66 protein-coding genes (2 of these 66 cut by a window edge) are annotated in these 53954 nt (G+C 70.3%); 10 read left to right on the forward strand and 56 right to left on the reverse strand.

Annotated features, from left to right (window positions below):
* From CP980_RS13530 to CP980_RS13545, 4 genes are all read left to right on the forward strand, one after another.
* On the forward strand, positions 1-647 hold the 3' portion of the coding sequence (locus CP980_RS13530; RefSeq protein WP_150528271.1) for a response regulator transcription factor. It extends 40 nt beyond the left edge of the window; only the last 647 of its 687 coding nucleotides appear in the window; its start codon lies off the left edge, out of view; the stop codon is at positions 645-647.
* On the forward strand, positions 640-2142 hold the full coding sequence (locus CP980_RS13535) for a sensor histidine kinase (protein ID WP_150528272.1): 1503 nt from the start codon (positions 640-642) through the stop codon (positions 2140-2142). Before CP980_RS13530 ends, CP980_RS13535 begins: the two co-directional genes overlap by 8 nt.
* A gap of 107 nt (positions 2143-2249) precedes the next feature.
* Positions 2250-3485: an LCP family protein gene (locus CP980_RS13540; RefSeq protein WP_150528273.1), complete on the forward strand. Its 1236-nt coding sequence runs from the start codon at positions 2250-2252 to the stop codon at positions 3483-3485.
* Entirely contained in the window at positions 3473-4885 is a 1413-nt protein-coding gene (locus CP980_RS13545; protein ID WP_132759762.1) for an FtsW/RodA/SpoVE family cell cycle protein, read from the forward strand. Before CP980_RS13540 ends, CP980_RS13545 begins: the two co-directional genes overlap by 13 nt.
* A 31-nt stretch (positions 4886-4916) precedes the next feature.
* On the opposite strand, the gene CP980_RS13550 is transcribed toward CP980_RS13545, so the two are convergent.
* Complete coding sequence (locus CP980_RS13550; RefSeq protein ID WP_150530215.1) at positions 4917-6260, reverse strand: NsdA family TPR-like regulatory protein; 1344 nt, start codon at positions 6258-6260, stop codon at positions 4917-4919.
* Between the two features lie 144 nt (positions 6261-6404).
* Here CP980_RS13550 and CP980_RS35105 point away from each other — a divergent pair, with 144 nt between their 5' ends.
* Both CP980_RS35105 and CP980_RS13555 read left to right on the forward strand, forming a co-directional pair.
* Entirely contained in the window at positions 6405-6566 is a 162-nt protein-coding gene (locus tag CP980_RS35105) for a hypothetical protein (protein ID WP_165937391.1), read from the forward strand.
* Positions 6559-6804 (forward strand): hypothetical protein, encoded by a 246-nt coding sequence (locus CP980_RS13555; protein ID WP_132759760.1) that lies wholly within the window; start codon positions 6559-6561, stop codon positions 6802-6804. The genes CP980_RS35105 and CP980_RS13555 overlap by 8 nt, the downstream gene beginning before the upstream one ends.
* Here the strand turns inward: CP980_RS13555 and CP980_RS13560 are convergent.
* Together CP980_RS13560 and CP980_RS13565 are read right to left on the reverse strand one after the other, a co-directional pair.
* On the reverse strand, positions 6795-7640 hold the full coding sequence (locus tag CP980_RS13560; protein WP_132759759.1) for a polysaccharide deacetylase family protein: 846 nt from the start codon (positions 7638-7640) through the stop codon (positions 6795-6797). The genes CP980_RS13555 and CP980_RS13560 overlap by 10 nt on opposite strands.
* A gap of 14 nt (positions 7641-7654) precedes the next feature.
* Complete coding sequence (locus CP980_RS13565) at positions 7655-8602, reverse strand: polysaccharide deacetylase family protein (RefSeq protein ID WP_132759758.1); 948 nt, start codon at positions 8600-8602, stop codon at positions 7655-7657.
* 119 nt (positions 8603-8721) lie between these two features.
* Between CP980_RS13565 and CP980_RS13570 the strand changes: the two genes are divergently transcribed.
* On the forward strand, positions 8722-9900 hold the full coding sequence (locus tag CP980_RS13570; RefSeq protein ID WP_150528274.1) for a THUMP-like domain-containing protein: 1179 nt from the start codon (positions 8722-8724) through the stop codon (positions 9898-9900).
* A 46-nt stretch (positions 9901-9946) separates the two neighbouring features.
* On the opposite strand, the gene CP980_RS13575 is transcribed toward CP980_RS13570, so the two are convergent.
* The 5 genes from CP980_RS13575 to tsaB all read right to left on the reverse strand — a co-directional run bounded on the left by CP980_RS13575 (position 9947) and on the right by tsaB (position 13231).
* Positions 9947-10576, reverse strand: coding sequence for a hypothetical protein (locus CP980_RS13575; protein WP_229907158.1), 630 nt, complete (start codon positions 10574-10576; stop codon positions 9947-9949).
* 67 nt (positions 10577-10643) lie between these two features.
* Complete coding sequence (locus CP980_RS13580; protein ID WP_099889915.1) at positions 10644-10916, reverse strand: hypothetical protein; 273 nt, start codon at positions 10914-10916, stop codon at positions 10644-10646.
* Positions 10916-12058 carry a tRNA (adenosine(37)-N6)-threonylcarbamoyltransferase complex transferase subunit TsaD gene (gene tsaD / locus CP980_RS13585; protein WP_132759755.1) on the reverse strand — a complete coding sequence of 381 codons (1143 nt, stop codon included), beginning with the start codon at positions 12056-12058 and terminating at the stop codon, positions 10916-10918. The genes CP980_RS13580 and tsaD overlap by 1 nt, the downstream gene beginning before the upstream one ends.
* Positions 12051-12533, reverse strand: coding sequence for a ribosomal protein S18-alanine N-acetyltransferase (rimI, locus tag CP980_RS13590; RefSeq protein ID WP_132759824.1), 483 nt, complete (start codon positions 12531-12533; stop codon positions 12051-12053). The genes tsaD and rimI overlap by 8 nt, the downstream gene beginning before the upstream one ends.
* A 35-nt stretch (positions 12534-12568) precedes the next feature.
* Positions 12569-13231 (reverse strand): tRNA (adenosine(37)-N6)-threonylcarbamoyltransferase complex dimerization subunit type 1 TsaB, encoded by a 663-nt coding sequence (gene tsaB / locus CP980_RS13595; protein ID WP_150528276.1) that lies wholly within the window; start codon positions 13229-13231, stop codon positions 12569-12571.
* Positions 13232-13396: 165 nt separating this feature from the next.
* Between tsaB and CP980_RS13600 the strand changes: the two genes are divergently transcribed.
* A complete protein-coding gene (locus CP980_RS13600; protein ID WP_150528277.1) occupies positions 13397-13957 on the forward strand; it encodes a hypothetical protein in 561 nt (186 codons plus the stop codon).
* 46 nt (positions 13958-14003) lie between these two features.
* Here CP980_RS13600 and CP980_RS13605 read toward each other — a convergent pair whose 3' ends face one another.
* From CP980_RS13605 to CP980_RS13640, 8 genes are all read right to left on the reverse strand, one after another.
* Positions 14004-14186 (reverse strand): hypothetical protein, encoded by a 183-nt coding sequence (locus CP980_RS13605; protein ID WP_132759752.1) that lies wholly within the window; start codon positions 14184-14186, stop codon positions 14004-14006.
* A gap of 188 nt (positions 14187-14374) precedes the next feature.
* Positions 14375-14935, reverse strand: a complete 561-nt coding sequence (gene tsaE / locus CP980_RS13610; protein ID WP_268257436.1) for a tRNA (adenosine(37)-N6)-threonylcarbamoyltransferase complex ATPase subunit type 1 TsaE — start codon at positions 14933-14935, stop codon at positions 14375-14377.
* A complete protein-coding gene (locus CP980_RS13615) occupies positions 14871-16070 on the reverse strand; it encodes an alpha/beta fold hydrolase (protein WP_150530216.1) in 1200 nt (399 codons plus the stop codon). The genes tsaE and CP980_RS13615 overlap by 65 nt, the downstream gene beginning before the upstream one ends.
* 30 nt (positions 16071-16100) lie before the next feature.
* Complete coding sequence (alr, locus tag CP980_RS13620) at positions 16101-17237, reverse strand: alanine racemase (RefSeq protein WP_132759751.1); 1137 nt, start codon at positions 17235-17237, stop codon at positions 16101-16103.
* A gap of 89 nt (positions 17238-17326) precedes the next feature.
* A complete protein-coding gene (locus tag CP980_RS13625; RefSeq protein ID WP_132759750.1) occupies positions 17327-18760 on the reverse strand; it encodes an NAD(P)H-hydrate dehydratase in 1434 nt (477 codons plus the stop codon).
* A gap of 26 nt (positions 18761-18786) precedes the next feature.
* A complete protein-coding gene (locus CP980_RS13630) occupies positions 18787-19158 on the reverse strand; it encodes a holo-ACP synthase (protein ID WP_048476529.1) in 372 nt (123 codons plus the stop codon).
* Between the two features lie 15 nt (positions 19159-19173).
* On the reverse strand, positions 19174-21021 hold the full coding sequence (glmS, locus tag CP980_RS13635) for a glutamine--fructose-6-phosphate transaminase (isomerizing) (protein WP_150528278.1): 1848 nt from the start codon (positions 21019-21021) through the stop codon (positions 19174-19176).
* A gap of 112 nt (positions 21022-21133) precedes the next feature.
* Complete coding sequence (locus CP980_RS13640) at positions 21134-21910, reverse strand: hypothetical protein (RefSeq protein WP_150528279.1); 777 nt, start codon at positions 21908-21910, stop codon at positions 21134-21136.
* A gap of 262 nt (positions 21911-22172) precedes the next feature.
* Here CP980_RS13640 and coaA point away from each other — a divergent pair, with 262 nt between their 5' ends.
* Both coaA and CP980_RS13650 read left to right on the forward strand, forming a co-directional pair.
* Entirely contained in the window at positions 22173-23165 is a 993-nt protein-coding gene (coaA, locus tag CP980_RS13645) for a type I pantothenate kinase (RefSeq protein ID WP_132759747.1), read from the forward strand.
* A 23-nt stretch (positions 23166-23188) separates the two neighbouring features.
* Entirely contained in the window at positions 23189-24136 is a 948-nt protein-coding gene (locus tag CP980_RS13650; RefSeq protein WP_132759746.1) for a DUF389 domain-containing protein, read from the forward strand.
* A gap of 124 nt (positions 24137-24260) precedes the next feature.
* Here the strand turns inward: CP980_RS13650 and glmM are convergent, their stop codons facing one another.
* The 40 genes from glmM to CP980_RS13855 all read right to left on the reverse strand — a co-directional run.
* Positions 24261-25619 carry a phosphoglucosamine mutase gene (gene glmM, locus CP980_RS13655; protein WP_132759745.1) on the reverse strand — a complete coding sequence of 453 codons (1359 nt, stop codon included), beginning with the start codon at positions 25617-25619 and terminating at the stop codon, positions 24261-24263.
* A 133-nt stretch (positions 25620-25752) separates the two neighbouring features.
* On the reverse strand, positions 25753-26268 hold the full coding sequence (rpsI, locus tag CP980_RS13660) for a 30S ribosomal protein S9 (RefSeq protein WP_030154718.1): 516 nt from the start codon (positions 26266-26268) through the stop codon (positions 25753-25755).
* Positions 26269-26310: 42 nt separating this feature from the next.
* On the reverse strand, positions 26311-26754 hold the full coding sequence (gene rplM / locus CP980_RS13665; RefSeq protein ID WP_030154717.1) for a 50S ribosomal protein L13: 444 nt from the start codon (positions 26752-26754) through the stop codon (positions 26311-26313).
* Positions 26755-26989: 235 nt separating this feature from the next.
* A complete protein-coding gene (locus CP980_RS13670; RefSeq protein ID WP_132759744.1) occupies positions 26990-28246 on the reverse strand; it encodes a glycosyltransferase family 87 protein in 1257 nt (418 codons plus the stop codon).
* A gap of 67 nt (positions 28247-28313) precedes the next feature.
* Positions 28314-29933 (reverse strand): ABC-F family ATP-binding cassette domain-containing protein, encoded by a 1620-nt coding sequence (locus tag CP980_RS13675; protein WP_099889928.1) that lies wholly within the window; start codon positions 29931-29933, stop codon positions 28314-28316.
* A 64-nt stretch (positions 29934-29997) separates the two neighbouring features.
* Positions 29998-30849, reverse strand: coding sequence for a tRNA pseudouridine(38-40) synthase TruA (truA, locus tag CP980_RS13680; protein WP_099889929.1), 852 nt, complete (start codon positions 30847-30849; stop codon positions 29998-30000).
* Positions 30850-30961: 112 nt separating this feature from the next.
* Positions 30962-31429, reverse strand: a complete 468-nt coding sequence (gene rplQ, locus CP980_RS13685; RefSeq protein WP_030298228.1) for a 50S ribosomal protein L17 — start codon at positions 31427-31429, stop codon at positions 30962-30964.
* A gap of 100 nt (positions 31430-31529) precedes the next feature.
* Positions 31530-32552 carry a DNA-directed RNA polymerase subunit alpha gene (locus CP980_RS13690; RefSeq protein WP_007265920.1) on the reverse strand — a complete coding sequence of 341 codons (1023 nt, stop codon included), beginning with the start codon at positions 32550-32552 and terminating at the stop codon, positions 31530-31532.
* 140 nt (positions 32553-32692) lie between these two features.
* Positions 32693-33097, reverse strand: coding sequence for a 30S ribosomal protein S11 (gene rpsK / locus CP980_RS13695; RefSeq protein WP_003956432.1), 405 nt, complete (start codon positions 33095-33097; stop codon positions 32693-32695).
* Between the two features lie 54 nt (positions 33098-33151).
* Positions 33152-33532, reverse strand: coding sequence for a 30S ribosomal protein S13 (rpsM, locus tag CP980_RS13700; protein ID WP_007265919.1), 381 nt, complete (start codon positions 33530-33532; stop codon positions 33152-33154).
* Between the two features lie 199 nt (positions 33533-33731).
* Complete coding sequence (gene rpmJ, locus CP980_RS13705) at positions 33732-33845, reverse strand: 50S ribosomal protein L36 (RefSeq protein WP_003956441.1); 114 nt, start codon at positions 33843-33845, stop codon at positions 33732-33734.
* Positions 33846-33918: 73 nt separating this feature from the next.
* Positions 33919-34140, reverse strand: a complete 222-nt coding sequence (infA, locus tag CP980_RS13710; protein ID WP_003956442.1) for a translation initiation factor IF-1 — start codon at positions 34138-34140, stop codon at positions 33919-33921.
* Positions 34141-34280: 140 nt separating this feature from the next.
* The gene (gene map, locus CP980_RS13715; RefSeq protein ID WP_030154708.1) at positions 34281-35117 is read right to left on the reverse strand and encodes a type I methionyl aminopeptidase; all 837 of its coding nucleotides are present in this window, start codon (positions 35115-35117) and stop codon (positions 34281-34283) included.
* Between the two features lie 128 nt (positions 35118-35245).
* Positions 35246-35893 (reverse strand): adenylate kinase, encoded by a 648-nt coding sequence (locus CP980_RS13720; RefSeq protein ID WP_099889930.1) that lies wholly within the window; start codon positions 35891-35893, stop codon positions 35246-35248.
* Positions 35893-37206, reverse strand: coding sequence for a preprotein translocase subunit SecY (secY, locus tag CP980_RS13725; RefSeq protein ID WP_030154705.1), 1314 nt, complete (start codon positions 37204-37206; stop codon positions 35893-35895). The genes CP980_RS13720 and secY overlap by 1 nt, the downstream gene beginning before the upstream one ends.
* Before the next feature lie 188 nt (positions 37207-37394).
* A complete protein-coding gene (gene rplO, locus CP980_RS13730) occupies positions 37395-37850 on the reverse strand; it encodes a 50S ribosomal protein L15 (protein WP_030154704.1) in 456 nt (151 codons plus the stop codon).
* Between the two features lie 2 nt (positions 37851-37852).
* Entirely contained in the window at positions 37853-38035 is a 183-nt protein-coding gene (gene rpmD / locus CP980_RS13735; protein ID WP_005313525.1) for a 50S ribosomal protein L30, read from the reverse strand.
* On the reverse strand, positions 38035-38637 hold the full coding sequence (gene rpsE, locus CP980_RS13740) for a 30S ribosomal protein S5 (protein ID WP_048476518.1): 603 nt from the start codon (positions 38635-38637) through the stop codon (positions 38035-38037). Before rpsE ends, rpmD begins: the two co-directional genes overlap by 1 nt.
* Positions 38638-38682: 45 nt before the next feature.
* On the reverse strand, positions 38683-39066 hold the full coding sequence (gene rplR / locus CP980_RS13745) for a 50S ribosomal protein L18 (protein WP_030008471.1): 384 nt from the start codon (positions 39064-39066) through the stop codon (positions 38683-38685).
* Positions 39067-39068: 2 nt separating this feature from the next.
* Complete coding sequence (gene rplF / locus CP980_RS13750; RefSeq protein ID WP_030154703.1) at positions 39069-39608, reverse strand: 50S ribosomal protein L6; 540 nt, start codon at positions 39606-39608, stop codon at positions 39069-39071.
* A 20-nt stretch (positions 39609-39628) separates the two neighbouring features.
* Positions 39629-40027 (reverse strand): 30S ribosomal protein S8, encoded by a 399-nt coding sequence (rpsH, locus tag CP980_RS13755; RefSeq protein ID WP_007265911.1) that lies wholly within the window; start codon positions 40025-40027, stop codon positions 39629-39631.
* A 223-nt stretch (positions 40028-40250) separates the two neighbouring features.
* Entirely contained in the window at positions 40251-40436 is a 186-nt protein-coding gene (locus CP980_RS13765) for a type Z 30S ribosomal protein S14 (RefSeq protein ID WP_003956452.1), read from the reverse strand.
* Between the two features lie 5 nt (positions 40437-40441).
* Positions 40442-40993 carry a 50S ribosomal protein L5 gene (gene rplE / locus CP980_RS13770; RefSeq protein WP_030298216.1) on the reverse strand — a complete coding sequence of 184 codons (552 nt, stop codon included), beginning with the start codon at positions 40991-40993 and terminating at the stop codon, positions 40442-40444.
* A complete protein-coding gene (rplX, locus tag CP980_RS13775) occupies positions 40993-41316 on the reverse strand; it encodes a 50S ribosomal protein L24 (RefSeq protein WP_053687972.1) in 324 nt (107 codons plus the stop codon). The genes rplE and rplX overlap by 1 nt, the downstream gene beginning before the upstream one ends.
* 2 nt (positions 41317-41318) lie before the next feature.
* Complete coding sequence (gene rplN, locus CP980_RS13780; RefSeq protein WP_003956455.1) at positions 41319-41687, reverse strand: 50S ribosomal protein L14; 369 nt, start codon at positions 41685-41687, stop codon at positions 41319-41321.
* A gap of 105 nt (positions 41688-41792) precedes the next feature.
* Positions 41793-42074 carry a 30S ribosomal protein S17 gene (gene rpsQ / locus CP980_RS13785; RefSeq protein WP_030026328.1) on the reverse strand — a complete coding sequence of 94 codons (282 nt, stop codon included), beginning with the start codon at positions 42072-42074 and terminating at the stop codon, positions 41793-41795.
* On the reverse strand, positions 42074-42298 hold the full coding sequence (rpmC, locus tag CP980_RS13790) for a 50S ribosomal protein L29 (RefSeq protein WP_008739703.1): 225 nt from the start codon (positions 42296-42298) through the stop codon (positions 42074-42076). The genes rpsQ and rpmC overlap by 1 nt, the downstream gene beginning before the upstream one ends.
* Positions 42298-42717, reverse strand: coding sequence for a 50S ribosomal protein L16 (gene rplP, locus CP980_RS13795; protein ID WP_030026326.1), 420 nt, complete (start codon positions 42715-42717; stop codon positions 42298-42300). Before rplP ends, rpmC begins: the two co-directional genes overlap by 1 nt.
* A 5-nt stretch (positions 42718-42722) precedes the next feature.
* A complete protein-coding gene (rpsC, locus tag CP980_RS13800) occupies positions 42723-43562 on the reverse strand; it encodes a 30S ribosomal protein S3 (RefSeq protein ID WP_007265905.1) in 840 nt (279 codons plus the stop codon).
* On the reverse strand, positions 43562-43909 hold the full coding sequence (rplV, locus tag CP980_RS13805; protein ID WP_007265904.1) for a 50S ribosomal protein L22: 348 nt from the start codon (positions 43907-43909) through the stop codon (positions 43562-43564). The genes rpsC and rplV overlap by 1 nt, the downstream gene beginning before the upstream one ends.
* A 43-nt stretch (positions 43910-43952) precedes the next feature.
* A complete protein-coding gene (gene rpsS, locus CP980_RS13810; RefSeq protein WP_030154697.1) occupies positions 43953-44234 on the reverse strand; it encodes a 30S ribosomal protein S19 in 282 nt (93 codons plus the stop codon).
* A 12-nt stretch (positions 44235-44246) separates the two neighbouring features.
* Entirely contained in the window at positions 44247-45083 is an 837-nt protein-coding gene (gene rplB / locus CP980_RS13815) for a 50S ribosomal protein L2 (protein WP_030154695.1), read from the reverse strand.
* 39 nt (positions 45084-45122) lie between these two features.
* Positions 45123-45446 carry a 50S ribosomal protein L23 gene (rplW, locus tag CP980_RS13820; protein WP_030298212.1) on the reverse strand — a complete coding sequence of 108 codons (324 nt, stop codon included), beginning with the start codon at positions 45444-45446 and terminating at the stop codon, positions 45123-45125.
* Positions 45446-46096, reverse strand: coding sequence for a 50S ribosomal protein L4 (rplD, locus tag CP980_RS13825; RefSeq protein WP_030026322.1), 651 nt, complete (start codon positions 46094-46096; stop codon positions 45446-45448). Before rplD ends, rplW begins: the two co-directional genes overlap by 1 nt.
* A gap of 5 nt (positions 46097-46101) precedes the next feature.
* Positions 46102-46746, reverse strand: coding sequence for a 50S ribosomal protein L3 (gene rplC, locus CP980_RS13830; RefSeq protein ID WP_007265899.1), 645 nt, complete (start codon positions 46744-46746; stop codon positions 46102-46104).
* Between the two features lie 14 nt (positions 46747-46760).
* Positions 46761-47069: a 30S ribosomal protein S10 gene (gene rpsJ, locus CP980_RS13835; protein ID WP_003948644.1), complete on the reverse strand. Its 309-nt coding sequence runs from the start codon at positions 47067-47069 to the stop codon at positions 46761-46763.
* 487 nt (positions 47070-47556) lie between these two features.
* Positions 47557-48696 (reverse strand): hypothetical protein, encoded by a 1140-nt coding sequence (locus CP980_RS13840; RefSeq protein WP_150528280.1) that lies wholly within the window; start codon positions 48694-48696, stop codon positions 47557-47559.
* 65 nt (positions 48697-48761) lie between these two features.
* Positions 48762-51404 carry a peptidoglycan recognition protein family protein gene (locus CP980_RS13845; protein WP_150528281.1) on the reverse strand — a complete coding sequence of 881 codons (2643 nt, stop codon included), beginning with the start codon at positions 51402-51404 and terminating at the stop codon, positions 48762-48764.
* Between the two features lie 158 nt (positions 51405-51562).
* Complete coding sequence (locus CP980_RS13850; protein ID WP_150528282.1) at positions 51563-53491, reverse strand: hypothetical protein; 1929 nt, start codon at positions 53489-53491, stop codon at positions 51563-51565.
* Positions 53492-53563: 72 nt separating this feature from the next.
* Positions 53564-53954 carry the 3' end of a glycosyltransferase family 2 protein gene (locus CP980_RS13855; RefSeq protein ID WP_132759739.1) on the reverse strand. 515 nt of this gene lie beyond the right edge of the window, so only the last 391 of its 906 coding nucleotides appear in the window; its start codon lies beyond the right edge, outside the window — the gene reads right to left on this strand; its stop codon occupies positions 53564-53566.

Consider the following 53954-nt stretch of genomic DNA (forward strand, 5'->3'; position numbering starts at 1 on the left):
AATCACTGCGGCGCGGCCTGTGCGCCGACGGCCACTGGGTCGACCTCGCCCATGACGGCCACCGCGGGCTGGACCTCGCCCGCACCGGCCCGTACGACGCCGTCCTGCTCGACGTGATGCTGCCCGGTCTCAGCGGGTACGAGGTCTGCGCCCGCCTGCGGGCCGACGGCGACCCGACGCCCGTCCTCATGCTGACCGCCAAGGACGGCGAGTACGACGAGGCCGAAGGCCTGGACTGCGGCGCCGACGACTACCTGACCAAGCCCTTCTCGTTCGTCGTCCTGGCCGCCCGCCTGCGCGCCCTCGCCCGGCGGGCGGCGGCCGGATCGGCCGGCCCCCGGCCCACCCTCCAGGCCGGTGACCTCGTCCTCGACCCCGCCGGCCGCCGATGCCGCCGCGGCGGGCACGACATCGAGCTCACCGCCCGCGAGCTCGGCGTGCTCGCCTGCCTCATGGAGCGGCCCGGCCTGGCCGTCGCCAAGCAGGACATCCTGGACCAGGTCTGGGACGTCCCCCACGCCGTCGACCAGAACATCGTCGAGGTGTACGTCTCCTCGCTGCGCAAGAAGATCGACGCGCCCTTCGGCCGCCGCTCGATCCTCACCGTCCACGGCACCGGCTACCGCATGGCCCCCGACGGTGGCTGAATCCAGGACGAGCCCGGGCCCGCTGCGGCGCCGGGCCGCGGTGGCCGCGGCCCTCGCCATGGCCGCCGTACTGGGCGCCGGCGGGCTGTGGCTGTACACCCTGCTGCGGGCCAACCTCCTCGACAACACCACCGGCCGCACGGAACTGGCCGCCCGCAAGGTCGCCGCCCAGCTCGAAGGCCACGCCCTGCCCGGCGGGCGGCTCCCCGCACCGGAGAGCGGGGTCGACCTGGTCCTCGTACGGGACGCGCGGGGGCGGACCGTCGCCTCCACCGGGGACCTCTCCGGGGCCCCCGACCTCGGCGGCCTGCGCCCGCCCGGGGCCGGAGCGTCCGGGGCGTCCGGGGCGTCCGGGGCGTCCGGGGCGTCGGGCGCATCAGGCGTATCGGGCGCATCAGGCGAGGACTCCCGCTCCGCCGTCCTGCCGCCCTCGCACCCCGGCGGGGAGCGGCGCGCGGTGGTCGCGGTCGACGCGCCCGGCGGGCACGAGGTGTACGCCGTCACCGTGCTCGGCGACGTGGACGACGCGACCCGCGCCATCGCCCTCGGCCTGCTCGCCGGCGCACCCCCGCTGATCGGCTTCGCGGCGGCCCTCGCCTGGTGGGTGACGGGACACGCCCTGCGCCCGGTCACCGCGATCCGCACCGAGCTCGCGGCCGTCACCGCCAGCGAGCTGGACCGCCGGGTTCCGGACCCAGGCGGGGCGGACGAGATCGCCCAGCTGGCCCGGACCGTCAACGACACCCTCGACCGGCTGGAGCGGTCCGACGCCCGCCAGCGGCAGTTCACCGCCGACGCCTCCCACGAGCTGCGCAACCCGCTGGCCGCCGTCCGGTCCCGGCTGGAGGTGGCGCTGGCCGGCGGCCGCCCCGACCGGGAGTCGGTCGCGGCCGCGCTGGCCGATACCGAGCGGCTCCAGCGCATCGCCGCGGACCTGCTGCTGCTCGCCCGGCTCGACGGCGGTCCCCTGCCGCGGACCGAGCCGGTGGACTTGGCGCTGCTGGCCGCGGAGGAGCTGGCCCGGCGCCCGGAGCCCCGGGTCCCGCTCCGGCTGGACGCGCGGGAGCCCGTACCGGCGGCCGGGGATCCGGCGCGGCTGGAGCGGGCGCTGGCCAATCTGGTGGACAACGCGCTGCGGCACGCCCGTACGGGGGTCGTCGTACGGGCGGCCACCGAGCCGGCGGACCCCGGCGGGAGCGGATGGGCGGTGCTGGAGGTCGAGGACGACGGCCCCGGCATCGCGGCGGCCGACCGCGACCGGGTCTTCGAGCGGTTCGTCCGCCTGGACCCGGACCGCGGGCGCGCGGGCGGCGGTACGGGCCTCGGCCTGGCCATCGTCCGCGAGACGGCCCGCGCGCACGGGGGCGAGGCGCGGGCGCTGGAGCCCCGGGCGGGCGGCGGCACCGGTATCCGCTTCGTCCTGCGCGTGCCGGTCGGCGGGCCGCGCGTCGGGCCGCGCGGTCCCCGCGGGCCGGCCCGGTGCGCCGGGTCCTGAACGGCGCCGGTCCTGAACGGCGCCGGGTCCTGAACGGCGCCGGGTCCTGAACGGGCCTTCAGGTCTCTCAGGATTCCTTCAGCGCCCCTCCCCCACCATCGACTGGCATGAGCGCGCACCGGAGGAAGACCAGCCACCCCGCCCGCCGGCCACGCCGTTCCCGCGGCCCACGCCGTCACCGCCGCATCGCCCGTACCCTGCTCGTCGCCGTCTGCGCGCTGGCGGTCACGGCCGCCGCCGGCGCCTGGTACGTGTACCGCGACCTGGCCGGCAGCATCGGCAGCTCCAAGGCCCTGGAGGGCGCCGAGAAGTCGAAGTACGGCGACACCAACATCCTGCTGATGGGCCTGGACAGCCGCCGCGACCAGAACGGCGAGGAGCTGCCGGCGGAGGTCCTCGACAAACTGCACGCGGGCAGCTCCGACATCGGCGGCTACAACGCGAACACGCTGATCCTGCTCCACGTCCCCGGCGACGGCGGCCAGGCCAAGGCCTTCTCGGTCCCGCGCGACGACTTCGTCGACATCCCGGGGCACGGCAAGGACAAGATCAAGAAGGCGTACGGGCTGGCGAAGGCCGGGGAGGAGGACCGGCTCGCGGCCCAGGGGGTCAAGGACCGGCGGCAGCTGGAGCGCGCGGGGCGGGAGGCCGGCCGCACGGCGCAGATCGAGACGGTGCGGAACTTCCTGGGCGTCCCCGTCGATCACTTCGCCGAACTCAACCTGGCCGGTTTCTACCACCTGGCGGAGGCCCTGGGCGGCGTGCCGGTGTGCCTGAAGCGGCCGGTACGGGACACCTTCTCGGGCGCCGACTTCCCGGCGGGCCGCCAGAGCCTGAACGGGCAGCAGTCCCTGGCCTTCGTACGGCAGCGGCACGGGCTGGACAGGGGCGATCTGGACCGGACGAGGCGGCAGCAGGCCTTCCTGGCGGGCGCCACGCAGAAGCTGGACTCGGCCGGGACCTTCACCGATCCGGTCAAGCTCATGAAGCTGATCGACGTCGCGAAACAGGACGTCGTGACGGACGCGGGCTGGGACCTGCTGTCGTTCGTGAAGCAGGCGAAGAACCTGTCCGGCGGGAAGGTGGCCTTCACGACCCTGCCCGTGGAACGCTTCGGAAGGAACCATGGCGAGGACATAAACGTCGTAGACGATATGAAGATAAAGCGCCTCATTGCCGAGCAGATCGGACCGGGGGCTTCCGCCTCCCCGTCCGCTCCGAGCCCGGGCGCGAGCCCGAGCGGCGCACCGGGGGCGCCTCCGGGACCGGCTGCCCCCGCGCCGGCTCCGGCCGCGAGCGGCAGCTCCGCCGTCGACGGTGGCGGCGTCCCGTGCGTGGACTGAGGCCGCTGACGACGGCCGGCGCGCGCCGCCGTACCGAGGCGCTGCTCCTGGTCTTCGTCGTCGCCCTCACCGTCTTCGGACACGCGAGCGCCGGCCTGGCGATGAACGGCGAGCTGCCCGCCAACCTGACCGGGTTCACGATCAGCATGACGCTGCTGGCGCTGGTGGGGCACCTGGGCGTGCGCCGGTTCGCGGCGTACGCGGATCCGCTGGTCTTCCCGCTCGCCGTGCTGCTGTCGGGGCTGGGGCTGGTGCTGCTGCACCGGCTGGACCAGTCGTACATCGCGCGGTACGGCGGCGACGCGAACGCGCCGGGGCAGCTGCTGTGGACGGTGATCGGCGTGGCCGCGTGCCTCGCGGTGGTGGCGCTGCTGCGCGACCACCGGCTGCTGCAGCGGTTCATCTACATCACGATGGCGGTCGCGCTGGTGCTGCTGATCGCGCCGGCGTTCTTCGGTGCGGACACGTACGGCGCGAAGCGCTGGATCATCCTCTTCGGCTTCTCGCTCCAGCCGGGCGAGTTCGTGAAGATCATGATCTCGATCTTCTTCGCGGGCTACCTGGTCATCCACCGCGATTCGCTCGCCCTGACGGGCCGGAAGTTCCTCGGGGTGCGGCTGCCGCCGATGCGCCAGCTCGGGCCGATCATCACGGTCTGGATCGTGTCGCTGCTGGTGCTGGTCTTCGAGCGGGACCTGGGTACGTCGCTGATCTTCTTCGGCGTGTTCGTGGTGATGCTGTACGTCGCCACGGAGCGCACCAGCTGGATCGTGACGGGCATGCTCATGGCCGGCGTCGGGGCCTTCGTGGTGGGCTCGACGGAACCGCACGTCAAGGGCCGCGTGGCGGCGTGGCTGGAGCCGCTGTCGTACTACTGGAAGGACCGCCCGCCGGGGGTCATCTCGGACCAGTCCGCCCAGGCCCTGTTCAGCTTCGGCACCGGCGGCATGTCCGGTACGGGGCTGGGGATGGGGCACCCGGAACTGATCGGCTTCGCGGGGCGCAGCGACTTCATCCTGACCACGGTGGGCGAGGAGCTGGGCCTGGCCGGGGTCATGGCGGTGCTGCTCCTGTACGCGCTGCTGGTCCAGCGGGGGCTGCGGATGGCGCTGGGTGCCCGCGACCCGTTCGGGAAGCTGCTGGCGGTGGGCCTGTCGGCGGCGCTGGCGCTCCAGGTCTTCGTGGTGGCGGGCGGTGTGACGGGCCTGATCCCGCTGACGGGCAAGGCGCTGCCGTTCCTGGCGAAGGGCGGCTCGTCCCTCCTGGCCAACTGGATCATGATCGCCCTGCTCCTCCGCATCAGCGACAGCGCGGAACGCCAGCGCGAGGCGGACGCCCGCGGCCCGGCGGAAACGACGATCACGCCCACCGCGGCGCCCGAACCGGCCGCCCGGGGCTGACCCGGGGCTGAGGAGCAGTCCGGCGAGTGCGTCAGCCCTTGAGGCTGCCCACGTGCCGGGCCCGCTCCCGCAGGTCACGGACCCTCCGGACGGTGCCGTAGGAACGCAGCCGCATGGTCATCACCTCGAAGTGCTCGTCACCGCGAGCCGACGAGAGCCCCTCGTAATCGTCCAGGAACCGGTCCCAGGACTCGCACGCGGCCTCGACGTGGCCGATGGACAGCTGCCGCTGGGCGAGGAGCCCGTAAGCGTGCATCCGGCCCTGCCGCTCATTCACGGGTTGGACCCGGATCGACTCCCGAAGCGTGCGGACCGACCCCGGCACGTCCTTGGTCTCGTGCTGCACGTGCGCGACGTGGAACAGGTAGGCAGTCCGGTCGTACCCGCCGACCGAATCCCTCCGGTCGTCCGCCTGGGCGAGCGCCTCCTCGGCCTCCCGCAACCGGGCGAACGCCTGGCGCTTGTCTCCCACCATGGCCGCACCGTGAGCCTGCTGTCCGCGTACGAAAGCCACGAGCCGGGGTCCGGCCGCAGGTGCCGCCTCCGCCGCCGAATCGGCGAGTTCCAGGGCCCGCCGGCCGTATCCGAGGTTGGAAGCCTGGAGGGACATGCCGCGCAGGGTGCGGCAGTAGGTGACGTGCTCCTCGGCTTCCCCGGCCAACTTGAGCGCGGACACGTAGTAGTCCTGGCCCAGGCGGTGCTGCCGCTCGTACATGGCCATCCATCCCGTGAGGTACACGAGGTCCGAGGCCGCCGCGAGCATGCTCCGCCGCACGGGAGCCGCCGCCTCGGCCTTCAGCCACGGCGCCACCGTGTTCACGAGGAAAGCCGCCGCCATCGGCCTGGCATGCCCGGCGCCGAGTTCGTCGAGGATGTCCGCGATCCGGTCCGTCATCGCCTCCACAGCGGTGACCTGTGCCTGTCCGATACGCGTCGTCGCCTTGCCTGGCCTTATCGGCTCGGGGCTGTCCGCTCGCGCCAAGGCCGGGAACGACGGGATGGCGAGCGCTGCCGAGAAAACGCCTGCGGCGAGCACTCGGCGACGAGTTGGATCCATGTCGGCCCTTCCGAGGTCTACGAGGTCCCGCACGGTGTCCGGGCTGGCCGGATCCGCCGAACCGGTGAGGCCCGCCTCCGCGTACGTGACCGGCCTGGCCAGTTTCCGCTCGAACGCCTCGATGATCAGCGCCCTGACCTGCGGTCGCGGTTGGTGGCCTGCCACCCACTGCGAGACGGCCGGCTGGCCGTACTTGAGGACGAGCCCGGCTTCAGCTCCGACACGATTGACGATCGAAGCGAACTGGCTTCTCGACCATCCGGCCTGTTCCAGCAGGGTCGACAGCCCGGTGTTCGGTGTGCGTGAGCGTTGCGCCATGAGCAACTCCCGACGGATGCATGGCTTGCATGCTTCTTCGAGCCTCCAACGGTACTCGCGGAGGGGGTGCGTGGGGTTACCTCTTCACACCAAGCAGTGACCAGGCCGAAAGTTGGCCGCCCACTGCCGTCTCAGGGAGTACCCATGACCGGCCTGATCATCCACGGCTGCGCCCATGGCGGGCTCGACATCGAAGAATCGGGAGACCCGCCCCCGGCCCTGACGCAGAGCTGTGACCTTCTCGTGCGGGCCCGCGTCGGCTGGGAACGATTCATCGACTCCTTCGAGGAGCCGTCCGATGGCTGAGCCGTACGCGGGCACGCAGCATCGGCTGCTGGGGCAGCGGGTGCGGGACATCGCCTCCGGGGTCGAGGGCGAGCTGATGGGCGTGGTCGAGGAGGACGTTCCGGACGGGGGCGTCGGCCGGCGGGTGCGGCTTGCCAGACTCAGGGACACGTCCGGGCTCGAATTCACGACCGCACTCGGCAACATCGTGCCCGCCGCGTACATCGACGCATTGGAGAGCCGCGCGGGCTACAGGTAGTCCTCCAGGCGGCCTATGCGGTAGCCCTGCTCCTGTATGCGCTGGAGCATGCGGGTGGTCATCTGGATCTCCGTCGAGCCCTTGAGTTCGGAGGGGCCGCGGAAGTGGGCCAGGATGATGTCGCCCGGCTTGAGGGCGGAGCCCTCGGCGTACTGGAAGTTGTTGATCTGCATCGACACGCGCCACAGGATCACCTGCGAGATGCCGCATTCGGAGGCGGCCTTGAGGGTGTCGTCGTTGTAGTTGCCGTACGGCGGGCGGAAGCGGACCGGCTTGGTGCCGAAGCGCTTCTCCAGGTGTTCCTGCTGGCCGCATATCTCCTTCTTCTGCGCCGCGAAGGGCAGGGTCCGGAGGTTCGGGTGCGTCAGGGTGTGGTTGTTGATCGTGCTGCCGGAGCCGTTGTCGCGGAGCTTCTCGAAGTGGCCGTAGTCCGACGAGGCGATGTTGTCCGTCAGGAACATGCTGATCGGCAGCTTGAGGTCGGCCGCCATCTTCAGGAATTCCGGGTCCTTCTCCGCGCCGTCGTCGAAGGTCAGGAAGACGACCTTGTCGGTGGGCGGGACGGGTATTCGGTCCACCACCTGGGCCTTGCCCGGGGCCGCCGGGACCAGCGCGGGCTTCTGCGCCGGCTTGGGGGCGAATTCCAGGGGGGCCTTCAGGCCCCACTTCCTGTACGCCTCGTCCCCCGGCGCGCCGGAGGGGGAGGGCGACGCGGTCGTCGTCGGCTGCGTCGCCTTCGGTGTTGCGGTACCCAGTCTTTCGACCGGGGCAGCGCTGTCCCCGCACCCCGTCAGGGACAGCGCGAGCGCGCCGGCCGCCAGCGTCGCGACTGTCAACCGGCGCGCGTACCTCACAAGTAGTCCTCCAGGCGGGCCACGGCGTACCCCTTGTCCGTGACGGTCTTCATGACATGACGGATCATGTCAGGCATGGTGCCCTTCCAGTCCTCCCGGCCCCGGAAATGGGTCAGGATGATGTCTCCAGGGTGGAGGTCGCGGTCCCATTCCCGCCAGTCCATGCGGTTCACGAAGGCCTCCGCGTTCCACAGCGGGACCGCCTTGATGCCGCAGGACTTCGCCGCGCGCAGGGTGTCCTGGTTGTAGTTGCCGTACGGCGGCCGGAAGAGTGTCGGCCGCTTGCCGAACTGCTTCTGGATGGTGTCCTGCTGCCCGCAGATCTCCTCGTGCTGCTCCTCGTACGAGAGCGCCGGCATGTAGCGGTGGTTGAGCGTGTGGTTGTTCAGCGAGACGCCGGCGGCCTGCATCTGCTTGAAGTACGGGTAGTTGTCGCGGACGAGGTAGTCGCTGAGGAACGCCGTGTACGGGATCTTCAGCTCCTGCATCATCTTGAGGAACTCGGGGTCCTTCTCCGCCCCGTCGTCGATCGTCAGGAAGACGACCTTGTCCTCCGTGGGGACGGTGGTGAAGACGGGCGGGAGTTCGTCCTGGCCCTCGACCTCGAAGCCCTCGCGGGTGGTGATCTCCGGCTTCGTCTTCGGGGCGGGCGGGGCGGCCAGCGGCGGCTTGGCCAGCTTCCAGCGCTTCGCCGCGGCGATCACGGCCTGGCGGGCGGCCTTCTGCTGCTCGGCCGGGTTGGCGACGGCACCGGCCGCGCCCGCGGGTGCGTCCGCGGCCTTGCCGCCCTTGCGGGCGGGCGCGGTGTCGGCGGCGGAGCCGCATCCCGTTCCGAGGGCGGCGACCAGCAGTGCGGCCAGCGCCACCCCGACGCGGCCGCGCGGACCCGCCGCGGACCGGTGACCATGAAGCGTCTTATGTTCCGTTTGTCCGACTAGCTGCATAGCAGCGCATCCTGGCACCCGACACGCTCGCTTCCCGGACGACACCGCGCACCGGGGCGCCACGTTCCTCCGACCGGCCCACACGCACCCCCGCCGGCGGGGGAGCCGACAATGGAGGCGTGACCCCCGAAGACTTCGCCGCGCTCCTCGCCCCCGAGGGCCGCGCCCTCCTCGACTCCCTCCGCGACCACGACCCCGCCCAGGACCTCGCCGTCGCCACCCGGCTGCGCCGCGAGCACCCCGCCGCGCTGGTCTCCGCCGCGCTCGGGCAGGCCCGGCTGCGGCAGCGCGCGGTGGCGAAGTTCGGGGCCGAGGACGCGTTCCGGATGTACTTCACGCCCGGCGGCGGCGAGATGGCCACCCGCGCCTCGGTGGCCTCCTACCGCGCCGGACGGCTCGCGGAGCTCGGCGTGCGCAGCGTCGCGGACCTGTGCTGCGGGATCGGCGGGGACGCCCTCGCCCTGGCCCGGCTCGGCATCCGCGTCCTGGCCGTGGACCGCGACCCGCTGACCGTCGCCGTCGCCCGCGCCAACGCCGAGGCCCTGGGGCTGGCGAAGCTCATCGAGGTCCGCGAGGCAGATGTGACCGACGTGGACACCTCCGGCCACGACGCCGTCTTCCTCGACCCGGCCCGGCGGTCCGGCCGCGGCCGGACCTTCGACCCCGAGAGCTACTCACCGCCGCTGTCGTGGGCCGTCGAGGCCGCCCGCAGGGCCGAGTACGCGGCCGTCAAGATCGCCCCCGGGATCCCGCACGAGGCCGTGCCGGCGGAGGCCGAGGCCGAGTGGATCTCGGACCAGGGGGACGTGAAGGAGGCCGTGCTGTGGTTCGGGACCGCGCCCGGCACCGTACGGGCCACCCTGCTGCCCGGCCCGCGCACCCTGCACACCATCGATCCGCTGCCCGACCCCGCGGCCGGGCCGGTCGGCCGCTACCTCTACGAGCCCGACGGCGCCGTGATCCGCGCCCACCTCGTCGCCGAGGTCGCCGAGCAGCTGGGCGGCCGGCTCATCGACCCGACCATCGCGTACGTCACCGCCGACGAGCTGCGCGCGACCCCGTACGCCACCGCGTACGAGATCACCGACGTGCTCCCGTTCGGCCTCAAGAAGCTGAAGGCCCTGCTGCGCGAGCGGGAGGTCGGCATCCTGACCGTCAAGAAGCGCGGGTCGGCCGTCGAGCCCGAGGAACTGCGCAAGAGGGTCAAGCCGCAGGGGCCGCACTCCGCGACCGTCTTCCTGACCCGGGTCGCGGGTGCCCCCTCGATGCTGATCGGCGCGCCCGTCAGCACGCCGTAGCGCCCGTCAGCCCGCCGTGGCGCCCGTCAGCGCGCCGTAGCGCCCGTCAGCGCGCCGTGGCGCCGCCACGGAAGGCGCGCACCGCCCACCGGTAGTGCGCGCCGGCCTTGCCGAGGCCCAGCAGGCCGGTGATCCACAGGATCATCCCGAGGCCCATGTAGTACGTGACCTCCCCGTACGTGGTGATACCCGGGCGGGCCGACGCCGCCGAGCCGAAGGTCACGTACAGCCCGAGCGCGCCCAGCGCGAAGGAGGCCAGCAGCCAGGTCAGGCTCAGCCCGGGGGCGCGGACCCGCGCGTCGGCGGCCGGGTCCCGGCCCGACTCCGCCCAGGCGCACAGCAGGTGGTGGACCAGCCGGTCGCGCCGGGCGCCGCGGGCGAACCAGAACCCCGCCGGGATCAGCACGCCCGCGCCGAGCAGGCCGAAGATCAGGCCGAAGAGGTACGAGAGCGGATCGCCCGGCGTCTCGAAGGACATCAGGGCCATCCCGACGAAGGACCAGCCGAGCGCGAAGACGGCGGCGACGGCCCAGAGCAGCAGCAGCCGCCCCAGGCCCAGGCTGCGCCGGCCCAGGTCCTTGAGGAACCGGGCGCGGTCGGCGCGTACGGCGTTCTCGTCCAGCCAGTCGCGCAAATGGGCCGGAGGCGGTGGAGGCGGCAGGTCACGGCGAGGCATGCTCATGACGATATCGGCCGCGGACCCGAGTCCCGCTCACGAGCCGCTGGAGGGCGCCTCGTATGTGTCAGGTCCCGCTGGTCTCCACCGACTCGAACCGCCAGCGGTGCACCGGACGGGTGATCAGATCCGGCGCGGGCTCCGGGAGTTCGGGCAGCTCGGCCGCCACTCCCTCGGCCGCCTCCCACCAGGTGACGACCAACACCCTCTCCTGCGGGGCCCGCAGCAGCTCACGGCGGACCGGCTCACGCTCCAGCACCTGCGAACGGGCCCACTCCAGCAGCTCGTTGCCCCGGCCCGCGGCGGCCCGAGCCTCCCACATCAGCGCGACGGTGCTCATCAGTAGAGGTTGTCCTTGCTCAACTCGTGCACGTGGTCGTGGTCGTGACCGTGCGCGTGGGAGTGACCGTGCGCGTGGGCGGGCGCGTCGGGGTCTCCGGTGCCCGGCACGTGCGGGTCCGTCACCGGCAGCGAGGAGTCCGCCGACAGGTCCCAGTCCGAGGCCGGCCGGTTCCGCTTGACCATCTCGGCGCCCAGCGCCGCCACCATCGCGCCGTTGTCCGTGCACAGCTTCGGCCGCGGCACCCGCAGGATGATCCCCGCGTCGTCGCAGCGCTCCTGGGCCAGCGAACGCAGCCGGGAATTGGCGGCCACACCGCCGCCGATCATCAGGTGGTCGACGCCTTCGTCCTTGCACGCGCGGATCGCCTTGCGGGTCAGCACGTCCACCACGGCCTCCTGGAAGGACGCCGCCACATCGCGCACCGGCACCTCTTCGCCCGCGTTCCGCTTCGCCTCGATCCAGCGGGCGACCGCCGTCTTGAGCCCGGAGAAGGAGAAGTCGTACGCCGCGTCGCGCGGCCCCGTCAGCCCGCGCGGGAAGTTGATCGCCTTCGGGTCGCCCTCCCGGGCGAGCCGGTCGATGACCGGGCCGCCGGGGAAGCCCAGCTGCAGCACGCGCGCGATCTTGTCGAAGGCCTCGCCCGCCGCGTCGTCGATGGTCGCGCCCAGCGGCCGCACGTCGGAGGTGATGTCCGGGGCCAGCAGCAGCGAGGAGTGGCCGCCGGACACCAGCAGGGCCATGGTCGGCTCCGGCAGTGGTCCGTGCTCCAGCTGGTCCACGCAGATGTGCGAGGCCAGGTGGTTCACGCCGTACAGCGGCTTGCCGAGCGCGTACGCGTACGCCTTGGCGGCCGAGACGCCCACCAGCAGGGCGCCCGCGAGACCGGGGCCCGCCGTGACGGCGATGCCGTCGAGGTCGCGGGCGCTGACCCCGGCCTCCTTCAGGGCGCGCTCGATGGTCGGGACCATCGCCTCCAGGTGCGCCCGGGAGGCCACCTCGGGGACGACGCCGCCGAAGCGGGCGTGCTCGTCCACGCTGGAGGCGATCGCGTCGGCCAGCAGGGTCGTGCCGCGGACCACGCCGACGCCGGTCTCGTCGCAGGAGGTCTCGATGCCGAGGACGAGCGGTTCGTCAGCCATTGCTCTCAGTGCTTTCAGTCGTCGCTTGTGCGGGGTCGGTCAGGCGCATCACGAGCGCGTCCACGTTGCCGGGCTGGTAGTAGCCCCGCCGGAAGCCGATCGGCTCGAAGCCGAAGCGCTCGTAGAGCTTCTGGGCGCGGGTGTTGTCCACCCGTACCTCCAGCAGCACCTCGGCGCACTCGAACGCGGTGGCGGCGCGCAGCAGGTCGGTGAGGAGCCGGGCGCCGAGCCCGGTTCCCCACTGGTCGCGCGCGGCCGCGATGGTCTGTACGTCGGCCAGGTCACCGGCGGCGGCCAGTCCGGCGTAGCCGACGATGCGGCCGGTGGCGGGGTCGTCGGCGACCACGTAGCGGCGGGTGGCGTGCGGGCCGCGGGCGTGGGCGAGCTCGGACCAGAACATCCCCGCGGACCAGGCGTCCTCGGGGAACAGCTCGTGCTCCAGTTCCAGCACCGGCTCGATGTCCCACCAGCGCATCTCGCGCAGTACCGCTGTCACTGCCGTCGGTGCCGTCACTGCGGGGTGACCACCTTGTAGTTCTTGGGCACCTGCGCGTCGGGGCGGCGCAGGTAGAGCGGCGTCGGCGGGAGGAACTCCGCCCCGGCCGCCAGCCGTTCCACGGCCAGGGAGGCGAGCGCGGCGGCGCTCTGGTGCTCGGGGGCCCGTGCGTCGGTGAAGACGTCCGGGTACAGCAGCGCGCCCTGGCCCACCGCGGGCACGCCGGCGACCCGCTCGGCGATGTCGGCCGGGCGGTCCACGACGGGCTCGCCGACGCGGGTGCGCGGGTCCTCGTACCGGGCCCAGTAGACCTCCTTGCGCCGCGCGTCGGTGGCCACGGTGAAGGGGCCCTCGATCCCGGCGGTGCCCGCGGCGTACGCGAGCCCGTCGAGGGTGCACAGGCCGTGCACGGGGATGCCGAGCACGGTGGCGAAGGTGGAGGCGGTCACGAGGCCCACGCGCAGCCCGGTGTACGGGCCGGGGCCGACGCCGACGACGATGCCCGTGAGGGCGTCGAGCTTCAGCCCGGCCTCCGCGAGGACCTGGTCGACGGAGGGCAGCAGGAGCTCCCCGTGGCGGCGGGCGTCGACCTGGTTCGACTCGGCGAGGACGGACTCGCCGTCGTGCAGGGCGACGGTGACGGCGGGCGTGGCGGTATCTACAGCGAGCAAGAGCACGCGAACAGCCTACGACTCCGGGGGGCCGGGCCCTCGCGGCCGGTCGCGGGGCACCCCGGCTGCTACCTTCGACCCAGGTATCGGCCGAGGTGCGGGCCGGGGCGCGCGCAAGCCCCCCGGCGGGCGCGTTCCGGCGCAGGGGAAGCACGGGAGAGGTGGAGCAAGGTGGCACGCAGCAGCTCGGGAATCGTGGCCGGGCTCACCGTCGCGGCGATCGCCGCCGTCGGCTTCCTCGGTTACCAGGCCTCCGCGACCGCGCCCGCGCACCCCCCGAAGGCCTCGGCCCAGCAGCCCGCGCCCCCCGCCCCGGTCCCGTCCGCGCACGCGGCCGATCCGGCGAAGCCGGTGGCCGTGCCGGAGGGGTCGGGCACCGGCTCGCGCGTCGTGTACTCGGTGGGCCAGAAGCGGGTGTGGCTGGTCGGCGAGAACGGTCAGGAGCCGAAGTCGTTCACGGTCATGCCCAGTACGGCGCACCCGAAGCCGGGCACGTACCTGGTGAACTCGCGCTCGGGCGCGGTCACGGGCTCGGACGGGGTGCCGATCGAGCACGTCGTGCGGTTCGCGACGGCGGACGGGGTCGTGGTCGGGTTCAGCTCCCGGGTGGACGGCCAGATGCCGGAGCCCGACCCGAGCAAGAAGACCGGCGGCATCCGGATGACGCGGGCCGACGGCGACGCCCTGTGGTCCTTCGCGACGATCAACTCGAAGGTCGTCGTCCTCCCCTGACGCACCCGCCGCGGATTCACCCGCACGGGCTAACGCGCAAGGCCGCTCAGGCCGCTTCGGACTCCGGGGCGGCCTCTTCGCGTACGTCCGCCGGGTCGGCCCCGGGCCCGTCCGGGACCTCCCGTACGGGTGGCGTCGAGACGGCGGTGGCGGCCGCTCCCGCGGCGAGCAGCGCCCCCATGGAGACGACGGACGGGCGGGGGTCGCGCTGCACTCCTGCTGCGGACATGGCTCCTCCAGGCTTGGGCCGGCCCGTACTTAGGTAGACCTAACCAGCCCTCCGTACCATGTGACCACGACGGACTCCATCGGCGCAATATCTTGCCGACGAGTTGTCGGTACGTTTTCCGGGACGGCCCCCCGGGACAGCTCCCGGGACGGCGCCTCCATGACGGCGCGCCCCGGGGCCCCGGGTTCCTACAGCGCCGCCAGCGCGCCCGGCGCGGCCCAGCGCCCCCCGATCCCGCGCACCGAGACCTCTCGTACGTCGTCCAGGACCTCCTCGTGGCCGACCGCCCGCGCGATCACCACGTGCAGCCGGTCGTCGGACAGCTCCTCGACCTTGCCGTCGCCCCACTCCACGACGACCACGGACTCGGGCAGCGAGACGTCGAGGTCCAGGTCCTCCATCTCGTCGAGCCCGCCGCCGAGGCGGTACGCGTCCACGTGGACCAGGGCGGGCCCGCCGCTCAGCGAGGGGTGGACCCGGGCGATCACGAAGGTCGGCGAGGTCACGGCGCCCCGTACGCCCAGCCCCTCGCCCAGGCCCCGGGTCAGCGTGGTCTTGCCCGCGCCGAGCTCTCCGGTCAACAGGACGAGGTCACCCGGGCGGAGCAGGCCGGCGAGGGTGCGGCCCAGCCCCTGCATGGCCTCGGGCGAGTCGACGGTGATGCGCGCCTCGGCGGCGGGCGCCTCAGCTCCCTGCTGCGGAGTCTGACCGAGCGGGGCTCGCGGCGCTTCCAGCGGTACTTCTTCCATGCCCGCCAACGTTAGTCGCTGCCGGCACCGCGCCGGTGCGCGCCAGCAGCTCGGTGAGCAGCCCGGTCACCGTGTCGGGGTACTCCAGCATCATCAGGTGCCCGGCGGACTCCAGGACCACGAGCTCGGCGGCCGGAAGCGCGTCCTTGATGGCCTGGCTGTGCGCGGCGGGGGTGACCATGTCGCGGTCGCCGGCGATGACGGTGACGGGGATGTCGGCGAACCGCTGGAGGGCGGCGCTCTTGTCGTGGATCTGGAAGGCCGGGTAGAACTCGGCGACCACGTCGATGGGGGTGGCCTCGATGAGCCGCTCGGCGAAGCGGGCGACGCCCGGGTCCACCTCGCGGGGGGCGCCGAACGAGTACATCTTGATCATGCCGGCGAAGAGGTCGGCGGTGGCCCGGCGGCCCCGCTCGACGAGCTCCACCTGCGAGCCGAGCGCCTTGAGCACGGGCGGCAGGATCCGGCGCACGGCGCCCATGCCGACCGCGGGGAGCCCGTACGTCACCTGGTCGAGGTGGCCGCTGGAGGTGCCGACCAGGGCCACGCCGATCACCCGGTCGCGGATCAGCTCGGGGAACTGCTCGGCCAGCGCCATGATCGTCATGCCGCCCATCGAGTGGCCCACCAGGACCAGCGGGCCATCGGGCACGGCCGCGTCGATGACGGTCTTCAGGTCGCGGCCGAGCTGGTCGATCGTCACGCGCTCGCCGTCGGCCTGGGCGAAGCCGCGCGCGCTGCGGCCGTGGCTGCGCTGGTCCCAGTACACGGAGCGGACCAGTCCGCGCAGGGCGGAGCGCTGGAAGTGCCAGGAGTCCTGGGCCAGGCAGTAGCCGTGGCAGAAGACGACGGTGGGCGCGGCCGGGTCCTTGCGGCGCAGCCGGCCCCGCTTCTTGGGGCCCTCGGGCGGCTCGTCGACCTCGTAGTAGAGCTCGGTGCCGTCCTCGGCGTAGCAGGCTCCGGGGGTCCCGCGCAGGGAGCCGTAGTCGCCGGTGGCGTCCAGCGCGAGGCGCGCCTTGCGGCGCATGCCGCGCCCGACCGTGATCCGTTCGACCGCGACCCCGGCGGCCGCGCCTGCGGCTATCACGCCGATCGCGGCGCCGGCCCACCCCGCCTTGCGCCAGTTCTCGCTCACGCCGTCCACGCCGCCGTCCTCACTCAGCCCTCAGCCGCCCAGGTACACCCGGGGAACGCGCACCCCGATACGGGTGACGATCTCATAGGCGATCGTGTGCGCCGCTTGAGCCCAGTCCTCGGCCGTGGGCTCGCCGTGCTCGCCCGGGCCGAACAGGACCGCCTCGTCCCCGGCGCGTACCAGGTCGGCGCCCAGGTCGACGACGAACTGGTCCATGGCGACGCGGCCGGCGACGCGCCGGATCTTGCCGCCGACGGAGACGGGGCCGCTCCCGGAGGCGTGCCGGGGGATGCCGTCCGCGTACCCGGCGGGGATGAGGGCGAGGTTCGTCTCGGCCTCGGTGACGTAGTGGTGCCCGTAGCTCACCCCGTGGCCGGCGGGCACGGTCTTGACCAGCGCCACGGAGGCCTTGAGGGTCATGGCGGGCCGCAGGCCGAGCTCCCGGGCGGTGCCGAGCTCGGGGGCCGGGGAGACCCCGTAGACGGCGAGGCCGCAGCGCACGAGGTCGAAGTGGCTCTCGGGCAGGGTCAGGGTCGCGGGCGAGTTGGCGATGTGCCGGACCTCGGGCTCCACGCCCTCCTTCTCGGCGTACGCCAGCATGTCGCGGAAGGCGGCCAGCTGGAGCGCGATGGAGGGGTGGCCGGGTTCGTCGGCGCAGGCGAAGTGGGACCAGACCCCGGTGATCTTGACGGTGCCCTCGGCCTCGGCGGCGACGGCCGCGCCGACGAGCTCGGTCCAGTCGGCGGGCTGGCAGCCGCCCCGGCCGAGGCCGGTGTCGGCCTTGAGCTGGACCCTGGCGGTGCGGCCGGCGGCGAGCGCGGCCTTGCGGACCTCGTCGAGGGCCCAGCTGCCGCTGACGGAGATGTCCAGGTCGGCCTCGACGGCGGCCTGCCAGGGTCCGCCGGGGGTCCACAGCCAGCACAGGACCGGTCCGGTGATCCCGGCGGCGCGCAGGGCGAGCGCCTCCTCGGGGGTGGCGGTTCCGAGCCAGGTGGCACCGGCCTCCTGGGCCGCCCGGGCGCACCGGATCGCGCCGTGGCCATAGGCGTCCGCCTTGACGACGGCCATCAGTTCGGCCCGGGGTGCCCGCGCGCGCAGGGCGCGTACGTTCGCCCGTACGGCGTCAAGATCGATCTCGGCGTACACGCGCGTCGGTGTCTCGTTCATCGCCCCCAGTCTCTCAGAGCGAGGCCATGGCCTGTGCGACCGCCGTTCATACAACGACATACTGGATGATTTTCACCCCTGATGACGTATCAAGCGCGGTGGCCGCCGCGGCCGGTGCCGTACCGGGCCTCCTCGCGGATGTCGCGCCAGGCCTCCGGCAGGAACTGCGCGATCTGCTGGGCGTGGAGCGGCGCTCCGGCCGCCGCGCGGCGCCCGGCGAGGCCGTGCACGTACGCCGCCACCGACGCGGCGTCCACCGCCGCGAGGCCCGAGGCGAGCAGGGATCCGGCCAGTCCGGACAGCACGTCGCCGCTGCCCGCGGTCGCCAGCCACGCGGTTCCCGTCGGATTGACCCGGACCGGGCCGCCTGCGGGGTGCGCCACCAGCGTCGTCGACCCCTTCAGGAGGGCGGTCGCCCCGTACCGCGCCGCCAGGGTCCGTACGGATGACAGCCGGGCCGCCTCCACCGCCTCACGGGAGGTCCCCAGCAGCGCCGCCGCCTCCCCGGCGTGCGGGGTCAGCAGGGTCTCGGCCGGCCGGGCCCGCAGCACCTGCGGGTCCAGCCCGCGCAGCCCGTCCGCGTCCACCAGCACCGGCACCGGGTCGGCCAGGGCCTCGGCCACCTCCGCCGCCCGGCCCTCGCCGAGCCCCGGACCGACCACCCACGCCTGCACCCGGCCCCGCCCGATCAGCGTCTCCGGGTACCGCGCCAGCACCGCGTCCGCCGCCGGGCCGACGTAGCGCACGGCGCCCGCGCCGCCGCGCAGCGCCCCCGCGACGGCGAGCACCGCCGCGCCCGGGTACTGCGCCGATCCGGCGAGGACGCCCACCACGCCCCGCCGGTACTTGTCGCTCTCCGCCGCCGGAGCCGGCAGCAGCTCCGCCACGTCGGCGTGCTGCAGGGCCTCGGCGTCCGGGTCCGGCAGCGACAGCCCGATGTCCACCAGCCGCAGCGCGCCGGTGCGCGAGGCCCCCGGGTCGATGAGCAGCCCCGGCTTGTACGCCCCGAAGGTCACGGTGACATCGGCGTGCACGGCCGCTCCGGCCACCTCGCCGGTGTCCGCGTCGACCCCGCTCGGCAGGTCCACCGCGACGACGGGGGCACCGGCCGGGATCCGTTCCACCAGCGCTGCGGCCGCCGGCCGGAGCCCGCCGCGGCCGCCGATGCCGACGAGCCCGTCCACGACGAGGTCGGCCCGGCCGGGGACGGCCCCCGCGAGGCGGCCCCCGGCGGCCAGCAGCGCCCGCAGCCCGCCCTCGTGCACCCGCTCCGGATCCACCGGTACGGCCGTCACCCCCGCGCCGCGCCGGGCCAGGCGGGCGCCCGCGTACAGGGCGTCGCCGCCGTTGTCCCCGGGCCCCACGAGAAGCACGACGCGCGCCCCGTACACCCGGCCCAGCAGTCCGGCGCAGACGGCGGCCAGTCCGGCCGCCGCCCGCTGCATCAGGGCGCCTTCGGGCAGCCGGGCCATCAGCTCCCGCTCGGCGGCCCGTACGGTCTCCACGCTGTAAGCAGTACGCATGGGACCAGCCTGCCCGAAAAGGCGGCTCAGCCCTCGGCGATCACCACGGCCGAGGCGATGCCCGCGTCGTGGCTCAGGGAGATGTGCCAGGACTTCACGCCCAGCGCCACCGCCCTGGCCTCGACCGTCCCCGAGACCCGCACCCGCGGCTGCCCGGTCTCCTCCACGTACACCTCGGCGTCGGTCCACAGCATCCCGCCGGGCGCGCCGAGCGCCTTGGCGAGGGCCTCCTTGGCGGCGAACCGGGCGGCGAGCGAGGCGGTTCCGCGCCGCTCGCCGCTCGGCAGCGTCAACTCGGAGTCGACGAACAGCCGCTGCGCCAGCTGGGGTGTCCGGCGCAGCGACTCACCGAACCGCTCGATCTCGGCAACGTCGATCCCCACTCCGATAATCACCAGGCCAACTCGCTTCGCTCACTCCACCGTCACCGACTTTGCGAGGTTACGCGGCTGGTCCACCTCGTTCCCCCGCGCCGTGGCCAGTTCGCACGCGAAGACCTGCAGCGGGACCGTCGCCACCAGTGGCTGGAGCAGCGTCGGCGTCGCCGGGATGCGGATCAGGTGGTCGGCGTACGGGACGACCGCGAGGTCGCCCTCCTCCGCGATGACGATGGTCCGCGCCCCGCGCGCCCGGATCTCCTGGATGTTCGACACGATCTTGTCGTGCAGCACGGAGCGCCCGCGCGGCGAGGGCACGACGACCACCACCGGCAGGTCCTGTTCGATCAGCGCGATCGGGCCGTGCTTGAGCTCCCCCGCCGCGAAGCCCTCGGCGTGCATGTACGCCAGCTCCTTGAGCTTGAGCGCGCCCTCCAGCGCCACCGGGTACCCGACGTGCCGGCCGAGGAAGAGCACGGTGTCCTTGTCCGCGAGCGAGCGCGCCAGCTCCCGGACCGGCTCCATGGTCTCCAGTACGGTGTCCACGGCGCCGGCGATGTCGGACAGCTCGCGGATCACCGCATCGATCTCGTCGCCCCACTTGGTGCCCCGCACCTGCCCGAGGTACAGCGCGACCAGGTAGCAGGCCACCAGCTGCGTCAGGAACGCCTTCGTCGAGGCGACGGCCACCTCCGGGCCGGCGTGCGTGTACAGCACCGCGTCCGATTCGCGCGGGATCGTCGAGCCGTTCGTGTTGCAGATGGCCAGCACCTTGGCCCCCTGTTCGCGCGCGTGCCGCAGCGCCATCAGGGTGTCCATGGTCTCGCCGCTCTGCGAGATCGCGACCACCAGCGTCCGCTGGTCCAGGATCGGGTCGCGGTAGCGGAACTCGCTCGCCAGCTCCGTTTCGCACGGGATGCGGGTCCAGTGCTCGATGGCCAGCTTCGCGATCATGCCCGCGTGGTAGGCCGTACCGCATGCCACGATCACGACCTTGTCCACCTCCCTGAGCACCGAGACGGGGATGCGCACCTCGTCCAGGCTCAGCGAGCCGTTCGCGTCGATCCTGCCCAGGAGGGTGTCGGCGACGGCCTTCGGCTGCTCGGCGATCTCCTTGAGCATGAAGTAGTCGTACCCCCCCTTCTCGGCCGCCGAGGCGTCCCAGTCCACGTGGTACGCCCGTACGGTCGCGGGCGCACCGGCGAAGTCGGTCACCGTGACCCCGTCGCGGCGCAGCTCGACGACCTGGTCCTGCCCCAGCTCGATGGCGGACCGGGTGTGGGCGATGAACGCGGCCACGTCCGAGGCGAGGAAGTTCTCCCCCTCCCCGACGCCCACCACCAGGGGGGAGTTGCGGCGCGCCCCGACCACCACGTCCGGCGCGTCGGCGTGCACCGCGACCAGCGTGAACGCCCCCTCCAGCCGACGGCACACCTGCCGCATCGCCTCCGCGAGGTCACCGCAGGACTCGAACCGCTCGGCCAAGAGGTGGGCGACGACCTCGGTGTCCGTCTCGGACTCCAGCCGGTGCCCGCGCTCGGCCAGTTCGTCGCGCAGGACGGCGAAGTTCTCGATGATGCCGTTGTGGACGACGGCGACCCGGCCCGCGTTGTCGAGGTGGGGGTGGGCGTTCACGTCGGTGGGCCCGCCGTGGGTGGCCCAACGGGTGTGCCCGAGACCCGTGGAGCCGGCCGGCAGCGGATGCCCGACCAGCTCCTTCTCCAGATTGACCAGTTTTCCGGCCTTCTTGGCGGCGACGAGGTCCCCGTCGGCGAGCACGGCGACGCCCGCCGAGTCGTAGCCGCGGTACTCCAGCCGCTTGAGTCCGGCGATGACCACATCGAGCGCCGACTGCGCTCCCACGTAACCCACAATTCCGCACATACGGCGCAGCGTACGCCGTGGCCGGCGCTCTGCCCCGTACCTGAACAAGACGAAAACCCCGCCCCGGCGAACGCGCCGGAGCGGGGTTGACGTCCAGTCAGCCGACCGGGGTTCAGCCGAGCTTCTTGACCTGGGCGTCGATCACGGTCTTGGGCTGCTCCGCGGTCACGCCGAAGGCGTAGAAGACCGCCAGGGCGTTGCCCTTGCGCGCGACGACGAAGTGGTTGACGGACTTCTCGCCGCCGTCCAGGTCCATCGTCAGGGTGAAGGCCGCGGCCTCGTCCCCGGCGGTCACGCCGGCACCCGGCTTGACGTCGAGGTACTTGACCTTCTCGCCACCCTCGGTGACCGTAAAGCCGCCGGAGCAGGCCGCGGCCGCGGTCTTGAGGGCGGCGAACGCCTCCTCGGCGCCCTTCCCGTCGTACGAGTCGACGCTGACCAGCGTCTGGGTGGCGCCGAGCGCCTCCAGGCCCGCCTTCAGCTTGTCCTCGGCCGAGGCGCCGGCGGCCGCCTCCTTCGGCTTGGCCTTGGCCGTCGTACGGCCGATACCGGTCGCGGCGCCCACCTTCTGGCCCGACTGGGCCTGCATCAGCGGCTTGCACTCGGCCTTGTCGACCGTGGCCCCGGCCGATTCGCCGGCGGCCTTCGCGGCGCCCTCGGCGGAGACGATCTGGTCCGGCAGGTCCGCCTGGGTGACGACCAGGGCCGTCACCTCGGCGTCCGTCTTCCCCTTCGCGGCCGGGGCCGCGGCGGCGGAGGAAGCGGCGGCGGACGGCTTGGCGTCCGCCTTCTTGTCGTCCGCCTTGTCGGAGCCGCAGGCGGTGGCCAGCAGCGCCAGGGACACCGCGGAAGCGGTCAGGACGGTACGACGGACAAGGGTGTTACGCACGAAAGATCCCCCCAGAACACACAACAACGAAAACAGCGGCACCAGGCCTGGGCCGAGCCGCATCGACCGGCAAATCTACGGGGCCGTCCGATCAAGGAACGCCCCTTTCCGCCGCGCGGCGCCAATCGTGACCAGGGCGATATCCCGCGCCCCGCCGCGGGCGTCCGCCACGTGACCTACCACACCACCCGCAACCGAGCGGCAGGCCCGACAATGGGGTGTGATCACTTCGCCGCCACGAAGCACGCCGCCGGAGAACGCGATGGAGCGCTCCGACCGCCCCGAGCGACCCCACCGCCGGGCCGAGGTCTCCCCGTACGTCGACCTCACCCGCGACGAGTGGAGCGCGCTGCGCGAGCGGACCCCGCTCCCCCTGACGGCCGACGAGGTCGAGCGCCTGCGCGGCCTCGGCGACGTCATCGACCTCGACGAGGTCCGGGACGTCTACCTCCCGCTCTCCCGGCTCCTCAACCTCTACGTCGGCGCCACGAGCAACCTCCGCGGCACCCTCAACACCTTCCTCGGCGATGCCGGCAACGGCCACGGCGCCCAGCAGGGCACCCCCTTCGTCATAGGGGTCGCCGGCTCCGTGGCCGTCGGCAAGTCCACCGTGGCCCGTCTGCTCCAGGCCCTGCTCGCCCGCTGGCCCGAGCACCCCCGCGTCGAGCTGGTCACCACCGACGGGTTCCTCTACCCCATGAAGGAGCTCCAGCGGCGCGGGCTGACCGCCCGCAAGGGCTTCCCGGAGTCGTACGACCGCCGCGCCCTCACCCGCTTCGTCGCGGACATCAAGGCGGGCAAGGACGAGGTCAGCGCCCCGGTCTACTCGCACCTGATCTACGACATCGTCCCCGGCGAGCAGCTCGTCGTACGCCGCCCCGACATCCTGATCGTCGAGGGGCTCAACGTCCTCCAGCCGGCCCTGCCCGGCAAGGACGGCCGTACGCGCGTCGCACTCGCCGACTACTTCGACTTCAGCGTGTACGTGGACGCCCGGCCCGAGGACATCGAGCGCTGGTACCTCAACCGGTTCCGGAAGCTGCGCGAGACCGCGTTCCAGAACCCGTTCTCCTACTTCCGCAAGTACACCCAGGTCTCCGAGGAGGAGGCCATGGAGTACGCGCAGACCATGTGGCGCACGATCAACAAGCCGAACCTCCTGGAGAACGTCGCCCCGACCCGCGGCCGCGCCACGCTCGTCGTCCGCAAGGGCCCGGACCACAAGGTCCAGAAGCTCAGCCTCCGCAAGCTCTGACCGCCGGGCACTAGGGTGCGGCCATGCTGCACCTACGGTTGATCACCCCGGCGGACCGGACCGAGGCGGTGGTCGCGGCCGTCGAATCGACGGTCGGCACCACCCACCTGGTCGTACTGCCGGGCGCCGCCCGCGACCCCCGCGGCGACGTGGTGATGTGCGACGTCGCCCGCGAGGCGGGGGACGAGCTGCTGGGCGAGCTGCGGCGGCTGGGCCTTGAGGAGGACGGCTCGATCGCCGTCGAGAACATCGACCTGTCGCTGTCGCGGCGGGCCGACGCGGCCGAGGAGGAGGCCCCGGGCGAGGCCGCCGACGCCGTGCTGTGGGAGCAGCTGACGGAGGCCACCCACGAGGAGTCCACCCTCACCATCACGTACGTCGCGTTCATGATCCTCGCGACGATGATCGCGGCGTGCGGTGTGGTCCTGGACAACGCGATCCTGATCGTGGGCGCCATGGCGGTCGGCCCCGAGTTCGGTCCGCTCGCCGGGGTCTGTACCGGCGTGGTGCAGCGCCGGCCGCGGCTCGCGCTGCGCTCCCTCACGGCCCTGCTGATCGGCTTCGCCGTCGCGATCGCCGCCACCACCGTGTTCAGCCTGGGGATGGACGCGATCGGCCAGTTCCACATGAGCATGCTCGACAGCCCCCGCCCGAACACCGGCTTCATCTGGAAGCCGGACCCGTTCTCGTTCGTGGTGTCGCTGCTCGCGGGGATCGCCGGGGTGCTCTCCCTCACCTCCGCGAAGTCGGGGGCGCTGGTGGGCGTGGCGATCTCGGTGACCACCGTCCCGGCCGGGGCGAACGCCGCCGTGGCGCTCAGCTACGGCGAGTTCGCCCAGATGTGGGGATCCGCGGAGCAGCTGCTGCTCAACCTGGGCGGGATCATGCTGGCCGGCGTCCTGACCCTGTACGGGCAGAAGGCGCTGTGGGCCACCCAGCGCGGCCGCTGGGCGCGGCGGCCCAAAGCCTGAGCGCCACGGCGAACGGCGTCGGCCCCGTCCTCCGGGAGGACGGGGCCGACGTACAGGGCAGCGAGCCGGGGCCGCGAGCCGAAACCGACGAGCCGAACTGGCCGAGCCGGCCGAGCCGGCCGAGCTAGCCGAGCGCCGACTTCACGGCGTCCGCGAGCCGGCCGGCGACCGCGCGGGCCTGCTCGATGTCGGCGGCCTCGACCATCACCCGTACGAGCGGCTCGGTACCCGACGGACGGAGCAGCACCCGTCCGGTCGAGCCCAGCTCCCGCTCGGCGTCGGCGACGGCCGCGGCCAGCTCGCCGGAGGTCGCCACCCGGGACTTGTCCACGTCGGGGACGTTGATCAGCACCTGCGGCAGGCGGCGCATGACGCCCGCGAGCTCGGCGAGCGAGCGGCCCGTGGCCGCGACGCGGGCCGCCAGCATCAGGCCGGTCAGCGTGCCGTCGCCGGTCGTGGCGTGGTCGAGGATGATCACGTGGCCCGACTGCTCGCCGCCGAGCGCGTAGCCGTGCTCCTTCATCGACTCCAGCACGTACCGGTCACCGACACCGGTCTGCACGACGCCGATGCCCTCGCCCTCCATGGCCAGCTTGAAGCCGAGGTTGGACATCACGGTGCCGACGACGGTGTTGCCGCGCAGCTGGCCGGCCTCGCGCATGGCCAGGGCGAGGACCGCGAGGATCTGGTCGCCGTCGATCTCCGCGCCGGTGGCGTCGACCGCGAGGCAGCGGTCCGCGTCACCGTCGTGCGCGATGCCGAAGTCGGCGCCGTGCTCGACCACGGCCTGCTTGAGCAGTTCCAGGTGGGTGGAGCCGCACCCCTCGTTGATGTTGAGGCCGTCGGGCTCGGCGCCGATGGTGACGACCTCGGCACCCGCCCGGGCGAAGGCCTCGGGCGAGACGCGGGCGGCGGCGCCGTGCGCCTCGTCCAGGACGATCTTGAGGCCTTCGATGCGGTTCGGGAGGACGCCGATGAGGTGGGCGACGTACTTGTCGAAGCCCTCGTCGTAGTCGGAGACGCGGCCGACGCCGGCGCCGGTCGGCCGGTCCCACGGGGCTCCGGTGCGGTGCTCCGCGTACACGGCCTCGATGCGGTCCTCCAGCTCGTCGGCCAGCTTGTGGCCGCCGCGGGCGAAGAACTTGATGCCGTTGTCGGGCATCGCGTTGTGGCTGGCGGAGAGCATCACGCCGAGGTCGGCACCCAGCGCACCGGTGAGATACGCCACCGCCGGGGTGGGCAGCACACCGACGCGCAGGACGTCCACGCCCGCGCTCGCGAGGCCCGCGACGACCGCGGCCTCCAGGAATTCGCCGGACGCGCGCGGGTCGCGGCCCACGACCGCGGTCGCGCGGTGGCCCGCGAAGGTGCCCGCCTCGGCGAGTACGTGGGCAGCTGCCACGGAGAGACCGAGCGCGAGCTCAGCCGTCAGATCCGCGTTGGCGACGCCGCGTACACCGTCCGTCCCGAAGAGTTGTCCCACTGTTGTCCTCCCGAGTTCACGCTTCGTTTGTGACCGCTTGTGACATGTATTTGCCGCTTGTGGCGGTAAACGAACCGCCCCGGCAGCACGGAGAGTGCTGCCGGGGCGGTTGTTGCTGAACAGCAGGCGCAGATTAACGCTTGCTGTACTGCGGAGCCTTACGGGCCTTCTTGAGACCGGCCTTCTTGCGCTCGACCGCACGGTCGTCGCGGGAAAGGAAGCCGGCCTTCTTCAGCGCCGGGCGGTTGTTGTCGACGTCGGCCTCGTTCAGGGCACGGGCCACGCCGAGGCGCAGGGCGCCGGCCTGGCCGGAGACGCCGCCACCCGCGATGCGGGCGATGATGTCGTAGCGACCGTCGAGCTCAAGGAGCTTGAACGGCTCGTTGACTTCCTGCTGGTGCACCTTGTTGGGGAAGTAGTCCTCAAGGGTGCGACCGTTGATCTTCCACTTGCCGGTGCCCGGAACGATCCGGACGCGGGCGATGGCGTTCTTGCGACGGCCCAGGCCGGCGGCCGGCTGGGGGTCGCCGAAGCGGCCGGCAAGGGACTCGGAGGTGTAGTCGCCCTCGACGACGACCTCAGACTCGGTGGTGTACTCCTCGACGCCCTCGAACTCTTCGACGGGGGTCTCGGCGGTGGTCTCGGCCACGATGCTCCTCAGAATTTTCTACGTCTTAGGGGGTGGCCGGAACTACTGCGCGACCTGGGTGATCTCGAACGGCACCGGCTGCTGGGCAGCGTGGGGGTGCTGGTCGCCCGAGTAGACCTTCAGCTTCGAGAGCATCTGACGGCCCAGGGTGTTCTTGGGGAGCATGCCCTTGACGGCCTTCTCGACGGCCTTCTCCGGGTTGTTCGCCAGGAGGTCGTCGTAACGCACGGAGCGGAGACCGCCCGGGAAGCCGGAGTGGCGGTACGCCATCTTCTGCGACGCCTTGTTGCCGGACAGGTGAACCTTGTCGGCGTTGATGATGACGACGAAGTCGCCCATGTCCATGTGAGGCGCATAGGTCGGCTTGTGCTTGCCGCGCAGGAGGGCAGCTGCCTGGGTCGCCAGACGGCCGAGGACAACGTCCTGGGCGTCGATGACGAGCCACTGGCGCGAGATGTCGCCGGGCTTGGGGCTGAACGTACGCACGCGTATGCCTTCGCTTCTTCAGTGGTGGTATCCCAGGGCGGCACGAGCCCCCCACGGGAAGGTCCTGACAGGGTCACCACGGACGATCACGACAGCCCTCGTCCACATCGGGGACGCAACCCGTGTGAACCGCTGGTCATCGGTCCGGTGGACCGGCGTAAGGCCCTTTCACGTGAGAATGAGAAAGCCAATACGCATAACAAACCAGCAGGATACCCAAGCAGACCCGTACGGGTCAAAACGCGGTCCGCGATGCCGATTCTGCTGGCGTCGCGGCGCACTCCGGTTCGGTCCTGGGTGGGGACCCCGCAGTTGTTACAGGCTCCAGGGTAACCCGAGTGGAGCGCAGCGCACGACGCACCAGCAGGATCGCGAGCCCGCACAGGGTGGCGCAGTCCTTGAACGCGCGCCGCTTGTGGGCCAGCTCGGAGGGCCACGGCAGGAGCGCCACCTGGGGCGTCAGGGCCAGCCAGAACCAGGGGGAACGGGGCATCGAGCCAGGCCGCACCGCCGACGCGAGCAGCAGCGGCAGCACCACCAGCAGGTAGTGGTCGAAGGAGGGCCGGGAGACCAGAAATGCGGCGAGCATCACCATGCAGGCCGTCTCCACGAGCCGCAGTTCTCCCCCGTCCGTCTCCTGCTCGGTACGCCGCCACCGCGTCCGGGCGGCCCACAGCCCCGCCCCGGCCCCCGCGAAGGCCACCACGACCGCCACCGGCCCCGGCACCCCCAGCCGGGGCAGCACCGCTATCGGCGAGGCGTCCCAGGGCAGCGCGTACGCGTCCTGCCCCTGGAGCAGGAACGGCAGGGTCTTGGTGAAGAACAGCGTCGGGCTGGGCATCATCAGCGCCCCGAGCAGCGACATCCCCAGCGGCACGAGCACGGCCACGGCCAGCCCCCGCCACTGCCTGGCCAGGACGAAGACCAGCCCGACCGGCACCAGCATCGGCTTGCAGGCGATGGCCAGCCCCACCACCAGCCCGGCGGCCGCCCAGGACCGCCGGTGCGCGAGCAGCAGCGCCACCGGCAGTGCGGCCGCCGAGATCGACGTCCAGTTGCCGATCAGCACGAGGTTCACGTAGGGCTTGTAGGCCAGGGCCAGCACCGGGAAACCGACGACCGCGAAACGCGAGCGCAGCGGCACCGAGAACATCCGCAGCGCGGCCAGCCACCCGATGCCCAGCAGCCCGGACATCGCGACCGGCAGGGTCCAGCGCAGCACCGCCGTCGGCAGCAGCGCCTCGGGAACGGCCATCAGGACGGCGCTGGGCAGGTACAGGAAGCGCTTGTCCTCGTACGGCGACCCGCCGGCCAGCAGCGTCTGCGCCGCCTTGACCACGAAGGCGTTGTCGGAGCCCCAGTTCTCCCGCAGGCTCGTGGAGACGCAGACCCCCAGGACCACCGCGAGGGAGAGCAGCTGCCAGGGCCGGGAGGCGGGCCGCAGCAGCCAGTCGAGCAGCCGGTCGCCGAAGCCGTGCTTCTCCCGCTTCATGAGCCAGATGCCAGGCCACAGGCCCACAACGCCTCCCCCTCACTCCGACCGAGGGGGCCGTCTCCCCCTAGCGCTTGCGCTCGACCCTACGTTCGTCCCAGACGGGTCCCTGAGTCTCTCGCACAACACCGTCGGAACCGAAGACCAGGAAACGGTCAAATGTCCGCGCGAACCACCGGTCGTGCGTGACGCAGAGCACAGTGCCCTCGTACGACTCCAGGCCGTCCTGGAGGGCCTCCGCCGACTCCAGGTCCAGGTTGTCCGTGGGCTCGTCCAGGAGCAGCGCCGTGGTGCCGGCCAGCTCCAGCAGCAGGATCTGGAAACGCGCCTGCTGCCCGCCCGACAGCCGCTCGAACGGCTGCTCCCCCTGCCGCTCCAGCTCGTACCGGCGCAGGACGGCCATGGCGGGCCCGAGCGGCTTCGCCGCCTCCGTCCACAGGATGTCGACGAGCGTGCGCCCGAACAGCTCGGGGTGCGCGTGGGTCTGCGCGAAATGACCGGGAACCACCCGTGCGCCCAGCTTGAAGCCGCCCGTGTGCTTGACGTCCTCGCCCGCCAGCAGCCGCAGGAAGTGCGATTTCCCGGAGCCGTTCGAGCCGAGCACCGCGACGCGCTCCCCGTAGAAGACCTCCAGCGAGAACGGCTTCATCAGGCCGGTGAGCTCAAGGTTCTCCACGGTCAGCGCGCGCACGCCGGTCCGGCCGCCCTTCAGGCGCATCTTGATGTCCTGCTCCCGCGGCGGCTCCGGCGGCGGACCCGCCTCCTCGAACTTCTGGAAGCGCGTCTGCATCGCCCGGTAGCGCGAGGCCATGTCGGGGCTGCTCGCGGCCTGGTTGCGCAGCCGCAGGACCAGCGCCTTCAGCCGGGCGTGCTCCTCGTCCCAGCGCCGCTTGAGCTCCTCGAAGCGCGCGAAGCGCTCCTTGCGGGCCTCGTGGTACGTGTCGAAGCCCGAGCCGTGCACCCACACGTCCGTGCCCGTGGGGCTCGGCTCCAGGCTGATGATCTTCTCGGCCGCCCGCGACAGCAGCTCCCGGTCGTGGGAGACGAAGAGCACGGTCTTGCGGGTGGCCTTGAGCTGTTCCTCCAGCCACCGCTTGCCCGGGACGTCCAGGTAGTTGTCCGGCTCGTCCAGCAGCAGCACCTCGTCCGGCCCGCGCAGCAGCGCCTCCAGCACGAGCCGCTTCTGCTCACCGCCCGACAGCGTGCGCACCTCGCGGAACTGCGCGGCGTCGTACGGGACGGCCAGCGCCGCCATGGTGCAGACGTCCCACAGCGTCTCGGCCTCGTAGCCCTGGACGTCGGCCCAGTCGCTGAGCGCCTGCGCGTACGCCATCTGCGCGGACTCGTCGTCCACCGTCATGATCAGGTGCTCGGCGTGGTCGACGGCCTTCGCGGCCTCGCGGATCCGCGGCTGGGCCACCGAGACCAGCAGGTCACGTACGGTCGTCTCGTCCCGTACCGAGCCCACGAACTGCGACATCACACCGAGGCCGCCGCTCACGGTGACCCCGCCGCCGTGCGGCTGGAGCTCGCCGGAGACCAGCTTCAGCAGGGTGGACTTGCCGGCGCCGTTCGCCCCGACGAGGGCGACGACCGACCCCTCCCCCACGCGGAAGGAGACGTCGGGGAGCAGGACCCGCCCGTCGGGAAGGTAGTACTCCAGGTGGCTGGCTTCGAGATGTCCCATGCGGGGCATTGTCCAGGCCCGGCGCCGATCCGCCCAAACGGATTCGGCGGCGGCCGCCGGCCGGTCAGCAGCAGCCGGCGCCCGGCAGGGTGCGCATGTTGCGGGCCTCCTTGCTGCGGGCGGCCAGCAGCTCGTCCGCCGGGTAGCCGACCTCCTCCAGGGTCAGCCCGTGCGGCTTCACCACGTGCACCGAGGAGTCCCGTACGGCGGCCCGCAGCACCTTGCCCGGCCAGTCGGTCGGCCGGTGCCCGTCACCGACGTGCAGCAGGGCGCCGACCAGCGAGCGGACCATGTTGTGGCAGAAGGCGTCGGCGCGCACGGTCGCCGTGACGATCCCGTCCTCGCCGCGCTCCCAGCTGAGCTGCTGGAGGGTGCGGATGGTCGTGGCGCCCTCGCGCTTCTTGCAGTACGCGGCGAAGTCGTGCTCGCCGAGCAGCGCGGCGGCGGCCTCGTTCATGGCGTCCACGTCGAGCGGCCACTGGTGCCACAGCACGTGCCCGCGGCGCAGCGGGTCGACGCCCCCCTGGTGGTCGCCGACGCGGTAGGCGTACCGGCGCCAGATGGCGGAGAACCGTGCGTTGAAGCCCTCGGGGGCCTCGGCCGCCTTCCACACCCGTACGTCGTGCGGCAGCCGGCCCGCGAGGCGGCGCAGCAGCTTGTCGTGGTGCTCGGCCCACACCTCGTCGCGTACGTCGAACTGCGCGACCTGCCCGCGCGCGTGCACGCCGGCGTCGGTCCGCCCGGCCACGGTCAGCTCGACCGGGTCCGGCAGCCGCATCACGGTCTGCAGGGCCGACTCCAGCTCGCCCTGGACGGTGCGCAGCACGCGCTGCTTCGCCCAGCCGGAGAAGTCCTTGCCGTCGTACGAAAGGTCCAGCCGTACCCGGACGTGCCCGGGCTCCACCTCGTCACTCACGTGACCGATCCTCTCAGAAGCTCAAGAACGTACGGAAACGCAGAAAGGGCCCGCCCCGGGAAGGGGCGGGCCCGTTCAGAGCCGATCAAGCAAGCTCGATCCCGGAGCGGGATCAGGCCTCCTTGGTCTCCTCAGCGGCGGGAGCCTCGGCCACGGCCTCGGCGTCCTTCGCGGCGCGCTTGGTGGCGGCCTCGGCCTCACCAGTGGCCTGCTGGGCGACCGTGAGGGCCTCGACCAGCTCGATCACGGCCATCGGGGCGTTGTCGCCACGACGGTTGCCGATCTTGGTGATGCGCGTGTAACCACCGGGGCGGTTCTCGTAGCGCGGGGCGATCTCGGTGAACAGCGTGTGCACGATGCTCTTGTCCGTGATCGTCTGCAGCACCAGGCGACGGTTGTGGATGTCGCCCTTCTTGGCCTTGGTGACCAGACGCTCGGCGTAGGGACGCAGGCGGCGGGCCTTGGCCTCGGTGGTGGTGATGCGGCCGTGCTCGAAGAGCGCCTTCGCGAGGTTCGCGAGAAGGTGCTTCTCGTGCGCGGCGGAGCCGCCCAGACGGGCACCCTTTGCGGGACGCGGCATGGTGTTACTCCTTCATATCTGCACCGGCCGTGTCAGGTACCGGTGTCAGTTCCCCCGGGGCGGCTGCCCCGGGAAAGTGCTACGGGATGAGCCGGGAGGCTCAGTACTGCTCGGTCTCGACGAAACCGGCGTCCGCGTCGTCGTCGGCGCCGAAGGCGTCGGCGGCGGCGGTCGGGTCGAATCCGGGCGGGCTGTCCTTGAGGGCCAGGCCCATGCCGGCCAGCTTCGCCTTGACCTCGTCGATCGACTTCGCACCGAAGTTGCGGATGTCGAGCAGGTCGGCCTCGGAGCGGGCGACGAGCTCACCCACGGAGTGGATGCCCTCGCGCTTGAGGCAGTTGTACGACCGAACGGTGAGCTCGAGCTCCTCGATCGGCAGCGCCAGGTCGGCGGCCAGGGCGGCGTCCGTCGGGGACGGGCCCATGTCGATGCCCTCGGCGTCGATGTTGAGCTCGCGCGCCAGACCGAACAGCTCGACCAGGGTCTTGCCGGCGGACGCCATGGCGTCGCGCGGGCGCATGGCCTGCTTGGTCTCGACGTCGACGATGAGCTTGTCGAAGTCGGTGCGCTGCTCGACTCGGGTCGCCTCGACCTTGTAGGTGACCTTGAGGACCGGGCTGTAGATGGAGTCGACCGGGATGCGGCCGATCTCCTGGCCCAGCTGCTTGTTCTGGACGGCGGAGACGTAGCCGCGACCGCGCTCGACGGTCAGCTCCATCTCCAGCTTGCCCTTGCCGTTGAGCGTGGCGAGGACCAGGTCCGGGTTGTGCACCTCGACACCGGCCGGGGGCGCGATGTCGGCAGCGGTGACCAGGCCGGGACCCTGCTTGCGCAGGTACATCACGACCGGCTCGTCGTGCTCCGAGGAGACGACCAGCTGCTTGATGTTGAGGATGATGTCGGTGACGTCTTCCTTCACACCGGGCACGGTGGTGAACTCGTGCAGGACGCCGTCCACGCGGATGCTGGTGACAGCGGCACCCGGGATCGAGGACAGGAGCGTACGGCGAAGCGAGTTGCCGAGGGTGTAGCCGAAGCCCGGCTCCAGCGGCTCGATCACGAACCGCGAGCGGTACTCGTCGACGACCTCTTCGGTCAGCGAAGGACGCTGAGCGATAAGCATGTGTGTTCCTTCAGTCGTGGACGCCCACTATTTGACGCCCGACGGGTAAAGCCAGGTACTGCAAGGGTACGGGCGGCACGTCCCCCCGAAGGGGTTCGTACCGCCCGGACACTCAAAGACGCACAGGTGCGTCCGCTGCGTCAGACGCGGCGGCGCTTCGGCGGGCGGCAGCCGTTGTGCGGGGTGGGGGTGACGTCCTGGATCGAGCCGACCTCCAGGCCGGTGGCCTGGAGGGAGCGGATCGCGGTCTCACGGCCGGAGCCGGGACCCTTGACGAAGACGTCGACCTTGCGCATGCCGTGCTCCTGCGCGCGGCGGGCGGCCGACTCGGCGGCCATCTGCGCGGCGAAGGGGGTGGACTTGCGCGAGCCCTTGAAGCCGACGTGGCCGGCGGAGGCCCAGGAGATCACGTTGCCCGAGGGGTCCGTGATCGAGACGATCGTGTTGTTGAACGTGCTCTTGATGTGGGCGTGCCCGTGAGCGACGTTCTTCTTTTCCTTGCGGCGCACCTTCTTGGCAGCGCCCTGACGACCCTTGGGGGGCATCTAAATCTCCTACGGGAGGTGGTCGGTCCTACAGCGCAAGACCGCTGAACAGGACTACTTCTTGCCCGGCTTCTTCTTACCGGCGATCGCGCGACGCGGGCCCTTGCGGGTACGCGCGTTCGTGCTGGTGCGCTGACCGTGCACCGGGAGGCCGCGACGGTGGCGGATACCCTGGTAGCACTGGATCTCGATCTTGCGGCGGATGTCGCCCTGGATCTCGCGGCGGAGGTCACCCTCGGTACGGAGGTTGGCGTCCACGTACTCGCGGATCTTGACGAGGTCCTCTTCGGCCAGGTCACGAACGCGGGTGTTCGGGTTCACGCCGGTGGAGGCGAGGATCTCCTTGGACCGGGTGCGCCCGATACCGAAGACGTAGGTGAGTGCGATCTCCACACGCTTTTCGCGCGGGATGTCAACACCGGAAACGCGTGCCATTCAATGGCTCCTGTGTGTTCGGGGGTCTTCCGCAGAACCACTCCCGACCGCCGACCACACCTGATGGGTGGTGGTACGTCCGGGTCCCCGGCCCCCGCCGGAGGTGCCGCCGGCCCCTCTCAGGGCTGGGCGGGCTCTGCGTATGTACGTTTTCTTACGTCGCGCGAAGAACTGCGGAAGGCAGGTCGGTCGGCGTGCGTCAGCCCTGGCGCTGCTTGTGGCGCAGGTTGTCGCAGATGACCATGACCCGGCCGTGACGGCGGATCACCTTGCACTTGTCGCAGATCTTCTTGACGCTCGGCTTGACCTTCATGTTGGTGAGGTTCTCCGGGTCAGTGCCACCACCCGCACCGGGACGTCCGCCCAGGCAGGAGTGAGGACAAGATCTACTTGTATCGGTAGACGATCCGGCCACGCGTCAGGTCGTACGGAGACAGCTCCACAACGACCCGGTCATCCGGGAGGATGCGGATGTAGTGCATACGCATCTTGCCGCTGATGTGCGCGAGGACCTTGTGACCGTTCTGCAGTTCCACCTTGAACATCGCGTTCGGGAGGGACTCGATCACGGTGCCCTCGATTTCGATGGCACCTTGCTTCTTGGCCACGCTTCGCCCTTCGAATCGGCTACCTTGATCAGCTCCCTGCTTCGCATGAAGACATGCGGGTGCAAAGGAGCCGACGAGTCAGTCTACGTCAGGGCACCCAGAAAGACGAATCCGGAAAGTTTGCCCCACAGCGTAGATCATTAACCGAGCGGGTCCGGCGCGGTCGTCACGCCGTACTCGGCCAGCTTCGCCTTGCCGCAGTCCGGGCTCGTCAGGACGATGGGCCCCGCCTCGGTCAGGGCGATGGAGTGCTCCCAGTGCGAGGACCAAGTCCCGTCCGTGGTGATGACCGTCCAGTCGTCCGCCAGGACCTCCGTCTGGGGCGTGCCCAGGGACACCATGGGCTCGATCGCCAGGCAGACGCCCGGGACCAGCTTGATGCCCTTGCCGCGCTTGCGGGAGACGTAGTTCAGCAGGTGGGGGTCCATGTGCATCTCGGACCCGATGCCGTGGCCGCCGTAGTCCTCGATGATCCCGTACTTGCCGGTCGCCGGACGCGGCTGGCGGCGGATGTAGCCCTCGATCGCCTTGGAGATGTCCACGAGGCGGTTGCCGAGCTTCATCGCGGCGATGCCGGCCCACATCGACTCCTCGGTCACCCGGGAGAGCTCGATCAGCTCCGGAGCGTGACCCGTGCCCACGAAGGCCGTGTACGCGGCGTCCCCGTGCCAGCCGTCGACGATCGCGCCGGCGTCGATCGAGATGACGTCGCCGTCCTTGAGGACCGTCTTGTCGTCCGGGATGCCGTGGACGACGACCTCGTTCACGGACGTGCAGATCGTCGCGGGGAAGCCGCCGTAGCCGAGGAAGTTCGACTTGGCCCCGGCATCCGCGATGACCTTGCGGGCCACCATGTCCAGATCCCGCGTCGTGGCGCCGGGTACGGCCGCCTCACGGGTCGCCGCGTGGATCGCGGCGACGACCAGCCCTGCCTCGCGCATCTTCGCGATCTGCTCGGGGGTCTTGATCTGGACCATGGGTAGTGCCTTCCACCTTCGGACTTCGGATCTGCGTTCATGCCGGCGTGCCGGTGTGCCGGTCGTCTCAACAGTACGGCCGCGGGGTCCTGGGGACACCGCGGCCGTACTGCTCACAACAAGGCTTGCTACTTCTTGAGCGCGTCCATCGCACGCTGCGTGACTTCCGCGACCTCACCGAGGGCGGGGATCGTCACCAGCAGGCCCTGAGCCTTGTAGTAGTCGATGATCGGCTCGGTCTGCGTGTGGTAGACCTCAAGGCGGTTGCGGACCGTGGCCTCGGAGTCGTCGTCGCGCTGGTAGAGCTCGCCGCCGCAGGTGTCGCAGACGCCCTCGACCTTCGGCGCCGCGTACTCGACGTGGAAGACGTGGGCGGAGTCGTTGCGGCAGATCCGGCGGCCGGCGATGCGCTTGACGACCTCGTCCTCCTCGACCTCCAGGTCGAGGACGGCGTCCAGCTTCATGTTCGCGGCGTGCAGCATCTCGTCCAGCGCCTCCGCCTGGGAGACGTTGCGCGGGAAGCCGTCCAGCAGGAAGCCGTTCACGGCGTCCGGCTGCTCCATACGGTCCTTGGCCATGCCGATGGTGATCTCGTCGGGGACGAGGTCACCGGCGTCCATGAACGCCTTCGCGCGCTGGCCCAGCTCGGTGTTCTGGCTGATGTTGGCCCGGAAGAGGTCGCCCGTGGAGATGTGCGGGATCGACAGGTTCTTCGCAAGGAACGCGGCCTGCGTTCCCTTGCCCGCACCGGGCGGTCCGACGAGGACGATTCGCATCAGCGGAGGAACCCTTCGTAATTGCGCTGCTGGAGCTGGCTCTCGATCTGCTTCACGGTTTCCAGACCCACACCCACGATGATGAGGATGCTCGTCCCGCCGAACGGGAAGTTCTGGTTCGCTCCGAAGCCGGCCAACGCCATCGTCGGCACAAGAGCGATGAGACCCAGGTACAGCGACCCCGGCCAGGTGATCCGGTTGAGCACGTAGCTCAGGTACTCGGCGGTGGGTCGACCGGCACGGATACCCGGGATGAACCCACCATACTTCTTCATGTTGTCTGCAACTTCCTCGGGGTTGAAAGAAATCGCCACGTAGAAGAACGCGAAGAAGACGATCAGGAGGAAGTAGGCCGCGATGTAGTACGGGTGGTCGCCCTTGACGAAGTGCTTCTGGATCCAGGTGGCCCAGCCGGCGGTCGAGCCGCTGAACTGCACGATCAGCGCCGGGATGTACAGCAGCGACGAGGCGAAGATGACCGGGATGACACCGGCCTGGTTCACCTTGAGCGGGATGTAGGTCGAGGTGCCCCCGTACGCGCGGCGGCCGATCATGCGCTTCGCGTACTGGACCGGAATCCGTCGCTGCGCCTGCTCGACGAAGACCACGAGCGCGACCATGGCCAGGCCGACGAGGATGACCACGCCGAACTCGACCCAGCCGTCGGCGATCTTGCCCTGGAGCTTGATCTGCCACAGGGCGCCGATGAAGCCGGCGGCGATCGAGATGAACATCAGGATCGACATGCCGTTGCCGATGCCGCGGTCGGTCACGAGCTCACCGAGCCACATGACGACGCAGGTACCGGCGGTCATCGTGATGACCATGACGATGGTGGTGAAGATCGACCGGTTCGGGACGATCTGGCTGGCGACCTGGCAACCCTGGAACAGGGCACCAGTGCGGGCGGTGGCGACGAGGCCGGTGCCCTGCAGGATCGCGAGTGCGACCGTCAGATAGCGCGTGTACTGAGTGATCTTCGCCGTGCCGGACTGACCCTCTTTTTTGAGGTTCTCCAGCTTCGGGATGACCACGGTCAGCAGCTGCAGGATGATGCTCGCCGTGATGTACGGCATGATGCCGAGCGCGAAGATCGTGATCTGCAGCAGCGCACCGCCGCTGAACATGTTGACGAGACCGAAGAGGCTGTTGCTGCTCCCGGCCTGGTCCACACAGATCTGAACGTTCTTGTAGCTCACGCCGGGTACCGGGATGTGGGACCCGAGCCGGAACAGCACGATGATGCCGAGCGTGAAGAGCAGCTTCTTGCGCAGGTCGGGCGTCTTGAACGCCCGGGCGAACGCGGTGAGCACGGTGCCTCCTGCGACCCCCGCGCTACTGCGTCAGAGGTGACGGTCTGAGGGATCGACGAATACGTACAAGCAAAGGTGCAGGCCACCTTACCGGCGACTGCGCCCCCCGTGGAACGACCAACCGGGGATGCCCCATATGTGAGGCATCCCCGGTCGGGTTTTACTCGCTATTTGTCACAAAGGTCGTCTTAGACGAGCTCGGTGACGGTGCCGCCGGCAGCGGCGATCTTCTCCTTGGCGGAGGCGGAAACGGCGTCAACCGAAACCGTCAGCGCCACGGAGATCTCGCCCTGGCCCAGGACCTTGACGAGGCTGTTCTTGCGCACCGCGCCCTTGGCGACCAGGTCGGCCACCGTGACCTCTCCACCCTCGGGGTAGAGAGCGCCGAGCTTGTCCAGGTTGACGACCTGGAACTCGGTGCGGAACGGGTTCTTGAAGCCCTTGAGCTTCGGCAGACGCATGTGGAGGGGCATCTGCCCACCCTCGAAGCGCTGCGGGATCTGGTAACGGGCCTTCTGGCCCTTCGTACCACGACCGGCCGTCTTACCCTTCGACGCCTCACCACGACCGACACGGGTCTTCGCGGTCTTGGCGCCGGGGGCGGGACGGAGGTTGTGGGCCTTCAGCGGGCTGTTCTCAGCCATGATTAGTCAACCTCCTCAACCGTCACGAGGTGGCGGACGGTGTGAACCATTCCGCGGAACTCGGGGCGGTCCTCCTTGACGACCACGTCGTTCAGGCGCTTGAGCCCGAGCGAACGCAGCGTGTCGCGGTGGTTCTGCTTGCTACCGATGTACGACTTCGTCTGCGTGATCTTGAGGCGAGCCATTAGACACCCGCCCCCGCACGCGCACGGAGCAGAGCCGCGGGAGCGACGTCCTCAAGGGGCAGACCGCGGCGAGCCGCGATCTCCTCGGGACGCTGCAGGCCCTTGAGGGCCTCCACGGTCGCGTGCACGATGTTGATCGCGTTGTCGGAGCCGAGCGACTTCGACAGGATGTCGTGAACGCCGGCGCACTCCAGAACGGCGCGCACCGGGCCACCGGCGATAACACCGGTACCGGGGGAAGCAGGCTTCAGCAGGACAACGCCGGCCGCCTTCTCGCCCTGGATCGGGTGCGGGATGGTGCCCTGGATGCGCGGAACCTTGAAGAAGTTCTTCTTGGCTTCCTCGACACCCTTGGCGATGGCCGCGGGAACTTCCTTGGCCTTGCCGTAACCGACACCTACAGTGCCGTCACCGTCGCCCACCACGACCAGCGCGGTGAAGCTGAAGCGGCGACCACCCTTGACAACCTTGGCGACGCGGTTGATCGCGACAACGCGCTCAACGTAAGCGGTCTTCTCGGCGGCAGGGCCACCGTCGCGACCCTTCCGGTCCCGCCGCTCGCCGCCACCGGCACCGCTTCCGCGGCGCTGGGGTCCAGCCATTGGATTACCTCTCTCTGTTACGTCCGTGAGTCCCGGAACCGGGGCTTAGAACTTCAGCCCGGCTTCGCGGGCGGCGTCAGCCAGAGCGGCAATGCGCCCGGCGTATCGGTTGCCACCGCGGTCGAACACGACGGTCTCGACACCCGCGGCCTTGGCACGCTCGGCGACGAGCGCGCCGACAGCCTGGGCCTGCGAGCTCTTGTCGCCTTCGCCACCGCGGATCGAAGCGTCCAGGGTCGACGCGGACGCCAGGGTGTGACCCTGGAGGTCGTCGATGACCTGAGCAACGATGTTGCGGTTGGAACGCGTCACGACGAGGCGCGGACGCTCCGCCGTACCCGAGACGTTCTTGCGGATGCGGATGTGGCGGCGAGCCTTGGCAGCGCGCTTGTACGCGTCGCCCTTGGCGATCTTCACACCGTATGCCATGGCTACTTACCAGCCTTTCCGACCTTGCGGCGGATGACTTCGCCGGCGTACTTGACACCCTTGGCCTTGTACGGGTCGGGCTTCCGCAGCTTGCGGATGTTGGCGGCGACCTCGCCGACCTTCTGCTTGTCGATGCCCTCGACCGAGAACTTGGTGGGCGACTCGACCTTGAAGGAGATGCCCTCGGGCGCCTCGATCAGGATCGGGTGGCTGTAACCAAGCTGGAACTCCAGAGCGGAGCCCTTCGCGGCGACGCGGTAACCGACACCGCTGATCTCGAGAGCCTTGACGTACCCCGTGGTCACACCGGTGATCATGTTCGCCACCAGCGTGCGGGACAGGCCGTGCAGGGCCTTGTTCTGACGCTCGTCGTTGGGGCGGGTGACGTTCAGAACGCCGTCCTCACCCTTGACGATCTCGATCGGCGCGGCGACGGTGTGCGAGAGGAGACCCTTGGGGCCCTTCACCGCGACCGTGCGGCCATCGATGGTGACGTCCACACCGGCGGGAACCTGGATGGGGAGCTTGCCGATTCGCGACATTGCTTTTCCTCCGTTCCCGACTACCAGACGTAGGCGAGGACTTCCCCACCTACGCCCTTCTTGCCTGCCTGCTGGCCGGTGAGGAGACCGTGGGACGTGGAGATGATCGCCACGCCCAGGCCGCCGAGCACCTTCGGCAGGTTGGTGGACTTTGCGTACACGCGCAGACCGGGCTTCGAGATCCGCTTGATGCCCGCGATGGAGCGCTCACGGTTCGGCCCGAACTTCAGCTCGAGGACGAGGTTCTTGCCGACCTCGGCGTCCTCGACCTTCCAGCCGGTGATGAAACCCTCCTGCTTGAGGATCTCCGCGATGTGCGACTTGATCTTGCTGTGCGGCATCACGACAGTGTCGTGGTACGCCGAGTTAGCGTTACGCAGACGGGTCAGCATGTCTGCGATCGGGTCAGTCATGGTCATGAAGTGGCCTTCGGCCTCTCTCGCCGGGGTTTCCTGTATGCGCCATCCCTCTCCCCACTCAGTGGCGGGACGGGTGCGGTGCGGGGACCTACGGCGTAGTAAGTCGTTATGGACGGCGGACGCCCAACCCCACAAGCCTACGGCATGCGGAGCAGGGCACCCACCGACCAGATGCTTACCGAGAGTGCCTGGTACTCCCCAAGTCCTTGCGGACGAGGGCGAATTACCAGGAGCTCTTGGTCACGCCCGGCAGCTCGCCACGGTGAGCCATCTCACGAAGGCAGACGCGGCACAGGCCGAACTTGCGGTACACGGAGTGGGGACGACCGCAGCGCTGGCAGCGGGTGTACGCGCGTACACCGAACTTGGGCTTGCGGGCAGCCTTCGCGATGAGAGCCTTCTTCGCCATCTCGCTTACGCCTCCTTGAAGGGGAAGCCGAGGTGACGAAGGAGGGCACGGCCCTCGTCGTCGTTGGTCGCCGTGGTGACCACGGTGATGTCCATACCCCGGGTACGGTCGATCTTGTCCTGGTCGATCTCGTGGAACATGACCTGCTCCGTGAGACCGAAGGTGTAGTTGCCACGGCCGTCGAACTGCTTCGGCGACAGACCACGGAAGTCACGGATACGCGGCAGCGCGAGCGACAGCGTACGGTCCAGGAACTCCCACATGCGGTCACCACGGAGGGTGACGTGGCAGCCGATCGGCTGACCCTCACGCAGCTTGAACTGCGCGATGGACTTGCGGGCCTTCGTGACGGCCGGCTTCTGACCGGTGATCGTCGTCAGGTCGCGGATGGCGCCGTCGATCAGCTTGGAGTCGCGGGCGGCGTCGCCCACACCCATGTTGACCACGATCTTCACGAGACCGGGGATCTGCATGACGTTCTCGTAGGAGAACTCCTCACGCAGCTTGCCCGCGATGTCCTCGCGGTACTTCGTCTTGAGACGCGGAGTGGTAGCCATCAGATGTCCTCACCCGTCCGCTTGGCAACGCGGATCTTGTTGCCCTCGTCGTCGAAGCGGAAACCGACGCGGGTAACGACCTTCTGGCCGTCCTTCTCCACAACCAGCTGAACGTTGCTGACGTGGATCGGCGCCTCGGTGATCACGATGCCACCGGTCTGCGAACCACCAGCGGTCTGACCGGCCTTGGTGTGCTTCTTGACCCGGTTGACACCCTCGACGAGGACGCGGTTCTCGCTGGGCATGGCCGCGATGACCTTGCCCTGCTTGCCCTTGTCCTTACCGGTGATGACCTGGACCAGGTCGCCCTTCTTGATCTTCATGCTTACAGCACCTCCGGCGCGAGCGAGATGATCTTCATGAACTTCTTCTCGCGCAGCTCACGGCCCACGGGGCCGAAGATACGGGTGCCACGAGGGTCGCCGTCGTTCTTGAGAATGACAGCGGCGTTCTCGTCGAAGCGGATGTACGAGCCGTCCTGGCGGCGGCGCTCCTTGACGGTGCGAACGATGACCGCCTTGACGACGTCACCCTTCTTCACGTTGCCACCGGGGATCGCGTCCTTGACGGTGGCGACGATGACGTCACCGATGCCCGCGTAGCGGCGACCGGAGCCACCGAGAACACGGATGCAAAGGATCTCCTTGGCACCAGTGTTGTCGGCGACACGCAGTCGCGACTCCTGCTGGATCACGTCTATCTCCTGTTTGTCTGCCGGTTCCCGGCGGGGGCTTCACTCCGAGGAGCGAGGCCCCCACCGAGCCTGGCGGAACTGACCTGAGGGAAACCCCTCAGGTGATTACTTGGCCTTCTCGAGGATCTCGACGATGCGCCAGCGCTTGCTCGCCGACAGCGGACGCGTCTCCATGATGAGGACGCGGTCGCCGACGCCGGCAGCGTTCTGCTCGTCGTGAGCCTTGAGCTTGTTCGTACGGCGGATGACCTTGCCGTACAGCGCGTGCTTGACGCGGTCCTCGACGGCGACGACGACGGTCTTGTCCATCTTGTCGCTGACGACGAGACCCTCACGGGTCTTGCGGAAGCCGCGCTCGTTCGTCTCAGTCACGTTCTTCTCGCTCATCAGGCGCTCTCCACCGTCTCGATACCGAGCTCACGCTCGTGCATCAGGGTGTAGATGCGAGCGATGTCCTTACGGACGGACTTGAGCCGGCCGTTGTTCTCCAGCTGACCCGTGGCCGCCTGGAAGCGGAGCTTGAACAGCTCCTCCTTGGCCTCGCGCAGCTTGCCAACGAGCTCCTCGTTGCCGAGCTCACGCAGCTCGGACGCCTTGGTTCCCGTCGCCATCACGACTCACCTGCCTCGCGCCGAACAATCCGGCACTTCATCGGAAGCTTGTGAGCAGCGCGGGTGAGCGCCTCACGAGCAATCTTCTCGTTCGGGTAGGACAGCTCGAACATGACCCGGCCCGGGTGCACGTTCGCGATCCACCACTCGGGAGAACCCTTACCGGAACCCATGCGGGTCTCGGCAGGCTTCTTCGTCAGCGGACGGTCCGGGTAGATGTTGATCCAGACCTTGCCGCCACGCTTGATGTGGCGGGTCATCGCGATACGAGCCGCCTCGATCTGGCGGTTCGTCACGTAGGCGGGGGTGAGCGCCTGGATGCCGTACTCGCCGAACGAGACCTCAGTACCGCCCTTGGCCATACCGCGGCGCTTCGGGTGGTGCTGCTTGCGGTGCTTGACCCTACGAGGGATCAGCATGTCGGTCAGGCCTCCGTTCCGGTGCTCTCAGCCGGAGCGGCGGCGGGAGCGTCGGCCTTGGGGGCCTCGGCACCAGCAGCCTGCTGCGGCTTGCGGCCACCACGGCCGCCGCGCTCGCCACCACGGCCACCACGGCCGGCGGGACGGTCGCCAGCGCCGGCACCACGGGCCGGGCGGTTACCCGCACGGGCCGCAGCGTTCTCGGCGCGAACCTCGGCGATGTTCTTGACGTCGCCCTTGTAGATCCAGACCTTCACACCGATACGGCCGAAGGTGGTCTTGGCCTCGAAGAAGCCGTAGTCCACGTTCGCGCGCAGCGTGTGCAGCGGCACACGACCCTCGCGGTAGAACTCGGAGCGGGACATCTCGGCGCCGCCGAGGCGACCGCCACACTGGATCTTGATGCCCTTGGCGCCGGCCTTCATCGTGCCCTGCATGCTCTTGCGCATGGCACGACGGAAGGAGACGCGGGAGGAGAGCTGCTCGGCAACGGCCTGGGCAACCAGCTGAGCGTCGAGCTCGGGGTTCTTGACCTCGAGGATGTTCAGCTGGACCTGCTTGCCCGTGAGCTTCTCGAGGTCACCGCGGATGCGGTCGGCCTCGGCGCCACGGCGGCCGATGACGATGCCCGGACGAGCGGTGTGGATGTCCACACGCACGCGGTCACGGGTGCGCTCGATCTCAACCTTCGAGATGCCGGCGCGCTCCATGCCGGACGTCATCATCCGACGGATGGCGACGTCTTCCTTGACGTAGTCCTTGTACAGCTTGTCGGCGTACCAACGCGACTTGAAGTCGGTGGTGATGCCGAGCCGGAACCCGTGCGGGTTTACCTTCTGGCCCATTACCGGGAACCTTCCTTGCTGCTGACGACCACGGTGATGTGGCTGGTCCGCTTGCGGATCCGGTAGGCACGGCCCTGGGCACGCGGACGGAACCGCTTCAGGGTCGGGCCCTCGTCCACGTACGCCTCGCTGATGACCAGCGTGGAGGCGTCCGGGTGGTTGTAGTTGTGTGCGGCGTTGGCAATGGCGCTGTCCAGCACCTTGCCGACCGGCACGCTCGCGGCCTGCGGGGCGAAACGCAGGACCGCCTGAGCCTCCGTGGCATCCATGCCACGGATAAGGTCCACCACGCGGCGGGCCTTCATGGGCGTGACGCGGATGTACCGCGCCTGGGCCCTGGCTTCCATGGTTGTCCCTTCGGTGTAAGTCATAGTCGTTACCACCCCGCCTTTAGCGGCGCTTCGACTTCCGGTCGTCCTTGACGTGGCCGCGGAAGGTGCGAGTCGGCGAGAACTCGCCGAGCTTGTGGCCGACCATCGACTCGGTGACGAACACCGGGACGTGGGTCTTGCCGTTGTGCACCGCGATGGTGTGACCCAGCATGGCCGGGATGATCATCGAGCGACGGGACCAGGTCTTGATGACGTTCTTGGTACCAGCTTCGTTCTGAGCGTCCACCTTCTTCACGAGGTGTCCGTCGACGAAGGGTCCCTTCTTGAGACTGCGCGGCATCTAAACCCGCTCCTAGCGCTTCTTGTTCGTCTTGCGGCGGCGGACGATGTACTTGCTCGAAGCCTTCTTCGGCGAGCGAGTACGACCCTCCTTCTGACCCCACGGGGAGACCGGGTGGCGACCACCACTGGTCTTGCCCTCACCACCACCGTGCGGGTGGTCAACCGGGTTCATCGCGACACCGCGGACGGACGGGCGAACGCCCTTCCAGCGCATACGGCCGGCCTTGCCCCAGTTGATGTTCGACTGCTCGGCGTTGCCGACCTCGCCGACCGTCGCGCGGCAGCGCGCGTCGACCAGGCGGATCTCACCGGACGGCATACGAAGGTGGGCCATCGTGCCCTCCTTCGCCAGCAGCTGCACGGAGGCACCCGCGGAGCGGGCGAACTTGGCGCCACCACCGGGACGGAGCTCGATCGCGTGGATCGTGGTACCGACCGGGATGTTGCGGAGGGCCAGGTTGTTGCCGGGCTTGATGTCGGCCGTGGGGCCGTTCTCAATCCGGTCGCCCTGGTTCAGACCGCGGGGAGCGATGATGTAGCGCTTCTCGCCGTCCGCGTAGTGCAGGAGCGCGATGCGCGCGGTGCGGTTGGGGTCGTACTCGATGTGCGCGACCTTGGCCGGCACGCCGTCCTTGTCGTGACGACGGAAGTCGATCACGCGGTAGGCGCGCTTGTGTCCACCACCCTGGTGGCGAACGGTGATCCGACCGGTGTTGTTACGGCCGCCCTTGCTGTGCAGCGGGCGAACCAGCGACTTCTCCGGCGTGGACCGCGTGATCTCGACAAAGTCGGCGACGCTGGAGCCACGACGGCCCGGGGTCGTCGGCTTGTACTTGCGGATACCCATTTCTCAGTCCTCGTCCGATTCCGGACGACTAGACCTCCGTTAGGAGGCCTGGCCGCCGAAGATGTCGATACGGTCGCCCTCAGCGAGGGTCACGATGGCGCGCTTGGTGTCAGCGCGCTTGCCGAAACCGGTCTTGGTGCGCTTGCGCTTACCCTGACGGTTGATCGTGTTGACCCCGGTGACCTTGACCGAGAAGACCGCCTCGACGGCCTGCTTGATCTGGGTCTTGTTGGCGCCGGGCGCGACGATGAACGTGTACTTGTTCTCGTCCAGCAGCGCGTAGCTCTTCTCCGAGACAACCGGCTTGATCAGCAGGTCGCGCGGGTCAGTGAAGGTCTTGCTGGTAACGGTCGCCTCAGACATCAGGCGTCGCTCCCTTCGGTCTCGTCGGCCTTGGGGCCAGACACGAAGGACTCCAGCGCGGCCTGGGTGAAGACCACGTCGTCAGAGACGATCACGTCGTACGTGTTCAGCTGGCCCGGCTCCAGGATGTGAACCTGGGGCAGGTTGCGGGCGGACAGCCACGCGGCCTCGTCGGCACGCTCGACGACCAGGAGCAGGTTCTTGCGCTCCGAGATCTTGCCGAACAGCGTCTTGGCGGCCTTCGTGGAGGCGGCACCCTCGACCACGCCGGTGACGACGTGGATGCGGGAGTGACGCGCACGGTCCGACAGGGCACCGCGGAGGGCGGCGACCTTCATCTTCTTGGGGGTCCGCTGCGAGTAGTCACGCGGCTGCGGGCCGTGGACGACGCCACCGCCGGCGAACTGCGGAGCGCGGGTCGAACCCTGACGGGCGCGGCCGGTGCCCTTCTGGCGGTAAGGCTTCTTGCCACCACCACGGACTTCGCCACGGGTCTTCGTCTTGTGCGTGCCCTGACGGGCAGCAGCCAGCTGAGCGACGACGACCTGGTGGATCAGCGGAACGCTGGTCTTCGCGTCGAAGATCTCCGCGGGGAGCTCGACGGTACCGGCCTTGTCGCCTGCCGGCGAAAGGATGTCAATGGTGCTCATTAACCTCAAGCCCCCTTGGCCGCGGTACGGACCAGGACGAGGCCGCCGTTCGGACCGGGGACTGCGCCCTTGATGAGGAGCAGACCCTTCTCCGCGTCTACCGCGTGGATGGTCAGGTTCTGGGTGGTGACGCGCTCGTTGCCCATACGACCAGCCATGCGCATGCCCTTGAAGACACGCCCAGGGGTGGCGCAGCCACCGATCGAACCGGGGGAGCGGTGCTTGCGCTGCACACCGTGACCGGCGCCGAGGCCCCGGAAGTTGTGCCGCTTCATGACACCGGCGAAGCCCTTGCCCTTGCTGTTGCCCGTGACGTCAACCTTGACGCCGGACTCGAACACCTCAGCAGTGATCTCCTGGCCGAGCGTGTACTCGCTGGCGTCGGAGGTGCGGAGCTCCACCAGGTGGCGGCGGGGGGTCACGTCGGCCTTGGCGAAGTGGCCCTTGAGGGGCTTGTTCACCTTGCGCGGGTCGATCTCGCCGAAGGCGATCTGGACCGACTCGTAGCCGTCGATGTCGTTCGTACGGACCTGGGTAACGACGCAGGGCCCGGCCTTGACGACGGTCACCGGGACGACACGGTTGTTCTCGTCCCAGACCTGGGTCATGCCGAGCTTCTCGCCCAGGACGCCCTTGATCTGCTTTGCCATCTTCTCGACGCCTCTCAGAGCTTGATCTCGATGTCAACGCCGGCCGGAAGGTCCAGGCGCATCAGCGAGTCAACGGTCTTGGGCGTCGGGTCGAGGATGTCGATCAGGCGCTTGTGCGTGCGCATCTCGAAGTGCTCGCGCGAGTCCTTGTACTTGTGCGGCGACTTGATGACGCAGTACACGTTCTTCTCAGTGGGCAGCGGCACCGGGCCTGCGACCGACGCACCAGTGCGGGTCACCGTCTCGACGATCTTCTTCGCCGAGGAGTCGATGACCTCGTGGTCGTAGGCCTTGAGCCGGATGCGGATCTTCTGTCCCGCCATGGCTACTCCGTAGTCCTGTCTGTTGTGGAAACGCTCTGGCTCTCGGTCGGCTGTGGATCTCTCCACCGTTTCTCTCCGACCCACGCGGTCGGGCGTGTCGCACTCCCTCTACAGAAAATTCCCATACGGAAATTCCCTCGTCCAAGGGGGTGCGGTCCCAGGACCGCGGTTCGGGGGAGAAACACCCACCGAGCGCCTGGCAGGCACCGTGCTGACGCTTCCCAGAAGATTCCCGTACGTCCGCCCCATTGCTGCCCCGAAAGGCAGATAAAGGCGACGAGTACTGTGGGACTCGCTTCCGGTCCTCCCGGCGGGAGGCGCGCAGCATCGGCACTCAGCCGAGCAACTTGAGTAGTCTGCCATACAAGACACGTACTGCGCCAATCGGGCCGAAGAGAATACCCCTCCCCGGTGAGTGGTCAAACCGCGCCACGCACGGGAACGGCCCGGGCCCCCCTTGGGGTGTGCCCGGGCCGCCCCACGGGCCTCAGGTGCGCGACAGGCTCCCGCAGCCCTCCGGACCACCGGAGTCCAGGGTCCTGCTGCGGTCGTACGGGTCCACGGGCGTCCCGGAGGGCGCGGGGCCGCTCCGGGCGTCGTCGGCGAACGTGGGGTGCAGGAATCCGTCGTACACGTCGCAGGCGCTGTTGGCGAGGTCGACGTTGTACTTCTCCAGCCAGAGCTTGCCGGCGGTGGCCTGCCACTTGCGCGGGTCGGCGACCGAGAAGGTGATCTCGCGCCGCACGATGGTGCGCTCGACCTCCTCTGCGCCCGGCTTCGCCTTCACGAACGGGTAGACGAAGGTGTAGTCGGCCAGCACGTTGGCCTGGCCGGCCTCCTTGCCGGGCTCCACCCACATCCGGCCGCGCACCTTGACCACCTCGCCCACCGGCTTCAGTTCGGCCGGCTTGACCCGCGTGAACAGGTGCAGCGGGTCGTTCTCCTTCGAGGGGGCCGTCAGCGTGCCCTCCACCCGGTCCAGCTCGTCCTTGAGCTTCGGGTCGAGCAGGTCCAGCGCCGCCGCGGGCCGCTCCCCGCGCAGGGTCGCCGGGTCCAGGTTGGCGGAGACCAGGAACTGCTTGGCCTTCTCCAGCGCGTCGGCGACCTGCTCCTTGCTCATGCCGCCGGCGGCCTGGGCCTCCGGTACCTCGATCCCGGCCGCCCCGTCGGCCCACTGGAGGGCCGGGGAGCCCTTGAAGGGCTCCTTGAGGGTCGGCCGGTCCGGGTCGACGGCCGCGGGCGGGGCGCTGGGCCGCGCGGTCTCGGCGGCCAGCGGCTCACGGGCCTTGTGATCCCGCTCGGCCTTGCCGGTGACCCGGTCGATGACCAGTTCCGGGCGTACGGCGATCAGTGCGAGGGCGGCGATGAAGACGACCGCCGCCGCGGCCTTGAGCCGCCGCTTGCCCCTCCCCCGCCCTTGCATCTCCTGCCAGGCCGGGCCGGTGCGCCAGCCGGGCGGCTGGGCGGACTCGTCCCGCAGCCGGGCGGTGACCATCCGGGCCCGGGCCGAGGGTTCCTGCGGGGCCCCGCCCGCGCCCGCCTGGGCCTGCTCCAGGAACCGGGCCCACTCCTCGTCGGAGACGGCCGGTGTGCCCTCGTCGTTGTCGTCGCTGCTGTTCTTCGCCATGTCCCGCCCCTGAAAAGTCACGGGCCCCCAGGACCGCGTCCTGGGGGCCCGCCGAAACGTTGCTGCTACTTGCTGAAGTAACCCGTGATGTCCGCGATCAGGTCCACGGTCCCCTGGTTGTTGAAGAAACTGACCTTCCCGTCCACCACCGGGACGACCACCAGGTTCGGGATCGTCTGCCCGGGCGTGAAGTTCAGGTTCGAGGCGCTCGTACGCGTCGTACCGCTGGGGAACACCGACACGAAGCTGGGCTCCGTGGGGTTGGTCGCCGTCACGTTCAGGACCACCGCGGTCACACCCGTCGCCGGGATCCCGTTCGTACCGGCCACCGGCAGGGTGACGACGCCGCCGGCGCCCACCTTGCCCTGCGGCACGCCCAGGCCCGCACGGGTGTCCATCAGCCGCTTCGGACCGATGTTCGTGTGCGAGGCGCCGTCACCGGCCGAGGTGAAGTAGCCCGTGATGTCCGCGATCAGGTCCACGGTGCCCTGGTTGTTGAAGAAGCTCACCTTCCCGTCCACCACCGGGACCACGACCAGGTTCGGGATGGTCAGGCCGGGGGTGAAGTTCAGGTTCGAGGCGCTCGTACGCGTCGTACCGCTCGGGTAGACCGACACGAAGCTGGGCTCCGTCGGGTTGGTCGCCGTCACGTTCAGGACCACCGCGGTCACACCCGTCGCCGGAATGCCGTTCGTACCGGCGACCGGCAGGGTGACGACGCCGCCGGCGCCCACCTTGCCCTGCGGCACGCCCAGGCCCGCACGGGTGTCCATCAGCCGCTTCGGACCGATGTTCGTGTGCGTCGCGCCCTCGCCGGCCGAGGTGAAGTAACCCGTGATGTCCGCGATCAGGTCCACGGTGCCCTGGTTGTTGAAGAAACTGACCTTCCCGTCCACCACCGGGACGACCACCAGGTTCGCGATCGTCTGCCCGGGCGTGAAGTTCAGGTTCGAGGCGCTCGTACGCGTCGTACCGCTGGGGAACACCGACACGTAGCTCGGCTCGGTGGGGTTGGTCGCGGTCACGTTCAGGACCACGGCGGTCACACCGGCCGCGGGGACGCCGTTCGTACCGGCGACCGGCAGGGTGACGACGCCGCCGGCGCCCACCTTGCCCTGCGGCACGCCCAGGCCCGCACGGGTGTCCATCAGCCGCTTCGGGGTGACCGGGGTGAACTTGGCCGGCGTCACCTCCGAGACGACCTTGACGGGCAGGGAGGTGGAGGTCTTGCCGTTGACCGCGTTCGCCTTGACCTGGACCTGGTGGGTGCCGCTGGTGACGATCGAGGTGGCCGTGCGGGCCGTACCGGAGACCGTCGCCGCCGGGACCCCGTCGACCAGGACCTCGAACGAGCCGATGCGGTCGCTGGCCGTGCTGGTCGACCAGCCGACGGTCAGGACGCCGTCTGAGGTGGCGTCGACGCCCGGCTGGACGGGCACGCCGTTCACGGTGCCCACCTTGAGCTGCGCGGCGGGACCGGAGGTGCGCAGCGCGCCGAGCTGCGCGTAGAGCTGGTTGCCCGGGCACTCGGTGTTGAAGCCGTCCCGGTGGCCCGAGACCGTCTTGAACTGGTACTGCTTGCCGACCTCGAACTGGGTGCCGAAGAAGTTGGTCTGCGCGGCGCCCGCGGTCAGCGTGGTGGTGCCGTTCATGTCGCCGTCGTACTGGCCCAGCTTGTACGCCGCGATACGGGAGACGGCGTCCTGGGCGGCCGCCGAAGCGCCGCCGGCGTTGTAGTCACCGAGGACGGCGATGCCCTCCGTATCGGTGTTCCAGCCGAAGGTGTGCGCGCCGATGATCGCCTGGTCGATACCGCCCTGGCGGCCCTCGAAGATCGTGCCGCACTTGTCGACGAGGAAGTTGTAGCCGAGGTCGCGCCACCCGTTGGTCTTCACGTGGTAGACGTGGATGCCGCGGACGATCGCCGCCGACTGCGAGCAGTCGTACGGCTGGGTGTCGGCGGTGTGGTGGACGAAGACCGCCTTGATCTTGCCGCTGGTCTGGTAGAGCGGGCCCTCGTTGTTCAGCGACTCGTCGGCTCCCCACGCGGCGCGCGAGACCACGGCCGGCTGGGGCGCGGTGGAGGCCGGGCCGGGGTCGACGGTGGTGGTGGCGGAGGCGGCCGGGGCCGCGTTCAGGGCGCCCGTCCGCGCGGCGCCGCTCTCGTGAGCGGCGTTCTTCTTCTGGCCGCCCTGCTTCGCCTGCGCGGCCGAGCCGCCCGGGTCCACCAGGTTCAGCTCCAGTCCGGCGGGCAGTGCGCCGCCGCCGCTGATCCGCACCTCAGCGCCGTTCGAGGCGCCGACCCAGACGGGCTCCGTGGAGCCGTGCGCGCCGGGCCGTACGCCGTCCATCCCCGGCTTGACCGGGTCGAGGGCGATCCACTTCGACCACGCGCCGGTCTTCGCGTCGCGGGCGCGCGCCTCGATGGTCCCCTTCACCTCGGCCGCGGGGTCCGTCCAGGACACTCCCAGCAGGCCGAAGGGCTGCGTTTCCTGTCGGGAGAGCACGGCCTCGCCGGCGCCCTGGGGCTGGAGGGCCAGCTTGTGCAGCTCGCCCTCGACCGGTCCGGTCTCCTTGGCGTCGGCGCTGTACGCCTTCGCCGCCCCCTCACCCCCCGGGGCCGCCGTCAGTTCGGCTCCCCCGGCCATTCCCTGAATGCCCAGCACCGCTGCGGCGCCGAGCGCGGCCGCCAGTGCGGTACCGCGCACACGACTCAGTCTCACGTTTGTTCCCCACCCCTGTGGCTCGTGCAAGGTGACACGACTGTTGGGGCGGATGCTACTGGTCGGTTCTGACAGTTCGTACCGCCGGGGCCGTCAGGAGAACGTCGGGGAGGGCGGCCCGGGGCGACCGGGCCGCCGCGCCGTCACCTCTTCTGGGCGTCCTTCTCCTTCTGGGCCGCTTCCTGGCGGGCCTTGCGGTCGGCCTCGGCGTCGCGCTCGATGTCCGCCCGCGAGCGCACGCGCTTGGGCGCCTCCATGCCGCAGACGGTGGGCCAGTCGTCGGCCACGATGCCGGCGCACCAGATGAAGTTCTGGATGGGACCCGGCTTCCAGTCGTCCTTCTCGATGTCCCAGCAGGTCGCGCGGGGCGAGAAGCGCGGGCAGCTGCCGTCCCGCTGCTTGATGACGTGGGCGCGGTACGCGTCGATGCCCATCGAGTCGACGTCGGACGAGGGCATGTACCGGTTGACCGACCAGGACGCGCCCATGGCCCCGAACAGGGCGACCACGCACACCATGCCCGCGGCGAGCTGGCGGACCACCCGCGCCGGCACGACCCGGGCGAGCCCGGCCCCCGAAGCGGAACCGGAAGCGGAAGCGGAAGCCGCGCCGGCGCCGCCCGGGCGCAGTGTGCGCTCGATCCACCCGGTGCCCCGGTTGACGACCGCCATCATGCCGAGCACCGCCAGGATCATCAGGCAGTACATGATGATCCACGTGGTGCGCGGGTAGAGCTGGATGGCCCGGTCCTGGGCCATGTGCCCGGCGAACCAGAACCGGGCGAGCCAGGCGCCGGCCAGGACCGCCGCCGCCGTGCGCACCATGATGTTGCGCATCCCGAGGCCGAGGCCGAGGCCCACCGCGAACAGCAGCAGCAGGGCGAACCCGCTCTGGCCGGCCATCTCCCCGGCCACCGGCCAGGTCTGGTAGGTGAGGGTCCCGGACCGGTCCGAGACCCAGCCGAGCACGTAGCCGGGGTCGGCGTACACGGCGAGGAAGGCGTAGCGGTCGGGGTTGTCCGCGCCCAGCCGGACCATCTGGTACAGCAGCGGTGCGCCGACGATCCCGGCCGACAGCAGCGTGACCCCTATGTACAGGGCCGCCTTCTTGACGGTGGCCGCGCCCTGGCGCCACGGGAAGAAGCACAGCGCGGCGACGAGCGCGCCCGGCGCGGCCCAGATGTACCAGCCGGAGTACCAGAGGAACAGCGCGCCGAAGGTCAGGCCGAGGACGAGACCGCGCACCAGCAGGTGCCGCGTTCCGCGCCGGCCGGCCAGGCGCATCTCGCGCAGCCAGTACCCGAGCAGCGGCAGCAGCACGATCATGACGATGTGGCTGTACGGGCGGATCGGGTCGAGGAAGAGCACCGCGGCGGGAACCGCGATCAGCAGCGCCCAGAAGGGCCGCAGCAGTATCCGCCAGGCCAGGTAGGCCATCGGGCCGGCCACGGCGGTGAAGAAGATCTGGAGGTCGTGCAGGGCGAAGCCGGTCTCGCCGCGGCCGTTGTAGCGGATCTTCGCCCAGAGGGCCATGAGGGCCGGGAAGGCGGGCGGATAGATGCCCGACATCCCCTCGTGGTGCAGGAACGAGTTGGCCATGTCGATCAGTACGCCCGGGTCGCCCTCCTGGCCGCCGAGCGGGTGGGGCGTGCCGTTCAGGGCGACGACGATGCCTCCGGCGATCACCCCCGTCGCCAGGCCGGCCAGGGCGGCGCAGACCAGGCGCTTGACCAGCTGGTGGCGCCGGACCGAGCCCCGGTGGGCGGTGTACAGCAGCAGCCCGAGCAGCGGCAGTCCGATCACCGCGGCGTACAGCTGGAGCGTGGCGAGGCCGCTGACCTGGCCGAGGCGCACGATCGGGTTCACGTCGATGCGCCGGCTCAGCAGCATGTAGCCGAGGGCCGCCGTGATGCTGACGACGCCCTCGGCGACCGCGAGCACGCGGCGCCGGGACGTCCAGGGGCGGCGGGCCGCCGAAGGGGAGGAGACCGCTCCGGCGTCCGGGGTCCCGGTACCGGTCCGGCTGTGCGCCGTGCCGGATGATCCGACGACCTCGGGGGCCAGGTGTGTCATCTCAGTCCAATTCCGTCGCGGGTGGCACCGCGGGGCGGGGCCCGTCGGCCGCTGTCTGGGGGTGCTCCGGGGTCAGTCGGCGCGCTGGCCCGCGGTGAAGGCGTGCTTGGCAAGCGTACGGACGCCCTCGCGGTGGCCGCGGAGCAGGGCGCCGGGGAGCATGGTGATGGCGTGGAAGCGGGAGGCGCTGTGGAAGCGCGCGGCGCGCGCGGCCTTGGGCCAGCCCCGCGCGTCCATGCGGTCGGCCACGGCGGAGAAGTACCGCTCGGCCTCGGTGAACCGGGTGCCGGAGAAGGCCTGCACCGAGGACTCGCTGACCGCGTGGCGGCGGTACTGGAACACGGTGGTGGACTCGTCGATCACCATCTGCTCGCCGAGTTCGAGGAGGTCGACCACCAGGGCCAGGTCCTGGATGACCGAGTACTCGTCGCGGAAGTTGACCCCGCGCAGGGCCTCGCCGCGC

The sequence above is a fragment of the Streptomyces vinaceus genome (assembly GCF_008704935.1).
In the GTDB taxonomy this organism is placed as follows: Bacteria; Actinomycetota; Actinomycetes; order Streptomycetales; family Streptomycetaceae; genus Streptomyces; species Streptomyces vinaceus.

Excerpts from the sequence above, each read along its gene's own strand:
- CP980_RS13670 (WP_132759744.1), bottom strand. The coding sequence starts at position 28,246 with ATGAAGCGGGAGAAGCACGGCTTCGGCGACCGGCTGCTCGACTGGCTG.
- rpsH (WP_007265911.1), bottom strand. The coding sequence starts at position 40,027 with ATGACCATGACTGACCCGATCGCAGACATGCTGACCCGTCTGCGTAAC.
- rplX (WP_053687972.1), bottom strand. The coding sequence starts at position 41,316 with ATGAAGATCAAGAAGGGCGACCTGGTCCAGGTCATCACCGGTAAGGAC.
- CP980_RS13650 (WP_132759746.1), top strand. The coding sequence starts at position 23,189 with ATGCTGCACCTACGGTTGATCACCCCGGCGGACCGGACCGAGGCGGTG.
- CP980_RS13605 (WP_132759752.1), bottom strand. The coding sequence starts at position 14,186 with ATGTCCGCAGCAGGAGTGCAGCGCGACCCCCGCCCGTCCGTCGTCTCC.
- CP980_RS13840 (WP_150528280.1), bottom strand. The coding sequence starts at position 48,696 with ATGGCGAAGAACAGCAGCGACGACAACGACGAGGGCACACCGGCCGTC.
- rpsS (WP_030154697.1), bottom strand. The coding sequence starts at position 44,234 with ATGCCGCGCAGTCTCAAGAAGGGACCCTTCGTCGACGGACACCTCGTG.
- CP980_RS13565 (WP_132759758.1), bottom strand. The coding sequence starts at position 8,602 with ATGCAGCTAGTCGGACAAACGGAACATAAGACGCTTCATGGTCACCGG.
- CP980_RS13575 (WP_229907158.1), bottom strand. The coding sequence starts at position 10,576 with ATGCCTCGCCGTGACCTGCCGCCTCCACCGCCTCCGGCCCATTTGCGC.
- rpmC (WP_008739703.1), bottom strand. The coding sequence starts at position 42,298 with ATGGCGACGGGAACCAAGGCGTCCGAGCTGCGTGAGCTCGGCAACGAG.
- CP980_RS13690 (WP_007265920.1), bottom strand. The coding sequence starts at position 32,552 with ATGCTTATCGCTCAGCGTCCTTCGCTGACCGAAGAGGTCGTCGACGAG.
- rplW (WP_030298212.1), bottom strand. The coding sequence starts at position 45,446 with ATGTCTGAGGCGACCGTTACCAGCAAGACCTTCACTGACCCGCGCGAC.
- rplP (WP_030026326.1), bottom strand. The coding sequence starts at position 42,717 with ATGCTGATCCCTCGTAGGGTCAAGCACCGCAAGCAGCACCACCCGAAG.
- glmS (WP_150528278.1), bottom strand. The coding sequence starts at position 21,021 with ATGTGCGGAATTGTGGGTTACGTGGGAGCGCAGTCGGCGCTCGATGTG.
- rpsK (WP_003956432.1), bottom strand. The coding sequence starts at position 33,097 with ATGCCCCCCAAGGGTCGTCAGGGCGCTGCCAAGAAGGTGCGCCGCAAG.
- alr (WP_132759751.1), bottom strand. The coding sequence starts at position 17,237 with ATGAACGAGACACCGACGCGCGTGTACGCCGAGATCGATCTTGACGCC.
- CP980_RS13675 (WP_099889928.1), bottom strand. The coding sequence starts at position 29,933 with ATGGGACATCTCGAAGCCAGCCACCTGGAGTACTACCTTCCCGACGGG.
- rplO (WP_030154704.1), bottom strand. The coding sequence starts at position 37,850 with ATGGCTGAGAACAGCCCGCTGAAGGCCCACAACCTCCGTCCCGCCCCC.
- tsaE (WP_268257436.1), bottom strand. The coding sequence starts at position 14,935 with ATGGAAGAAGTACCGCTGGAAGCGCCGCGAGCCCCGCTCGGTCAGACT.
- rplD (WP_030026322.1), bottom strand. The coding sequence starts at position 46,096 with ATGAGCACCATTGACATCCTTTCGCCGGCAGGCGACAAGGCCGGTACC.
- CP980_RS13550 (WP_150530215.1), bottom strand. The coding sequence starts at position 6,260 with ATGGCGCAACGCTCACGCACACCGAACACCGGGCTGTCGACCCTGCTG.
- map (WP_030154708.1), bottom strand. The coding sequence starts at position 35,117 with ATGGTCCAGATCAAGACCCCCGAGCAGATCGCGAAGATGCGCGAGGCA.
- rplR (WP_030008471.1), bottom strand. The coding sequence starts at position 39,066 with ATGGCATACGGTGTGAAGATCGCCAAGGGCGACGCGTACAAGCGCGCT.
- rimI (WP_132759824.1), bottom strand. The coding sequence starts at position 12,533 with ATGCGCTGGTGGGACATCGAGCCGGTGCTGGAACTGGAGCACGAGCTG.
- CP980_RS13580 (WP_099889915.1), bottom strand. The coding sequence starts at position 10,916 with ATGAGCACCGTCGCGCTGATGTGGGAGGCTCGGGCCGCCGCGGGCCGG.
- CP980_RS13850 (WP_150528282.1), bottom strand. The coding sequence starts at position 53,491 with ATGACACACCTGGCCCCCGAGGTCGTCGGATCATCCGGCACGGCGCAC.
- rplB (WP_030154695.1), bottom strand. The coding sequence starts at position 45,083 with ATGGGTATCCGCAAGTACAAGCCGACGACCCCGGGCCGTCGTGGCTCC.
- rplE (WP_030298216.1), bottom strand. The coding sequence starts at position 40,993 with ATGGCTACCACTCCGCGTCTCAAGACGAAGTACCGCGAGGACATCGCG.
- CP980_RS13555 (WP_132759760.1), top strand. The coding sequence starts at position 6,559 with ATGGCTGAGCCGTACGCGGGCACGCAGCATCGGCTGCTGGGGCAGCGG.
- CP980_RS13720 (WP_099889930.1), bottom strand. The coding sequence starts at position 35,893 with ATGCGAATCGTCCTCGTCGGACCGCCCGGTGCGGGCAAGGGAACGCAG.
- coaA (WP_132759747.1), top strand. The coding sequence starts at position 22,173 with ATGGAGCGCTCCGACCGCCCCGAGCGACCCCACCGCCGGGCCGAGGTC.
- CP980_RS13765 (WP_003956452.1), bottom strand. The coding sequence starts at position 40,436 with ATGGCGAAGAAGGCTCTCATCGCGAAGGCTGCCCGCAAGCCCAAGTTC.
- rpsM (WP_007265919.1), bottom strand. The coding sequence starts at position 33,532 with ATGGCACGCGTTTCCGGTGTTGACATCCCGCGCGAAAAGCGTGTGGAG.
- CP980_RS13625 (WP_132759750.1), bottom strand. The coding sequence starts at position 18,760 with ATGCGTACTGCTTACAGCGTGGAGACCGTACGGGCCGCCGAGCGGGAG.
- CP980_RS35105 (WP_165937391.1), top strand. The coding sequence starts at position 6,405 with ATGACCGGCCTGATCATCCACGGCTGCGCCCATGGCGGGCTCGACATC.
- rplV (WP_007265904.1), bottom strand. The coding sequence starts at position 43,909 with ATGGAAGCCAGGGCCCAGGCGCGGTACATCCGCGTCACGCCCATGAAG.
- rpsQ (WP_030026328.1), bottom strand. The coding sequence starts at position 42,074 with ATGAGCGAGAAGAACGTGACTGAGACGAACGAGCGCGGCTTCCGCAAG.
- rpmD (WP_005313525.1), bottom strand. The coding sequence starts at position 38,035 with ATGGCTCGCCTCAAGATCACGCAGACGAAGTCGTACATCGGTAGCAAG.
- CP980_RS13540 (WP_150528273.1), top strand. The coding sequence starts at position 2,250 with ATGAGCGCGCACCGGAGGAAGACCAGCCACCCCGCCCGCCGGCCACGC.
- rpsC (WP_007265905.1), bottom strand. The coding sequence starts at position 43,562 with ATGGGCCAGAAGGTAAACCCGCACGGGTTCCGGCTCGGCATCACCACC.
- rplC (WP_007265899.1), bottom strand. The coding sequence starts at position 46,746 with ATGGCAAAGCAGATCAAGGGCGTCCTGGGCGAGAAGCTCGGCATGACC.
- rpsE (WP_048476518.1), bottom strand. The coding sequence starts at position 38,637 with ATGGCTGGACCCCAGCGCCGCGGAAGCGGTGCCGGTGGCGGCGAGCGG.
- tsaD (WP_132759755.1), bottom strand. The coding sequence starts at position 12,058 with ATGGCTGACGAACCGCTCGTCCTCGGCATCGAGACCTCCTGCGACGAG.
- rpmJ (WP_003956441.1), bottom strand. The coding sequence starts at position 33,845 with ATGAAGGTCAAGCCGAGCGTCAAGAAGATCTGCGACAAGTGCAAGGTG.
- rplF (WP_030154703.1), bottom strand. The coding sequence starts at position 39,608 with ATGTCGCGAATCGGCAAGCTCCCCATCCAGGTTCCCGCCGGTGTGGAC.
- rpsJ (WP_003948644.1), bottom strand. The coding sequence starts at position 47,069 with ATGGCGGGACAGAAGATCCGCATCCGGCTCAAGGCCTACGACCACGAG.
- rplQ (WP_030298228.1), bottom strand. The coding sequence starts at position 31,429 with ATGCCGCGTCCCGCAAAGGGTGCCCGTCTGGGCGGCTCCGCCGCGCAC.